Below are 56,634 nucleotides of genomic sequence, written 5' to 3'. Positions count from 1 at the left end.
GATCCAGTTGATCATCGTGTAGCTGGCGTTTTCCCAGGCCCCGACGCCGATCCGCGCCGCATTCGATTGCATGGGCATGAGCATGAGACTCGCCAAAAGGAGCTGCCTGATCATCGTCGTCGCCTCTCGCGTTTTCCGCAACCCTAGCGAGCAATTCGGCCGGTTTTGAGGCGAAATTGTGATGCTCCAGGCGCGCGCGCGAGATCCCGCCGACGTGAAATGGCTAAATGCGCGAAAATTGGACGATACGCAAACTATGGTGGGCGTGAGGCAGGGGGTGCACGAGGGAATGTGATCGACGGGCTCCTAAGGCGATAGCGATGCCTGTCACGATGCCCGTTTCAGTTGCAACGCGATGCGGTTGAAACCGCGAAGATCCGTGGAATGTGGCAAGGGGGCAATTTTCCCGCCGCAACGACATCGGACTCGCCGTGCTGAGCCAGTCACATGATCGGCCAGAACTTGAACAGGGGAAGTGGCGGAGAGACAGGGATTCGAACCCTGGGTGGGCTCACACCCACAACGGTTTTCGAGACCGCCCCGTTCGACCGCTCCGGCACCTCTCCGCATCGGTGGTCGTTTTTGGTAGAGCGGGATTTATCGCCCCGCGCGGTAGCTTGCAACCCGTTTTTCGGAAATTTTTTGCAAGCACGCGCGCGAAGCGTTTTCGCAGGAGTCAGCGCATCCGCAGTGCGCCGTCGAGGCGGATCACCTCGCCGTTGAGATAGCCCGAGCGGATGATGAATCCGGCGAGTTCCGCATATTCGGAGGGCTCGCCGAGGCGCTTGGGGAAGGTGACTTCGGCGGCGAGGCTGTCCTGCACCTCCTGCGGCAGTCCTTTCATCATCGGGGTGCCGAATATCCCCGGCGCGATGGCGCAGACGCGCACGCCTTGCGTCGCCAGATCGCGCGCGAGCGGCAGGGTCATCCCTGCGATACCGCCCTTGGAGGCTGCGTAGGCGGCCTGGCCCTTCTGCCCGTCGAATGCAGCGATGGAAGCGGTGTTGATGATCGCGCCGCGCTCGGGGCCCTCGTTTTTTGCCATCTCGGCGGCGGCAAGGCGCAGCACGTTGAATGAGCCGACGAGGTTGATGTCGATCGTGCGCCGGAAGCTCTCGAGCCGGTGCGGACCGTCACGCCCCACCACGCGTTCACCCGTGGCGATGCCCGCGCAATTGACCAGCGCGTCGATTCCGCCCATCGCCGCGACCGCCACGGCGATACCGGCCGCGACGCTCTCCTCGGAGGTCACGTCGACCTCGGCGAAGGTCGCGCCGATCTCGCCCGCCATCGTTTCGCCCTGAGCGCGGTCACGGTCGAAAATCGTGACCTTTGCCCCCGACTCGGCGAGATGGCGCGCCGTTGCCGCGCCGAGACCTGAGGCCCCGCCTGTCACCACCGCCCTGAGTGCCGTCAACTCCATGTGATCCTCCCGGAAATGAACATATGTTCAATAATCTCTCTCGCGCAGTCTTTTGTCCAGTCATTGCAGAGGCTTTCACATGCGCAGAAAAGCGCTGGAATGATCACGTTTCGGCAAGTCCCCGCCGAGCCTCGGAACCGGGTGCATTGACTGTGAATTTAGGAAGCATAGGTCCGTGCAACGGATCTGATCCAAACATCTCGAACGAGGGATGAACCCTCAGACAGGAGAGAGAAACATGAAACGGATTATCGTGACTTCGAGCATTCTGGCGCTGACCGGCACGGCGGCGCTGGCGGGCGGGTATACCGCTCCGCAGACCGAGGCGGTCGTGACCCCCGCACCGGTCGTTGTTGCTCCGGCCAACTACAACTGGAGCGGCTTCTATGGCGGTGCCCAGCTGGGCTACGGCAAGGCGCAGGACGCGATCGAGGCCGATGGTGTCGTGGGCGGTATCCACGGCGGCTACCTCAAGGATTTCGGCAATTTCGTCCTCGGTGGCGAGCTGGCCTATAACGCCGCGAACCTGAAAGAGACGATCAGCGGCGACGTCCCGACCACTGCCAAGGTCAAGAGCATGACCGACCTCAAGGCAATCGGCGGTCTTCCCTATCAGAACATGCTGTTCTACGGCACGCTCGGCGCGTCCTATGTCGATGCCGAAGTGGGTGGCAGCAGCTACTCGGACACCGTTCCGCTGGTCGGTCTGGGTATGAAATATGCCCTCAACGACAAGTGGTCGGTTGGTGGTGAACTCGATCATCGCATCGGGAACAATTTCGACGGCACCACGAATGATCTGAACACCACGACGCTCGCGCTGACGGCGTCCTACAAGTTCTGATCCACGTGATCTGACGACGTGATGAGCGGGCGGGGGCTGTTGTGGCCACCGCCCGTTTTCTTTGCGCCTACCAGCGCCCGCTGGCACCGCCTCCCGAGGAACGGCCGCCGCCGAAACTGCCGCCAGAGGAGCGGCCGCGCGCAGGCGTCGTGAAACTCTCGCGGCCGGTCCAGCCGCATTGCGGGCAGCGGCTGATCCAGACCCCCTGTCCGGTCGTGGTCCGTGTGGCTGGCGTCGTGACTTCGCGCGAGGTATCGAGGCCGCGATGGCCGCAATTCGGACAGCGCTTGAAACGTCCGCGCAGTCGCTGACCCAGCAAGATCAGCACGGCAGCCGCGCCGAAGAAAAGATACACGACATAGCGCAGGATCGTGTCGAAAAGCCCTTCGGAGCTTTTGGCCGTTGCCGTCGGCGGCAGTCCCTGGGCCCAGCGATCTGCGATCCGGGAAATGATCTCGTCGCTGCCCGCGGCAATGCCCCCCGGCAGATCGCCATCGCGAAAAGCGGGCAGGATTGCGGTGCGGATGATGTCTTGGGCCGGGATGTCATATTCGGGGCTGTAGCCGGAGCCGAGCTCGATGCGCACCTCGCGATCCTGAACCAGAACCATCAGCAGGATGCCGTCATTGCGCTCGGCATTGCCGATCCCCCAGCCGTTGAAGAGCCGCGTCGCGAAGCTTTCCAGCGTCGGCGAGGGATCGTAATCGGAGCGCGAGGGCAGGGTGAGCACGGTGAACTCGATCCCCGTCTTGTCGCGCAAGTCGCCAAGCTTGGCATCGAGCGATTTGACCTCGGCAGCCGTCAGCACCTTGGCGAAATCATTGACCCCGAGGCTCTGATAGGCGGGGTAGGGCTCGGCGCTCGCAAGCCCGGCCCAGAGCATCAGGATGATTGTCAGAACGAAGCGCATCTCGCCCCCCTTTGCCTCGACTGCGTCAGTCCGGCTTGATCAGCCCCAGCCCGCGCAGATAGACCCCGATCCCGCTTTCCAGTAGATCCTCGGGCGCGAAGGGCGAGCGGTTGCCCTCGCGCGCGTAAAGCTCGACCACGCCATGGCTCATCGCCCAGACATGGGCGGCGACCATCGCGGCGGGTGGGCGTTTTTCCGGCGGCACATGTTCCATCAATGCGCGGGTCGCCCGCTCCATCGCGGCGCTCGATTTCGCGGCGACAGCGGACAGTTCGGGCGAGCGATTGGGCGAGATGCCACTTTCGAACATCGCCATGTAGTGGCCGGGATATTTCTTCGCGAAAGCCAGATAGGCCCGCCCGACCGACGAAAAGGCCGCCAATGCCGAGGGCTTCCCTTCGTGCCAGGCATGTTCCAGCAAGTCGCCGAAGATCATGTAGCCCTGACGCGCGCATTCCGCGATCAGATCCTCGCGCCCTGCGAAATGGCGATAGACCGCTGCCGGAGTGACGCCCGCGCTTTTCGCGGCCTCGGAAAGGGTGAAGCCGGTCGGCCCCTTCTCTTCGATGAGCTTGAGCGCGGCGCTTACCAGCGCCTGGCGCAGATTGCCGTGGTGATACCCTTGCTTAGACATTCAGAACGTCGATGCCACCGCAGATCTTGTCGTCGATCTCGCCGATCGCGTCCTTGTCCTTGCGGGCGTAATCGACCGCGTTCAGCACCGTCTGGATCGCCGCGATCCGAGCGCGTTTCTTGTCATCCGAGCGGATCACCGTCCAGGGCGCCTGTTTGCTGTTCGATCGCTCCAGCGTCTCCTGGATCGCGTCGGAATAGGCGTCCCAACGCTTGAGCCCCTCGACATCGATCCAGCTCAGTTTCCATTGCTTGAGCGGATCGCTCTCTCGCGCCAGGAACCGGCGCAGTTGTTCGGCGCGGTCGACATTGAGCCAGAGCTTGACCAGCGTCACCCCGTCCTCGACCAGCATCTTTTCGAAGTCGGGGAGCTGGTGGAAGAAATGCTCGCGTTGCTGGGGCGTGCAGAAGCCGAAGACATGTTCGACAACGCCCCGGTTATACCAGGAGCGGTCGAACATCGCGATTTGGCCCGCCGCGGGCAACCAATCCACATAGCGCTGGAAATACCATTGCGTGGCTTCGGTCTCGGTGGGTTTGGGCAGCGCCACGACATAGGCCGAGCGCGGGTTGAGGTTCTGCCGCATCCGCCCGATCGTGCCGCCCTTGCCAGCCGCGTCACGGCCCTCGAAAATCACCGCGAGCCGCTTGCCTGTCTCCTTGATGTCCCAGAACATCTTGACCAGCTCGACCTGAAGCGCCTCCATGTGGCGGTCGTATTTCTTGCGCTTTAGCTCTTCGTTGTAAGGGTATGATTTCGAGAGAATATCATCCTTGTCCGCCTTTGTGATCGCATCGCGGATCTCCTGCGGCGCCTCGGCCTCGAGGAATTTCGTGATATCGCCGACGAAGGGGATCTCGAAAGGGGGGTCGTTCTTGTCCTTGGCCATCGCCGTCTCCTCGTTTGGCGCAGTATGGGACGGGGGTGCGACCGGTGCAAGATGTCGGCACGCCGCGCCTCTGGCCGGTGTCGGAAGCCTCCGGCGGAGATATTTAAATCAAGAAGAAGGGGATGGATGGCGCACTTGATTTCACCATGCGCCCGCGTGGTCAGTCGTTTTCTATGCGGGCGGCGACGCGGTCGACGGCGTCCACGGTTTCCTCCAGCGCGACCTGCGGCAGCATATGGCCCAGCCCCGGCAGCGAGACCAGCTCGGCCCCCGGCACCTGGCGGGTGAAGGGGATGGCATGGATCTGCTCGCCCACGATCGTGTCGGCGGAGCCATGCAGCGAGATCACCGGCAGATCAAGGGCGGGATAGTTCGGCATCAGCGCAGCGATCTCGGATTTGAGCGACGCGCGCTGGCGGGCGTTCACCCGCATCGTCTGGGCGCGCAGCGTCATAGCTGGGCCAAACCACTCCGCATAGCCCGCGGGCATCTCTTGCGGTTCGAAGACCGAGGCGACCTCGGAGCGCAAGAGATCGGGCGGCGTCCAGGCAGAAATCAGCGGCACCGCGATCGCCTGACCCAAAGCGGGTGACGTGATCTGGTAGAGCGTCGGCAGCGGGTCGTCCCAGGTCTGCGACGGGGCCGCGACCGGCACCAGCCCCGAGAGCGTGTCGGGCCGGGTCACCGCCCAGGCAATGGCGACCGCGCCGCCGTAGGAATGCCCGAGCACGATCGGGTCGCGTGCGCCTGCCTCGGCCACGGCACGTTGCAGAAGTTCGGCCTGCGCGGTGATCGTGTCGCCCTCCAACGGGTCGGACCAGCCGAAACCGGGCCGGTCGGGCACGAAGACCCGATAGCGCTTCGCCAGCTCCGGCGCGAGATCGAAGGTGAGCGCGCGTGCCGAGCCCGATGCGCCGTGGATCAGCACCAGATCCGGTCCCTGATCGCCCATGACGACCATATGCACGCGCTGGCCGTCGATCTCGACGAAGATCCCGTCAGGCGGGTAGGCGGCCTCGGCGCGGCTTGCGCGCCAGGAGGCGACGCTCCAGGTGGCCCCGCCAAGCGCGAGGGCGATGAGGGCGATACTAGCGGCCAATCTCTTCCAGATCATAAGGCGTTCCCTGGTAGATCTCGTTGATCCAATTGCCGTAGAGCAGGTGGGCATGGCTCTTCCACCGGTTCGTGGGCACCCGGCTCGGATCGTCCTCGGGGTAGTAATTCAGCGGCACGTTGATCGGTTTCCCCGCCGCCACGTCGCGATCGTATTCTTCCTTCAGGGTCCCGCTGTCATATTCGAAGTGGTTGAAGATATAGAGCGCGCGATGGGCGCGGTCCTCAACCAGGCACGGGCCGGTTTCGTCCGAATGCAACAAGGTCACCATGCCCGCCGCCTCCAGCTCGTCGCGCTTCATCTCGGTCCAGCGGCTGACTGGGATCAGCAGATCGTCGGAGAAGCCACGCAGATAGGGCGAGGCGGGCGCGCAATTGCGGTGGCGGAAGCAGCCGAACGCCTTGTGGTCGAGCATGTGCTTTTTGACGCCATGGAAGTGATAGGCCATCGCCATGCCCCCCCAGCAGACGCCGAAGGTCGAGAAGACATGCGACTGTGTCCATTCGAAGATCCGCGTGAGCTCCTCCCAGTAAGTCACTTCCTCGAATGGCAAATGTTCGATCGGGGCGCCGGTGATGACGAGCCCGTCGAACTTCTCGCCCGTCGCTTCGACCTCTTCGAAAGGACGGTAGAATTCTTCCATATGCTCGGCCGCGGTGTTGCGCGTCTGATGGTCGGTGATCCGGATCAGCTGGAAGTCGATCTGAATCGGGGTCGCGCCGATGAGCCGGGCGAACTGGTTCTCGGTCTGAATCTTTTTGGGCATCAGGTTCAGCAACCCGATGCGCAAAGGGCGGATTTCCTGACGCATGGCGCGTTCAGGCGTCATCACCATCACGCCTTCCCGCGACAGGATGTCGAAGGCGGGGAGGTTTTCAGGAAGCGTGATCGGCATTTTTTCAGTCTCTTGCGGCTCGAAGTTCAAGTAAATTGGGCGCGGCGTGCCTCAAGCGGGAAGCGCATCCGCGATCAGCGATGTAAAATCTTTTCCGTTGCGGACAAGGTAGAGATCTTCGGCACGGATCTTTACCCCCCAGTTTGCTGCCATCGCGGCGTAGCGCGGCTGACGATGGGCGAGCGCCTGCGCATAGGTCCAGCGCACGAAGTCATCGGGATCAACCTTGTCCTCGGCGACGCCTTTCAGGTCACGATATTCGGCCCATTTCGCGGCGAGGAACTGGGGTTGATAATACATCGGTTTCGGCGCCCGGTCGAAACGTTTCACCAACTCCTCGGTATGTGCGTCCGAGCCCTCGATCCAGACCATCAGCAGGTTTTGCGACAGCGCGGTGAGGATCGGGTCCTCGGGGTCTTCGGGATCGACCACCTCGCAGATCGAACCACCGGAATCGCACAGGAAATTGCCGATGCCGTAGATGTCCTCGGCCCGCTCGATGAAATGCTTCGTGTCGAGCAGCGCCGCCATCTCGGCCTCGCGATGCTGGGTCTGGCGGTGCAGATATTCGTCAAAGGGCAGGCCGCCCTTGGCCGGATCGCCGGGCTTGCCAAGATAGGTCGAGAGCGGCGCGAGGTTCTCGAAGGTAATGTTCGAGGCGATATAGACCGAGTCCGACAGCAGTAGTTCGGCAAGGAAAGGGTTCTTCATCGCCTCACGCTTGAAGTTGTCGGCGATGTATTCGCCCATGTAGCGCGTGCCGATGCGGTAATCGACCGAGTAGTGAAACCACCCCTCGTCGCGCAGCAGATTGGCCGCCCATGTCTTGCCCAGACCGGACATGCCGAAAAGCGCGATGCGTTTCTTATCGGCGCTCAGCCACTCTGCGCGATTGGAATAGATCATCCGGTTCCTCACTGGTCTTTGGCCCCGGTTTAGCCTGCGGGCGCGGGCGCGTCACGGGGTTTTGGCAGGGGTGATCCGATTGCGGGGACGGCGATTGAGGATCATCAACCCGATCGCGAGCAGCGCAAAGCCCGTGGCCTCGGACGATCCGAGGCGCTCGTCATAGACCGCCCAGCCCGCGAGGATCGCGATCGGCGGGATCAGGAGCGTCACCAGCGCCAGATTGGCCGCACCCGCAAGCGCAAGGATGCGATAATAAAGCAGGTAGGCCAGCGCCGAGCAGCCAAAGCCGAGCCAGAGCATCGCGAGCCAGACCGACGGCGCGTAGTCCAAGCTTGGAACGCCTTCGGTGATCAAAAGGATCGGCAAGGTCCAGACCGCACCGCCCGTGAGCATTCCGGCCGCTGCAACTTCGGGCCGTAACCCCTTGATTGCGAACCGCGCATAGGTTCCGGCAAACCCATAGCTCAGGGACGCGCCGAGGATCGCAAGCTGACCTGCCGATGTCAGGTCGAAGCCGCGCAGCGCATCTGGTCCGATCGCCACCACGACGCCCGCGAACCCGATCGCAATCCCGGAGATCTTGCGTGAGCTCAGCCGTTCGTCGGTGAAGACAACGGCTGCGACCAGCGCCCCGAAGATCGCGGTGGAGGCGTTGAGGATCGAGGCCAGTCCGCTGTCGATATGTTTTTGCCCCCAGACGATCAGGGAGAAGGGGATGGCGTTGTTGAGAAGCCCCATGACGAGAAACCGTCCGAGATAGCGCGGATCACGCGGCACCGGGAGCCTCCGCACGCTCACCCAAAGCCACAACAAGATCGCGCCGCCCAGCACGCGCAGGAAAACGACGGTGAAGACGCCTGCGCCCTCGAGCGCGGCGCGGTTGCTCAGAAAGGACGAGCCCCAGATCAGGGCGAGCCCGCCAAGAAGTGCCCAGGCGAGCGGAGAGATCGAAAGGGGGGCGGGCGTGTGTTTCATGGCCAAGCGATAAGCCCGGTCCACGTCTTTCGCCACCCGGATTTTGCTCTTTGGTCAAGAAAAAGCCCCGCGCGAGGGCGGGGCTTTTCATATCGTTGTGGCGCGGTTTTCGGTCAGAAGCTGATCCCGACCCGCACGCCTGCACCCCAGCCCGAGTTGCCGCTGAAGCTGCCATTGACCGGCGGGTTGGTCGTCGCATCGCCGATATCGACGTAGCGGATACCACCCGTGACCTTGATGTTGTCGGTTGCCTGATAGCTCGCAGCCAGCGAAACCGATTTGTAACCATCGGTAGGACCGAGGTTGCCGGTCGGTTTGCCAGTGTGCTTCTCGTAGCCGAACATGATCGCGCCGGACCACTGATCGCTGAAGCGGCGGCCGACACCGATGTTGTAGGTGATCGTGTTGTCGCTGTAGTCGACGAGTGCCTCACCATCGGGGTTTTCTTCTGTCCGCGTGCCCAGGTTGTAGAGATAGGGCGTGATGTCGAATTGCGTCCAGTGCACCCAGCGGACCGAGCCCATGAGCAGGGTGTCCTTCGCGATGCCGGTCTGGAATTCGAGGTTCACGGATTCCGGCACGGTCGTCGAGAAGGGCAGGCTCGGATTGTCCATCTCGGTGACGCGGAAGCTGTGCTTGATCTTCGAATTGTAGGTCAGGGCCACACGCGCTGCGATCTCGGGTTTCTCCCAAGCCGCACCGATCACATAACCGAAGGCCGTATCCGGCGCGGCGGTCATCGTGTAGCCGTTCGACAGTTCGACGTTGCCTTTCACGCTCTCGCTGCGGATACCGCCATAGACCGAGAAATTGTTCGGCAGTTTGTAACGCACAAGGCCGGTCACGGCGGTCGAGTAGATCGAAGCTTTCGAGCCGCCTGCCGGATAGCCAGCGGGCGGGGCATCTTGCGCCGGATAGTTCACTTTCGCGCCTACCGGCTGATCAACGATGATCGCAAGATCCCACTTGTCGCCAAGCGCCTGCTTGTAGCCAAAGCTGAAAGTGCCGTAGCCCGGAGCCATATCTCCCGAAGACGGGCTGCCATAGGGCCCGTAATTGACCGAGCCTGAAACTTTCGGATTGAACGCGCCGAAGTTCAGCTCGAGGTAATTGCCTTTTTCGAACAGAATGCCGACCGATTGGGTCGAGCGTTCGACCCCGCCTGCCTGAGCGATGCCGGCGCTGAGCGCGAGCACGGCCGCAGATGTCATAACACGTTTCATATTGTTCCTCTTCCCTAACGTGTTGTCCTGGTTCCCTAGCGCGACGCTATCATCCAAAGGGTGCAAAGCAATCACGCTTCTGTTTTGACGTAGCGTATCGGAATGTTGACGCTACGGAGCCTGTGTCCCTCGCGCCACGCTTTTTGACGCTAACGTCAACTTTCAAACCGAAGAGTTCAGAAAACTTCGGAATATAGGGCAATTGCAAGCAAGCTCAGCCACAATCCCGAGCCGATGAGAGCAAGCCCCGCAGGCACCCAGAGGGTCAGTCGCGGCGCGCGGATTTGCGGTGGCCGATCGCTTGATCGCTCTGCCCGGCTGGCGTTTCGGCCGATGAGTTTGAACTGCATTGATCGCCTTTTGATTGAATTCTGCGCCGCAGTTAAGCCTGTTTTAGTGAATCCTGCGTTAACGAACCCCATGGATCGTTTCTCGTGGCAGGAATTCGGGGAAAGCGCCCAAGAGTGGGAGGCAGCGCTGGCGGCTTTGACGCCCGCGCGCGCGGCTGCAGTCCAGCAATCTGCCGTCTATGGCGCGATCGCGCAGGCCGCCGGGAGGCGGGTCGCACGGCTGGAGCTGCGGTGCGACGGGCGGCGTATCGGTCTGGTGCAGATAATCGCGCGGGCGCGGCTGTGGCTGATCTCGCGCGGTCCGGTCTTTGCCCCCGGCCTCTCTCTCGCGCTGCAACGAAAGGCCCTGCGCGGGCTCGCACGGCGGGCGGGCTTGGTGCTGGCAACGCCCGACGCGCCGATTGCCGGTTTTGGGGTGATCCCGCTCGTGACGCCGCGCCATCAGGCGATCTGGGATCTTGCGCCGGATCCCGAGGTGCTGCGGGCGGGGCTTGCGGGGAAATGGCGCAACCGACTGCGGACAGCGGAGCGGGGCGGCCTGATACTGGATCGCGAGCCCGATCTCGAGGACGTTCTGGCGCATGACCGCACGCAGCAAGCCGCCCGCGGCTATCGCGCGCTTCCCGCGCAATTTACCCGGAACTGGGCGCGCATCGCGCCGGAGGATTTGCTCGCGTTGCGCGTCGAGACGGGTGATGGGCAGCGGATCGCGGCGGGGGTTTTCCTGATCCACGGGGCAGGGGCAAGCTATCACATCGGCTGGAGCGGTGCGGAAGGGCGCGCACATGGGGCGCATAACCTCATGCTCTGGCAGGCGGCTTTGGCGTTGCGTGCGCGCGGCGTGCGGCAGCTCGATCTGGGCGCTGTCGATGGCGAGGCGGGGGCAGGACGGATGCGGTTCAAGCTCGGCACAGGGGCGCGGGCCGAGCCGCTCGGGGCGACATGCTGGGTCTTGCCGGGTTAGGCGCCGTGCCGAAAAGAACGAAGGCGAGACCGGGGGGCTCGCCTTCGCGGGAAACTGTCATGTGGTCGCGAGGGCTTACTCTGCCTTGCGCTCCTCGGCCACCATCTGCGCCATCGCCGCTTCGGGCGCATAGCCACGCAGAAGCTGGCCGCCGATCACGAAGGCGGGCGTGCCCGAGATCGCCATGCGCTGCGCGAGTTGGTAATTCTGGCGCAGCACGTCGGTCACCGCATCCTCGTTCATTCGCTTCAGGATCGGGTCGGGGTCGAGCCCCTGATCCTTGGCGAGCTGCGTCAGGCTCGCGATGGTCAGGCTGCCGCGCATCGTCATCAGCGCATCATGCACTTTCTCATATGCGTCATTCCCGGCGATTTGCTGAACGGCCACGGCGAAGCGCGCGCCAAGCTCGGATTCCTGACCGAGGATCGGGAATTCCTTCACGACGAAGCGGATATTGCCGTCGTTTTTCAGAAGGTCGCTAACCTCTGCATAGGCTTTCTTGCAGTAGGTGCATTTGTAATCCATGAACTCGACGATGGTCACATCGCCCTCGGGATTGCCGCCGACCCAGCTGTAGCCGTCTTCGAAGATATCCTTCGCATTGGCCTTCACCAGCGCCTTGTCATTGTCGGCCTGCTGCGCCTGCTGCTTGGCTTCCAGCTCGTTGATCGCCTCGACCAGAACCTCGGGGTTCTTCATCAGGTAGTCGCGCACGGCCTCGCCGAAGGAGGATTTCTGCGCGTCACTCATCTTCGAGAAATCGAAATCCTGCGCAGGAGCGGCAGAGGCGAGGGCTGCGAAGGCGGTCGCGGCCAGAAGCGTGCGGAGCATGGGGCGTTTCCTTTGATCGGGGCAATTTCGCTTGCGTGCAAACTGGCCTCTCGGAGACCAAGGTTCAAGGGCTTGTGAGAGCGGCACCGCGTCGCGTCGCATTGACGGGGCGGGGCGGGTGGCCTAACCCCCGATGCGAAACGGTCACGAACTCGGGAGTTTGGTCATGCGGCAGTCGAAACGCGGACAGGTGGAACCCTTCATCGCAATGGATGTTCTGCGCATGGCGGCCGAGGCCGAGGCTGCGGGGCGCGACATCGTGCATATGGAGGTGGGCCAGCCCTCGACCTCGGCGCCCAAAGCCGCCAAGCGCCGTCTGGCCGAAGCGCTCGAGCATCAGCCGATGGGCTACACGGTGGCACTTGGTCTGCCGTATCTTCGCGAGGGCATCGCGCGGCTCTACAAGCGCTGGTACAATGTCGACCTCGATCCGGCGCGCGTGGTGATTACCTCGGGCTCGTCGGGCGCGTTCCAGCTCGCCTTCACGGCGCTGTTCGATGCCGGCGACAAGGTGGGGCTGGGTGAGCCGGGCTATCCGAGCTACCGTCAGATCCTCAAGGCACTCTCGATCGAGCCCGTGGGCATCCCGACCGAGGCGCAGAACCGCTACCAGCCGACGCCGGAAGAAATCCCCGATGATCTGCAAGGTCTGATCGTGGCCTCGCCCGGCAACCCCTCGGGGACGATGCTGGGCAAGCCTGAACTGGAAGCGCTGATCGAGCATTGCGCCGCGCGCGACATCGCCTTCATCTCGGACGAGATCTATCACGGGCTGCAATATGACGCCCGCGCGGTCTCGGCGCTGGAGATCAGTGACGATGTCTTCGTGATCAACTCCTTCTCCAAGTATTTCTCGATGACGGGCTGGCGCGTGGGCTGGATGGTCGTGCCCGAAAGCCACCTGCGCACGGTCGAACGCCTTGCCCAGCACATGTTCATCTGCGCCCCCCATGCGAGCCAGGTGGCGGCGCTCGGCGCGCTGGAGAGCATCGAGGAGATGGAAGGCCATGTCGCGCGCTATGCCGAAAGCCGGGCGCTCCTGCTCGAAGAGCTGCCGAAAATGGGCTTTACCCGGATTGCCCCGCCCGATGGCGCGTTTTACCTCTATGCGGATGTCTCCGAGCTGACCAAGGACAGTGCGGCATTCGCGGCCGAGATCCTTGAAAGCGTCGGCGTGGCCGTCACCCCGGGGATGGATTTCGATCCCCATCGCGGCCAGCAGACGATCCGTCTCTCCTATGCGCAATCGCCCGATCGCGTTGCCGAAGGCGTGCGCCGCCTGCGGGAGTTCATGGCGAACCGCAAAGCCTGAGGAATTAGGGCTGCGCCTTTCCTAATGGGAGGGCGCCGCCCAATCGCGTCGCCTCGCGCCAAATGTCGGGGTAAAAACCGGCCCCACCCGCCGCTTTCCAGCCCGGTTCCCCGCCGTTATAGTGCCTGCAAAAAAGAGGCACAGATGTTCGGGCGGCTCCTTCTCCTTCTTGCGACCTTCGTTTCGCTGGCGCTTCCGCTGCGCGCGCAGGATCTCTCTGCGCTTGCGCGCTACGAGCCAGATCGCAGCGCGATCACCCAGCAGGGCAGGCAGACCGAAATCACGCTGGGTCTCAGCCAGCCGGTGATCTACCGGGTCTTTCTGCTTGCCGCGCCTTACCGGCTCGTCGTGGATTTCCGCGAGGTGAATTTCGGCACCAACGCCCCGCGTGATCTGCTGGGGGGAACCGATGCGATCACCAATCTGCGCTGGGGCGCGTTCCGTCCCGGTTGGTCGCGCATGGTGGCCCAGCTCAATGGTCCGGTGCGGTTGGTGAGTTCCGAGGAACGTACGGACGACGCGACCGAGATCCGCATCAAGCTCGAGCCCGTGCCGGTGGAGAAATTCGCCCCGCGCAAGGGAGCCGCCGACAGCGCGCTGTGGGATCTGCCGCAGCCAGCGCAGGTGCCGAATGCGCATCGCCGGCAGGATGGATCGCGGCCGTTGGTCGTCGTGCTCGATCCCGGCCATGGCGGCATTGATCCGGGTGCCGAGGATGGCGGCGCGCATGAGGCCGATATCGTTCTGGGCTTTGCCCGCCAGCTGCGCGATCAGTTGCGCCGGGCGGGAATGACAGTGGTGATGACGCGCGATCAGGATGTGTTCGTGCCGCTGGAGACCCGCGTCACGGTGGCCCGTGCTGCGGGGGCGGATCTCTTCTTGTCGCTACATGCGGATTCCATCGCCGAGGGGCAGGCGAGCGGATCGACCATCTACCGCCTTGCCGATCACGCCGAGGATGAGGCGACCCGCAAGCTCGTCGCGCGCCATGATCGCGACGACATCCTCGCCGGTGTCGATCTGGACGGGCAGGGCGATCAGGTGGCCCATGTGCTCGTCGATCTCGCGCGGCGCGAGACGCAGCCGCGTTCGGTCCGGCTCTCGCAGGTGCTCGCGGGTGCGATCAAGGGCGCGGGGCTGCATATGCACAAGCATCCGGTGCAGGGGGCCGATTTCTCGGTGCTCAAATCCCCCGATATCCCCTCGGTGCTGATCGAGCTTGGCTTCCTGTCCTCGCCTGCCGATCGCAAGCGCCTTCAGGATCCCGACTGGCGCGCACGGATGGCCGAGGCGATTACCCGCGGCGTCGAAACCTGGGCACAATCGGATGCGGCTGAAGCGAAGCTCTTGCGCCAATAATCGCGTGCGAAATTCGCTCTGACGCGCGGTCATCCGCTCATCCGGCGGGAAAGTGATCACACGCACCCTTCTCGCAAGCGTGAGCGCACATTACTTTGACCGTCACGAATGCGCGATGTATAGGCAGGCGCGACGGGGCGGACCTGCGCGCCTCGAGACAAAAGGTGGCATCAGTGATCCGTTTCATTCTCGGTTCGATCGGCGGCATTTTTTCCTGGGTCGTGACGGGCCTGTTCTTTGCCGCGCTGACGATCGGGGCGATCTTCTGGATCTATTCGCGCGACCTGCCGAGCTACGATCAGCTCGCGCAGTACCGTCCCAAGACGATCTCGCGGATCTACAATGGCGATGGCCGTCTGATCGACGAGTTTGCCGACCAGCGCCGTCTCTTCGTGCCGATCCGCGACATGCCCGATCTGGTGAAAGGCGCCTTCATCTCGGCCGAGGACAAGAATTTCTATTATCACCCCGGCTTTGACCCGCGCGGCATCATCGCGGCCATGGTGACGGCGGTGAGATCGGGCGGGCGCGACGTGCGTGGCGCGTCGACCATCACCCAGCAGGTGACGAAGAACCTTCTGCTTTCCTCGGACCGGTCGGTCGAGCGCAAGATCAAGGAACTGATCCTGTCCTCGCGCATCGAGCACGTGCTGAGCAAGGACCGCATTCTCGAGCTCTATCTCAACGAGATCTATCTGGGGCAGAACTCCTATGGCGTGGCCGCGGCCGCGCAGACCTATTTCAACAAGACCCTGTCGGAGCTGAGCGTCGGCGAGGCGGCTTACCTTGCCGCGCTGCCCAAGAAGCCGGCCGACCTGCATCCGGTGCGCGACTACCAGACGGCGGTTCTGCGCCGCAACTACGTGCTGCGCCGGATGTTCGAGGATGGCCGCATCGACAAGGCGACGATGGAGGCCGAGCAGGCCAAACCGCTGAAGACCGTGCAGAACGGCGATTATGCGCCCTTCCGCGCGCAACTGCCGCCGCGCGACTACTTCACCGATGAGATCCGCCGCCAGCTGTCGAAAAGCTTCGGCGAAGAGGAGTTTTTCGGTGGTGGTCTGACGATCCGCGCGACCGTGAACCCCGACCTTCAGGCACAGGCCGCCAAGGCGCTTCAGAACGCGCTTGAGAAATATGATCGCGAGCTGGGAATTTGGCGCGGCACCGGGGTGAAGATCCCCGAGGACAAACTGGGCAAGGAAGCCGATTGGCGTGCCGCTCTGGCGGATGTGCCCACTGACAAGGCGCCGCGCGATGTCGTGGGCTGGCATCCTGCCGTGGTGCTCGGCTTCGATGGCGGCTCCGCCCGGATCGGCATCGAGGGCATCGAGGAAGACGCCGATGGTCACTGGATCCCGCCCGAGGATGTGACCTGGGCGCGCAAGCAGCTCAAGGATGGCAAGCTCGCCGGCCGTGCCAAGACCGCGCAGGATCTGCTCGAGATCGGCGATGTGGTGGAAGTGCGCGCGATGACGAAGGATGCCGATGGCTCCTTCATTCGCTGGTCCCTGCGCCAGGTGCCCAAGGTCGAGGGCGCCTTCATGGCGATGGACGTCAATACCGGGCGCGTGCTCGCGATGCAGGGCGGCTTCTCCTACCAGTCCTCGGTGTTCAACCGTGCAACCCAGGCGATGCGTCAGCCCGGCTCGAACTTCAAACCTTTCGTCTACGCCGCGGCACTGGATTCGGGCTTCTCGCCCGAGACCATCGTGATCGACGCGCCGATCGAGGTGGACACGCCGCAGGGCCTGTGGCGTCCGAAGAACGCGTCGAACAAGTATTACGGCCCGACGCCGATGCGCACGGGTCTGGAGCATTCGCGCAACCTGATGACGATCCGGATCGCGCAACAGATCGGCATGGATACCGTCGCGGCCTATGCCGAGAAATTCGGCGTCTATGACCACATGCGCAAGTTCCTCGCCAACGCGCTCGGCGCGCAGGAAACGACGATGTTCCGGCTGATCTCGGCCTATGCCATGTTCGCCAATGGTGGCGAACGGGTGGAGCCCACGCTGGTCGACCGCGTGCAGGACCGCTACGGCCGCACGATCTATCGCCACGATACGCGCACCTGCGACAACTGTTCGGACCCGAACCTGCCGGAGGGGCAGGGGCCGCAGATCACCTCGCATCGCGAGCAGATCATTGACCCGATCACCGCCTATCAGATGATCTCGCTGATGGAAGGCGTGGTGAAGCGCGGTTCGGGCTATGGCGTGAAACTCCCCGTGCCGGTCGCGGGCAAGACGGGCACCACGAATGACGCGAAAGACGTGTGGTTCACCGGCTTTACCTCGAACATCGTGGCCTCGTGCTACATGGGCTACGACAACCCGCGCTCGCTGGGCCGCCATGCCTATGGCGGCACGCTTTGCGTGCCGGTCTTCAACGAGTTCATGAAAGAGGCGATCAAGGATTTCGGCGGCTCGAAGTTCAAGGTGCCTCCGGGGGGCAACTGGGTGAAGTTCAACCGCTTCACCGGCGAGCGTCTTCCCGATTCCGCGACGGGTGATTTCGTGCAGGCCGAATATCTGCGCCCGGGTCAGGACATGACGGGCCTTGGTTCGCTGATCGTCGATGGTGGCTTCGCGATGGGGGCGAACCTGCCGCTCTTTGCCCAGGGCGAGACCGACGATCGCGGTTCGACCACGGTGACCACCTCGACGGGCCAGCAGAAGGTGATTCCGAAGAAGGCTGATTTCGGCACGCTATCGGCAGGTGGCCTTTATTGAGCCAGCCCCTCGCGGGTGTCAGGAAATGAGTGCGAAGGGGCGCCGGTCAGGTGCCCCTTTTTGCTGCCGCTTCCGCGCGTCAGCCCCGATACCGAAGCGCCTCGACGAGCCGCGTGAACGCGGGCGAGGACAGCCTGCGGTTCGGGTAATAGAGGTGATACCCCTGCACGCTCGGGCACCAGTGCTCCAGCACCGTGCGCAACCGCCCCGCCTCTAGATGCGGCCGCGCCAGATCCTCGGGCACATAGGCCAATCCCAGCCCGTCCACCGCGGCATTCAGCACCGGCCCGATACTGTCATAGGTCATCTGACCCGAGACCCGCACTTCCAGCTCGCGCCCGTCCTTCTCGAACTCCCAGGCATAGAGCCCGCCCGAGGACGAGAGCCGCAGGTTCACGCAAAGATGGTTGGTCAGCTCGCCCGGATGTTCGGGCGGCGCGCGCCGCGCGAGATAGTCGGGCGCGCCCACCACGACGAAGCGCCAGTCCGGCCCGATCCGCACCGCGATCATGTCCTTGCCGAGCGACTCCCCCAGCCGCACCCCCGCATCGAAATGCCCGCCGACGATATCGACGAAGCCGTTGTCGATCGACACCTCGACCTGAATATCTGGAAAGGCGGGCAGGAACCGCGCCAGCGCCGGGCGAAGGATCGTCTCGGCGGCGTGCTCGCCCGAATTGATCCGCAGCCGCCCCGATGGGGTGTCGCGCAGTTCGCTCAGCGCGTCGATCTCGGCCCGGATCTCGTCGAAATGCGGCGCGATCGAGCGGTAGAGCCGTTCGCCCGCCTCGGTGGTCGCGACGCTGCGCGTGGTGCGTGCCAGAAGCCGCAGCCCCAGCCGTTCCTCCAGCCCCCGGATCGTGTGGCTCAGCGCGGAGGCCGAGACCCCCAGCACGGCCGCTGCGCGGGTGAAACTGCTCTCCCGCGCGACCGTGATGAAGGCCCGCAATTCGCTCAGCTCGTCTCGCGCCATTGATGAGATCCATTCATGAGTGCATCAAAATTATAACGACTAATCGAATAGGCCATTTCCCCCTAGATTACCAGCAGACGCAGGCAGGACAAAGAAAGGACGCGCCATGGAAATCACCCGTGCAGAGGCCCGCGAGGCAATGGCCGGACCGAGCGACTGGTTCACCGGCTCGGTCGAGGTCGAAATGCTCTTCAACCCCTTCGACGCAGAGCGCGTGCAAGGCGCGAGCGTCACCTTCCAGCCCGGCGCCCGCACCGCCTGGCATACCCACCCGCTCGGCCAGACGCTGGTCGTCACCGCCGGAGAGGGCCGGGTCCAGCGCTGGGGTGGCCCGATCGAGGTGATCCGCTGCGGCGATGTCGTCTGGTTCCCCCCGGGCGAGAAACACTGGCACGGCGCCGCGCCCGACACCGCCATGACCCATACCGCGATCCAGGAAGTCCAGGACGGCAAGGCCGTCGACTGGATGGAAAAGGTCACGGACGCGCAATACGGCGCCTGAGCGCGCCAATCGAAAGGAAATTCCCATGATCAAGGATAAAGTCGTCATCATCACCGGGGCCTCGTCGGGCATTGGTGAAGCCACCGCGAAGCTGCTGGCGGAAAAGGGCGCGAAACTCGTGCTCGGCGCGCGGCGTACGGACAAGCTCGAACAGATCGTCGCGGAGATCGCGGCGAAGGGCGGCGAGGCGGTCAGCCAGACGCTCGACGTGACCGACCCGGCGCAGAACGCCGCCATCGTCGCACTCGCCAAGGAGCGGTTCGGCCGCGTCGACGCGATCTTTCTCAATGCGGGTCTGATGCCCAGCAGCCCCGTCTCGGCGCTGAAAACAGACGAGTGGAAGCAGATGGTCGATGTGAACATCTCGGGCGTTCTGAACGGCGTGGCCGCGGTGATGCCCGAATTTCTCGCACAGAAATCCGGCCATATCCTCGCGACCTCCTCGGTGGCGGGCCTCAAGGCCTATCCCAACGCGGCGGTCTATGGCGGCACCAAGTGGTTCGTGCGCGAATTCATGGAAGTGCTGCGGATGGAATCGGCGATGGAGCAGACCAATATCCGCACCGCCACGATCTACCCGGCCGCGATCAATACCGAGCTGCTGAACACGATCAGCGACAAGGCGGCGGCCGAGGCGATGCAGGGTCTCTACGCGACCTACGGCATCGCGCCCGAGCGGATCGCCGATGTCGTGGCCTATGCGCTCGATCTGCCCGCGGATACGACGGTGAGCGAATTTACCGTGGGGCCGGCAAACCAGCCTTGGTAAGGGGCTTTGCCCCTCTGGCCTTCGGCCATTCACCCCAAGATATTTCGATCAAGAAGAAGGGCCCGGGCGGCCCTTTTTCAATTGCGTCAAAGATCCCCGTGGGAGGCTCCGACACGCGCCAGAGGCTTAGCTGCCGGGTGTCTGCGCCTTCGGCACCAGATGCGTGATCCCGGTGGCCGCCGCGCGCGCGAGTGCTGGATCGAGCGACATCGGGATATATTCGCCCGAGCGCCAGAGTTCGGACAGATCGTCGTAATGACGGCTCAGCGGATGGCCCGATTGCCCGGTGGAGATGATGAAAACCGAGCTGTCGGGATCGGCGAAATCGAGCACCTCGCGATAGCCCGCCGCGTGGACGTTGGCGAAGCTGTCCGACCCCTCGCCGCCCTTGGTGCGCCCGCGCATCAGGGTGAAATCGCCGCCCGAGGTCGATTGGCGGATATTCACGAACCATTTGAGCCCCGGCACCTTTCCGAGAACCGGGTTGTCCTGCTCGGCCATATGCGCGTCGCCCCAACGCCAGCTCTCGAGATTGGGGCCGTATTTCTTCGACAGGTCGAGAAGGGCGGCATCGAGGGACTGGCGCGCGATATCGGTGCAGCTTTCCTTCGGGGCGGACTGGATCACGTCGCACCAATGGCTTGCGCCCTGCGTGTCGCGGAAGACCCGCTCGATGAAGACCGGTTCGAGATGGTCGAATTTCTTCGCCAGCGGTCCCAGTTCGTCGCGGATCAGCCGGTTTTGCAACTCGCGCATCCAGGCGGCATAGATCAGCGGTTCGGGCAGGTGTTCGCTCATCTCCCCGTCCCAGCTCGCGAGCATCTCGAGCGCGCGCTGGCGCATGCGTTCAGGCGTTCCGTCTGGCGCCGGATCGCCGGTGAACCACAGGTTCGCGCCGACCAGCGGCAACAGACCGCGCGCGGCGGGAGAAACCGTATCGAGCTGCGCCGAAATGAAGCTGTCGCGCGAATGCACCTCGCGCTCGCCCATCAGTTTGCTCAGGCGCTGGATGCGCTGCGTGTCGCCCCAGTTGAAGCTGACGTTATAGGGGAAGGGGCGGTCCACCGTCTTGTTGTTGGTGTTGACGACAATCCCGCCCTTGGGATCGATGAATTGCGGATTGTCCTTGAAGGGCAGGGTGCCCTTCCAGCGGTTCTCGGGTTTCCAGCCCGCATTGGGCATCCGTCCCTGCGTGTCATTGGCCGGGTCGCGCAGCGGGATTTTGCCCGCCGTGACCAGCGCCACACCGGTCTGATCGGCCAGCGTGATGTTTTGCGCGGGCGCGACGACCTGCTCGGCGGCCTTGAGAGCCTCGGGGATCGTCTGGGCACGCATCAGCTCCATCGCGCCGGTCAGCGTCGTGTCATGCGCCTCAAACGCCGTCCAGCTGAGCGAGACCACAGAATTGGGCGGGGTGATCGTGGCAAGGTCGAAATGGCTGCCCGGAAGAACGGGGCCATTATCGGTCCAGCGCAGTGTCAGCGTCACCGGCTTGGCATCCTTGACGTTGACGATCACGCGCTTGGTTCGGAACGGTTTCCAGCCATCGGGCGTGCGGTATTTCGTCGGATCGTCGGGGTCGAGCTCTTCGATATGCAGATCCTGGTCGTCCACGTAAGCGGTGGTCAGCCCCCAGCCGAGATCCTTGTTGCGCCCCGAGAGCACCAGCGGCATGCCTGGGATCGTGCCACCGATCACGCCGCCGGACTGGAGTTGCAGCCGCGCGAGATACCAGATCGAGGGCGCGGTCAGGCCCAGATGCGGGTCATTGGCCAGAAGCGAGCCACCCGCGGCCGATCGGTCGGGCGCGGCGGCCCAGGCATTCGAGGCGCCCGCCATGCCGCGCTCCGGGAAGGGAGAGAGCACGCCGGGCGTATCGTTGCTCGCCGTCTGGATCCCGCGCGGCATCTTGGGAAAGAGGCTCGCATAGGCGGGCAGCGCCGCCACCGCCTGTTGCGGATCGTCGGGCATCACGTCGCGCAGCAGATCGGGCCCGGCCAGCGAGACGCGCGCGCGCAGCACCTCGTCCTGAAGCTGGCTCGAAAGCTGCACGGCCATCAGCTTCATGATCGCAATGGAATCGGCGGGCGTCCAATAGGCGATCTTGTTGTCAAAGAGGAAGAACTCCGGTGCGCCACGTCCCATCGCGCCCTGATTGACGATCTCGATCCACTGGTTGACCCCGCGCGCGTAAGCTTCAAGCGCCTTGCGGGTGTAGTCATCCTGCGAGGAGACCGAGGAGAGCGCCGCGTCATAAAGCCCCAGCCGCCGCATCAGCTCGTCGGTCTTGAGCGTCTCGGCTCCAAACACTTCCGAAAGCCGCCCCTGCACCGTGCGCCGCAGCAGCGTCATCTGCCAGAGCCGGTCCTGTGCATGGGCGAGCCCCAGCGCGAAATAGACATCCGGATCGTCGCGCCCGAAGATATGCGGTACATCCTCGGTCGAGCGCACGATCTCGACCGGGGCGCTCAGCCCCGTCACCTTGTAGGTCGCGTTGTAATCGGGCAGCGAGCGTGAGGCGAAATAGTAGACAAGACCGCCCAGCACGGCGATGCCCACGATCGCGGCGATGAGGAGCCGCACACCCCAACGAAAGACCTTGTACATCCGCTTTCCCTGACCTCGCACATCCCGGCGTCTGGTTGACGCGCCCGGTTGGGGCGTTACTAGTTGAGCCCGACACCACAATCAACGCGCCTGCGCCATTGGACGCAGGGTTTCGCGATCACGCAAGGGAGAGGTCTATGGCGAAAGTTGCATTTCTGGGGCTCGGGGTCATGGGCTACCCGATGGCGGGACATCTCAAGGCCGCAGGGCATGAGGTCACGGTCTATAACCGGACTGCGGCAAAGGCAGAAAAGTGGGTGGCCGAACATGGCGGCGCAGCGGCCGCAACCCCGCGTGAGGCCGCGCAAGGCGCCGATTTCGTGATGTCGTGTGTGGGCAATGACGATGACCTGCGCGAGGTCTGCCTCGGCAAGGATGGCGCGTTCAAGGGGATGAAGACCGGCGCGGTCTTTGTCGATCACACGACGGTTTCCGCGGCTGTCACGCGCGAGCTCTCGGGCGAGGCGGCAGGTCACGGTGTGGCCTTCATCGACGCGCCGATCTCGGGCGGTCAGGCGGGGGCCGAGAATGGTCAGCTCTCGGTGATGTGCGGCGGCGACGCGGCCGCCTATGCCAAGGCCGAGCCGGTAGTCGCGGCCTATGCGAAGATCTGCCGTCGTCTGGGCGAAAGCGGCGCAGGTCAGGTAACCAAGATGTGCAACCAGATCGCAATCGCGGGTCTGGTCCAGGGGCTGGCCGAAAGCCTCAACTTTGCCGAGAAGGCCGGGCTGGATATCCCGGCCGTCGTCGAGGTGATCTCGCAGGGCGCAGCAGGCTCGTGGCAGATGGCGAACCGCTATGAGACCATGGCAAAGAACGAGTTCGAATTCGGCTTCGCGGTGGACTGGATGCGCAAGGATCTCGCGATCTGCCTGAAAACCGGTGACGAGATCGGCGCCTCACTGCCCGTCACCGCGCTGGTCGATCAGTTCTACAAGGATGTGCAGGCGATGGGCGGCCAGCGTTGGGATACCTCCTCGCTGATCGCGCGGCTGCGCAAACTGGGCTGAAACAAAGGGGCGCTGCCCCCTTTGCCGCGTCCTTGGATGTGGCGATGCTGATCACCGCTCACCCTGCGTGGTAAAAGGAAAGGGCCCCGTGTGGGGCCCTTTGCATTAGAACGGGATCTCGTCGTCGAAATCGGGACGGCCACCGCCGCCACCGCCCGAGCCGCCCGAGGACGGGCCGCCATAGCCGCCGCCCTGGTCGTAGCCACCGCCGCCCGAAGAGGGGCCGCCATAGCCACCACCACCGCCACCCGAGCCGCCGCCATCACGCCCGTCGAGCAGGGTTAGTTCGCCGCGATAGGGACGCAGCACGACCTCGGTCGAATAGCGGTCCTGACCGGATTGATCCTGCCATTTACGGGTCTCGAGCTGGCCCTCGATATAGACCTTGGAGCCTTTGCGCAGGTACTGCTCGGCGATCTTGGCCAGCGGCTCCGAGAAGATCGCGACCGAGTGCCATTCGGTGCGTTCCTTGCGCTCGCCGGTGTTGCGGTCGCGCCAGTTCTCGGAGGTGGCGATGCGCAGGTTGCACACCTTGCCGCCGTTCGAGAAGGTCCGCACTTCCGGGTCGCGCCCCAGATTACCGACCAGGATGACCTTGTTGACGCTGCCTGCCATGCGTTCCTCCGCCTGCGATTCTCAAATTCGTTCTCAAGGGTATAGAGCACGGGCCCGCGAGAGGGTAGGGGCTGCGCCTCGCTCAACCGTGACGGAAACCGGCGAAATCCCGCGTGCATCTTAGGTTTGAGAGGTCGATTTCCCGGCGCTCTGCAACCTCGCTCCGATGGCGGAGGCCGGGATTGCGGGGCAGATGCTTGCAGACCGGAGCGGGATGACCCCGGCCGGCCCATCACCCAAGACATGAGGATTGAGCCCATGAAAAAACTGACCCTGATTGCTGCCGCTGCCCTGATCGCCGGCACCTCCGCTCTGCCCGTTCTGGCCGAGCAGCCCGTTGCGCAGGACAAGGCCAACAAGCTCGGGGCCGAGCTGAAAGCGCAAGGTTACGACGTGCGCCGGATGGAGATGGAAGACGGCTATATCGAGGTTTACGCGCTCAAGGATGGTAAGCGCATGGAGCTGTATTTCGACTCCAACCTCAAGCAGGTGAACCGCAAGGGCGACAACGGCTGATCGCCATTGCCTGATGCGGGCCGGGGATCCCCGGCCCGCTCCCTCCCGCGCCAACCCCTGTCAGGAAGGAGCCGAGCCATGGCCATCAAGGACGCCAGTTTCACCGATTTCTCCGAATCCGAGGACCGACCCGCATCGCCGCGCGGAACCCATCACGTCTGGGATATATTCGTGCGGATCTTTCACTGGTCGATCGTGGGGCTTTTCACTGCCAATGCCTTCTTCACCTCGCCCAAGCATGATCTGCACCATTATATCGGCTACACCGTGGCCGGTCTCGTCACGCTGCGCATCATTTGGGGGCTCGTGGGCTCGCACCATGCGCGCTTCACCAGTTTTCCACCCTCGCCCTCGGGCGCGCTCACCCAGCTGCGCGACATGGCGACGGGGCGCCGGCATGCGCATCTTGGGCATTCGCCGCTCGGCGCGCTGATGATCTACAACCTGCTCGTGACGCTTCTGGTGATCGCGGGGTCGGGCTACCTGATGACGACCGACGCCTATTGGGGCGTGAAATGGGTCGAGGAGCTGCACGTCACGGCCGTGGACTGGGCTGAAATTTCGGTCGCGGCTCATATCGTTGCCGTGATCTATGAGAGCCGCAGGTTGCGCGTCAATCTCGCCCGCGCGATGATCACCGGAAAGAAAGTGTTCGGACGCAGCGGGAGATAACCTTAGATGCAACTCACGCGAGAGCGTGTCTCGGCCTGGACCAAGGAGGGCGCGCTCGTCGCGCTCATCCTGTTTCAGGCCGCCTGTACATCCCTTTTCGTCGCTGACGTGTTCGATGACATCAAGGAAGCCGGACACATCACGCTTCACCTCAATATCGAGCTTTTCGCGAATCTCGGCCTGATTGCGGGGATCGCGGTCGAGGGTGTCGTTCTTTGGAAGCTGCTGCGCCGTCAGGCGATGGCGGAGCGGGCACTTTCGGCGGCGCAGGGCGCAATGGCCGATCTGATGGCCGAACAGTTCCGCCATTGGGGGCTGACTGCGGCCGAGGCCGATGTTGCGAGCTTCACCATCAAGGGGTTCACCATCGCCGAGACCGCGGAGCTGCGGGGCTCTTCGGAGGCGACGGTGAAATCTCATCTCAACGCTGTCTATCGCAAGGCCGGGGTGAGCGGACGCGCGCAGCTCGTCTCGGTCTTCGTCGAGGAGCTGTTTCACGGCCCGATCCGCTCCGATGCAGCTCCGCAAACGGCCAGCGCAAAATGAGATCACATCCCGGTGTCGGCAGGCGATTGCCGGTGCCCGGGGCGTTTCCCTTTAACTTTCGGGGGAATCTGTGTAGGTTTCGCGCCAGAACGGGTGGATTGTGAACGGTAGGGTGCCGATGCGTAACTTTGTCGGGAGGCTCGGGCTGGGCGCGATGGTCGCTCTTGCGCCGATGATCGTGCAGGCCGAGGGGCTCAAGCTGAGCGGGGCGTCGTCGAAATCGCGCGCGATGCTGTTTCGCAACCAGACCAATATCCTCGATAACCGTGCAGCCCAGCAATATGAGCATTCCTCGCGTCTCAAACCGGGCGCGAAAACCTTGGCAGGGCTCGAACCCGAAGTGGTGCCGAGCTATAGCGGCAAATATCGTGGCCAGTATCTGAGCACCGCCAAGGCCGCCGCGGCACGTCACAACATCCCCGAAGATCTGTTCCTGCGTCTCGTGCAGCAGGAGAGCGGCTGGAACCCGCATGCGCGCTCGCACAAGGGCGCGATGGGGCTCGCGCAGCTGATGCCGGGGACGGCGGCCAAGCTTGGCGTGAACCCGCGCGATCCGGCGCAGAACCTTGAGGGCGGTGCGCGTTACCTGCGCATGATGTACGACCGCTTTGGCAGCTGGCGTCTGGCGCTTGCGGCTTACAATGCGGGCCCCGAGGCTGTCGCCAAGCATAACGGCGTGCCGCCTTATCGCGAGACGCGCAATTACGTGCGCATCATCTACGGCAGCTGATCGTCCGATGCGGTTTCGCAGGTAAGGGCAAAAGGAAAACCCCGCAGGGCCAGGCCGCTGCGGGGTTTCTTTTTCGCGTGAAGATAGTCGCGTAAGGCGTTGATCTTACGGAATGATCCGGGTGTATTTCGTGCCTGCAAGCGAGGCGCCCGCGATGAGGCCCGCCTGGCCGAAGACCAGCGCGATGACCGGTGCGGTCGACGTAATGGTCGAGGCCGCGATTGCGCCGCCGCGATCGGGCAGCGCGTAGCGCGCATCCGCGCCGAGCTGCCAGCCATCCGAGCGACGGAAATCCGCCAGTGCCTCGGGGGTCATGAAGAACAGCGCATGGGCATATTGCTGCGCGCCGATCTGGAGCCCGAAGCTCGCCGCCGCCGCCGCATAGTAATCGACCGTGACGTTGTTGATGCGCAGCGCGCCGCGCCCGAAGGAGCCCCCGAAGCCGAAGCCCGCTTCGGTCACCAAAGGCATCCAGAGCACGCCGACCGATTTCGCCTCGAGATCGTTCGTGCCGGGGAATTTCGTGAGAAGGTAGTTCCGGGTCGCGTCGACGCGCGCATCCAGCTTGGCTGCGCCCGCGCTGCCGATCCCGTTGCCGCAGGCTGCAAGCGTAAGGCCCGCGCCACCCATCGCCAGAAGGCTCCGTCTGGAAATCATCGTCATCTTGTATCTGCTCCGCTCGATTGCGCCCGAAACTCGCCGGGCCCTCAACGGTCTTATCCTGACCGATTGCCACAAGTTATAGCGGAGGGAACCCGCGCTGTCACTTATTCTTGAGGGAAGTCACAGCTTTGTGGCGAATCCCTGCTTACCCGCGCGCTCACCCTTCGGCGAGCAGTCGCGCCGCTTGCGGGGCGAAATAGGTCAATACCCCGTCACAGCCCGCGCGGCGGAAGCTCATCAGGCTCTCCAGCATCACCTTGTCATGGTCGAGCCAGCCGTTCTTCACCGCGGCCATGATCATCGCGTATTCGCCCGAGACCTGATAGGCATAGGTCGGCACGCCAAACTGCTCTTTCACGCGGCGGCAGATGTCGAGATAGGGCATGCCGGGTTTCACCATGACCATATCGGCACCCTCGGCCAGATCGCGCGCGACCAGCCGGATCGCCTCGTCGGAATTGCCCGGGTTCATCTGATAGGTCTTCTTGTCGCCCTTGAGCGCGCCCGTGGCACCCACCGCATCGCGGAACGGGCCATAGAATGCCGAGGCGTATTTCGCGGCATAGCTCAGGATCGTCACATCCGCATGGCCCGCACCTTCGAGCGCCGAGCGCAGCGCGCCGATCCGCCCGTCCATCATGTCGGACGGGCCGAGGATATCCGCCCCGGCTTCGGCCTGCGCGAGCCCCATGCGCACAAGGCATTCGACCGTCTCGTCGTTGAGGATCACCCCGTCGCGCACCAGCCCGTCATGGCCGTTGGCATTATAGGGATCGAGCGCGATATCGGTCATGATCGCGATCTCGGGTACTTCTTTCTTGATCGCGCGGATCACGCGGTTGGTGATGTTGTCGGGGTTCCAGGCCTCTTCGCAGGCCTCGGTCTTCACCGCCGGATCGGTATAGGGAAAGAGGCAGATCGCGGGGATGCCGAGCTTTGCGGCTTCCTCGGCGGCCTTCACCGCGCCGTCCAGAGTGCGTCGGAACACGCCCGGCATCGAGGGCACCTCGACATCGGCGCCTGCGACATCGGTGATGAAGATCGGCCAGATCATGTCCTTCACGCTCAGCCGGTGTTCCTGGGCGAGATCACGCAGCGCGGCAGAGCGGCGCATCCGGCGCAGGCGGGTATGGGGGAAGGGCGGAAGGATCGGGTTCATCGCTGGGGACTCCTCTGGCTTGGGCAAGGGGTGCCATGGATCGCGACCGCAGGCAAGCGCGGCAGGGCTGGATGTGGCTGCGGGCTTCCGCTTGGCTCCGCGCTGGTCTATGCAAAGGGAAAACCGATGCCAGTCGCAGGAGCCAACCGCGTGGAAATCTTCGATGTGATCACCCGTTTGATCGACCTGCGGAGCTTCTCCAACCTGTGGTACTGGATCGCGCTCGCCGCGATCTGGTCCTCGGCCTCGCATTGGGTGATGGGCGTTCCCTGGGACATGGTCGGTCGCGCACGGCGCAAGGGCGGCGATGCGGCCGCGGATCTGGTGCAGATCGCAGGCGTGAACGCACGCAGGCTCAACCGTATCCGCGGTGATGCGGGCGTGTCGATGGCGGTCTCGATCCCGTTCCTGCTGAGCTTTCTCATTATCACGGGTTTCGTCTATGGCTCCGAAACCGCGCAGGCCTTCGCATTGCTGCTTGTGCCGCTGATGCTCGTCTTCGGGCTCAGCCTGCGGCTTGCGATCCGGCTCGAGGATGCGTTGACCAGCGGAGCGGGAGCGGAGTTCGTGATCGCCGCGCTTTCGCGTCACCGGATCAGCATCCAGACCGTCGGCGTGATCTCGATCATCGTCACCTCGCTCTGGGGCATGTTCCAGAACCTGCGCATCTCTCTGATGGTCTGAGCGGGCTTGACACCGGGCGCTGGCTCGATACCTCGCAAGCATGGATCATTTTCTTCTCTCGGGCGCCCCGGAAGGGTTCGACGCGGCCCTGCTCGCCAAGGAACTCGCCAAAGGCAAGTCGGTCATCCATGTTGCGCGCGATGACCGCCGTCTCGCGGCGATGCGCGGGGCGTTGGCTTTCTTCGCGCCGGATGCGGTGGTGCTCGATTTCCCGGCCTGGGATTGTCTGCCCTATGATCGCGTTTCGCCCAATGCGGATGTGTCGGCCACACGGATGGCGACGCTCGCGGCACTGGCCGCCGGTATGCGCGGACCCTTCGTTCTTCTGACGACGCTGTCGGCCGCGATGCAGCGCGTGCCTGCGCGCGGGGTGTTGGCGGGTGCGAGCTTCTCGGCCCAGGTCGGCAAGCGGATCGACGAAGGCGCGCTGCGCGATTTCCTCGTGCGCATGGGGTTCTCGCAAGCCTCGACCGTCTCGGAGCCCGGCGATTACGCGATCCGGGGTGGCATCATCGACATCTTCCCGCCGGGCGAGGGCGGGCCGGTGCGGCTCGACCTGTTTGGCGACGTGCTCGACGATGCGCGCCGTTTTGATCCGGTCAGCCAACGCACGACCGAGAAGCTGAAGGGCGTGGACCTCGCGCCGGTTTCTGAGGTGATCCTCGACGAGGCCTCGATCACGCGGTTCCGGCAGAATTACCGCATCGAGTTCGGTTCGGGCGGCGCGGAAGATCCGCTTTACGAGGCGGTCTCGGCAGGGCGCAAACAGGCAGGGATGGAGCATTGGCTGGGCTTCTTCCATGAAAAGTTGGAGACCCTGTTCGACTATCTTCCCGAGGCGACCGTGATGCTCGACGACCAGATCGGGCCGCAGCAGGAAAGCCGCTGGGAGGGGATCGAGGACCAATACGATACCCGCCGCGAGGCGATGACCCGGCGCGACCGTCTGGATTCTGTCTACAAGCCCGCGCCGCCGCATCTTTTGTATTTGGATACAAAGGATTGGGAGTTCGTGTTGAAGTCGCTTCGTGTGCTGCGCCTTCAGGTCATTCCGGCGCCCCCCGGACCGGGAGTGTTGAATGCGGGCGGTAAGATCGGGCGCAATTTCGCGCCCGAGCGTAAGGTGGAAAATATAAGCCTTTTCAGCGCGCTAAAGGATCATGTTCAAGCGCGTCTCGCCGACGGACCGGTGGTGATCGCGTCGTGGTCGGAAGGCGCGCGCGAACGTCTCAAGGGGCTGATGGAGGATGAAGGCCTGATCGGCGCCAAGCTGATCTCGGATGCGCGCGAGATCGGGCCCGGCGTGAACCTGACGGTCTGGCCGCTCGACGAGGGCTTTGAGGCACCGCGCGACGGCAAGGATCTGACGGTCATCTCCGAACAGGATGTTCTGGGTGAACGCCTCGTCTCGCGCCCGAAGCGCAAGCGCAAAGCCGAGAACTTCCTGACCGAGCACACGACGCTGTCGCCCGGCGATCTGGTCGTCCATGTCGATCACGGCGTGGGTCGCTACAAGGGGCTGGAGACGGTCACTGCGCTTGGCGCGCCGCATGATTGTGTGCTTTTGGAATATGCGGGCGGGGACCGGCTTTACCTGCCGGTCGAGAATATCGAACTGCTCAGCCGCTATGGCCATGAAGAGGGGCTGCTCGACAAGTTGGGCGGCGGCGCCTGGCAGGCCAAGAAGGCCAAGCTGAAGGAACGCATCCGCCAGATCGCCGACAAGCTGATGCGCATCGCGGCCGAGCGGCACCTGCGTCAGGCCCCGATCCTCGAGGCACCGCATCACGAATGGGAGGCCTTTGCCGCGCGCTTCCCCTATACCGAGACCGACGACCAGATGACGGCCATCGAAGACGTGGTGGACGATTTGAAATCCGGCACGCCGATGGATCGTCTGGTGGTGGGCGATGTGGGCTTCGGCAAGACCGAGGTCGCGATGCGCGCCGCCTTCGTGGCCGCGCAATCGGGGATGCAGGTGGCAGTGATCGCACCGACGACGCTGCTCGCGCGCCAGCATTACAAGACTTTTGCCGATCGCTTCCGGGGGACGGCGCTGACGGTGAAGCCCCTGAGCCGGTTCGTCTCGGCGAAGGAGGCCACGAAAACCCGCGAAGGTCTGCGCGACGGCACGGTCGACATCGTGATCGGAACCCATGCGGTGCTGGCCAAGACGGTGAAATTTGCCAATCTCGGGCTGCTGATCATCGATGAGGAGCAGCATTTCGGCGTGCAGCACAAGGAGCGCCTGAAGGAGATGCGTTCCGAGATCCACGTGCTCACGCTCACCGCGACGCCGATCCCGCGCACCTTGCAGCTGTCGCTCACCGGCGTGCGGGATTTGTCGATCATCGGCACGCCGCCCGTCGACCGCCTCGCGATCCGCACCTATGTCAGCGAGTTCGACACGGTGACGATCCGCGAAGCGCTGTTGCGCGAGCATTATCGGGGCGGGCAGAGCTTCTACGTGGTGCCGCGTATTTCCGACCTGCCCGAGATCGAGGAGTTCCTGCAAAGCCATGTCCCGGAGGTGAAATATCTCGTGGCGCATGGGCAGATGGCGGCGGGCGAGCTCGATGAGCGGATGAACGCCTTCTATGATGGCAAATTCGATGTGCTTCTGGCGACGACGATCGTCGAGAGCGGCCTCGATATTCCCACGGCGAACACGATGGTCGTACATCGCGCGGATATGTTCGGGCTGAGCCAGCTTTACCAGATCCGGGGCCGGGTGGGGCGCGCCAAGACGCGGGCCTATTGCTACCTTACCACGAAGCCGCGCATGCCGCTGACGCCGCAGGCGCAGAAACGGTTGCGTCTTCTGGGCTCGCTCGACAGTCTTGGGGCGGGGTTCAACCTTGCCAGCCAGGATCTCGATCTGCGCGGGGCGGGGAACCTTCTGGGCGAGGAACAATCCGGCCATATCAAGGAGGTCGGCTACGAGCTTTACCAGGCGATGCTGGAAGAGACGATTTCGAAGCTGAAATCGGGTGAGCTGACCGAGACCGTGGATGGCGACTGGTCACCGCAGATCAATCTCGGCGTGCCGGTCATGATCCCCGAGAGCTACATCCCCGATCTTGATGTGCGGCTGGGGCTTTATCGCCGCCTGTCGAGCCTGACCACCAAAGTCGAGCTGGAAGGCTTTGCGGCCGAGCTGATTGACCGCTTCGGAGAGCTGCCGAAAGAGGTCAACACGCTGCTGCTGGTCGTGCGGATCAAGGCGATGTGCAAACGCGCGATGATCGCCAAGCTGGATGCCGGCCCGAAAGGTGCGACGATCCAGTTCCACAATGACAAATTCCCGAACCCGGCGGGGCTGGTGGAGTTCCTCACGGCGCAGCGCGATCTGGCCAAGGTGAAGGACAATCGGCTGATCGTCCGGCGCGACTGGAAAAACGACAAGGACAAGATCCGCGGCGCCTTCGCCATCGCCCGCGATCTGGCCGAGAAGGTCATCGCGGTCCAGAAGAAGAGCTGATCGCGCCAGCCGCGAAACGCGGATCGTCCCCCAAAGGGAAAATGAAAAAGGGCGGCCCGCGGGCCGCCCTGTTCGCTCTGGCTCTTGCCTGAGATTATTTCTTCTCTTGCGCCGGGGCGGGAGCGGGCTCTGCCATCGGCGGGGCGAGCTTGGGCGTGCCCTGGCCGTTTTGCAGCGGATCGTCCTGACGCTGAACCGAACCTTCGAAATGCGCACCGCTCTCGATGGCGATGGTCTTGTGGATGATGTCGCCTTCGACGCGGGCGGTCGAGGTCAGGCGGACCTTGAGACCACGCACGCGGCCCACGACGCGGCCATTGACCACGACGTCATCAGCGGTGATCTCGCCCTTGATCGTGGCGCTCTCGCCGACGGTCAGCAGGTGGGCGCGGATATCGCCCTCGACCACGCCTTCGATCTGGATGTCGCCGGTGGTCTTGATGTTGCCGGTGATCGTCAGATCCGACGACAGCACCGAGGGTGCGGGCTTCGCGCGCGGCGTGGCGCCGGGCGTGTAGTCGGTCGTGGGGCGCGCGGGCGCCGCCGTGGTTTCCGGGGTCTTGGGCTTGTCACCCTCGGCCTTGGGGCCGGGCTCATGGATTTTGCTCTTAGAAAACATTCTTACCAGCCTTGATGAAGGTCATCGGATTGATTGCCTTGCCACTGATCCGGATCTCGTAGTGGAGATGCGGTCCGGTGGAGTGTCCGGTATTGCCCATATCAGCAATCCAGTCCCCTTGCGACACCTTTTGCCCCACTTTCACGCGGATTTTGTTCAGGTGACCGTAACGGGTGGTGATCCCGAACTCGTGGCGGATCTTGATCAGGTTGCCGTAGCCGCGTTCCCATTCGGCCGCGATTACGACGCCATCGGCAGGGGCGTAGATCTTGGTGCCGACCGGGGCGGCCATATCCACGCCTTCATGCATCCGACCCCAGCGCCAGCCGAAAGGCGAGGAGAAGCGGAAAGCGGATTTCACCGGCATTGCGAAGGGCAGCTTGTCCACCGCGATGCGATACATGTTCATTTCGTCGAGCTTGCGCAGGATCGACTCGGCGCGTGCCGTGTCGCCATCGAGATCTGCGGAGCCCTTCGTCGAAAGCGAGACCGGGGTCAGCGGCCCGCCGGTTCCCGAATAGCCACGCTTGATCTGCGCAAGCACATTGTCAGGATCCATGCCGGCCTGCTTGAACACCTTGTCGAGCGGCTCCATCGAGATTTTCACCGCACCTTCCAGCGTCGTGAAGATCTCGTCGTTGCGCTGCTCCATCAGGCGTTTCTCAAGCGCGATCTTGTCCATCTGGACCTGAGCGCTCTGGGCATCCTGCGCGGCCGTGTCGCGTTCCTTGGCGGTTTCGCCGAGCGCCGCCGTCAACATGTCGACGGTCTTGGCCATGTCCTCGGCGCGCGCGACGGGGGTCGGGCCGGACTCGGCGCCTTTACCTTCGGCCTTGGCCAGTGCCAGGCGCGCGGTGTCGCGCTCATCCATGGTGCGGCGCAGCGTCGACTGGATCACGCCGATCCCGGTTTCCAGCTCGCGCTTGCGCTCTTCGGAGGCCAGCAGCGCGGATTGCATTTTCGAGACCTGCTGAAGCGCGGTCTGGAAACGGTCCTGTGCGGCCAGCGCCTCGGCCGCGCGGGCGTCGCGTTCCTTCGACAGCGCATCGAGGCGACGTTCGAACGCCACCTTGGCCACTTGTTCGTTCTGCGCGGCCCCACCCGTGGAAATTCCATCAATGAACAGCATTGCCGAGGCGACGGTCGACCACAGGAACAGCCCCGCGCCGACGGCCAGAACGCTTGCCTGGGTCAGCGGTCGCAACCGGATGAAGCGGGTCGCACTGTCCGATTTCATGAACAGTCGCTGTTCGGGAAGCCAACGCTCGAGGCGTGAGTTCAGGCGGTCGAGGATGCGTCTGGGCAAGCCGGTCGGTCCTGTGTTGTTTCAGATCGAAGAGGGCACGAGGCCGTCTGCAAACATGGGCAGGGAGGACCTGTCGTCACTGTGGATAACTTCCTCCGCCCGGTTGAAGAGGGATTAGCAAGGGGGGGCGGCCCGGGCAACCGGTTTCGCCCAGGCATCCGGTCGCAGTTCCCTCACGCCGCCGGGATGGGCGGTTTTCTGCCGATAAAAGCGCTTTAGATGGCGGATTTTACCGCGCGGATCGCGGGGCTTTCACCTTCGTGCGATCCGCGCTTGCATGCGGCTTGGAGCGGATCAGGACAAGCCTCGGGCTGCCTCCAGCACGTCCTCGGTATGCCCTTTCACCTTCACCTTGGGCCAGACCTGCGCGACAGTGCCATCCTTCCCGATCAGGACGGTTGAGCGAACTATCCCCCAGAAGGTCTTGCCGTACATCGATTTTTCGGCCCAAGCCCCATAGGCCTCGCAAGTCTCTCCACCGTCGTCGGAGGCGAGGTAGATCCCGAGGTCATGCTTGGCGCAGAAATTCTCGTGCTTCTTGAGGCTGTCCTTCGATATCCCGATCACGATCACGCCCGCCGTCGTAAACGCGTCCGCGAGACGGGTGAAATCGAGAGCCTCGGTGGTGCAGCCAGGCGTGTTGTCCTTGGGGTAGAAATAGAGCACGACCGGATGCGGCAGCGCGTCCGAGAGCCGCAGCATCCCGTCTTCCGTGATCAGTTTTCCCAATGCTCCGAACGCTTTGCCGCCGGTTGCGGGAAGGGTGAAGTCCGGCGCTTTTTCGCCTGTCTGGATCACTTTGAGGTCTCCTTCGCAGATCGGGGCTTACTTTCATGCCCGCATTGGGCAAGAATTAACCACGAGGCAGGAGACTGGGGCAAGGCCAACCCGCCCCCGCTGGATGGCCCGATCGGGCAACCACGGGAGGAACGGGAGCCACCCGAATGAAGGCGATGGAGCACGACCGCCCCTCTGACCCCGCGACGGGGTCGCCGCGCAAGGACGCGGATGCCGCGGCTGAGAAGATGCCGCCGAAGGAGGATGCGTATCTTCTGGAAAAGCCCATCTTGTCAGACGCTTCCGAGGAAAAGCTCGAGTCGACCGCGCGGCGTGGGCGGGCCGGTCTTCTGCTGCTTCTGACGCTTCCCTTTCTGGCGCTGGCCTCGATTTTCGCCTGGCTCGTGATCACCCATCAACCGGTCTCGGCGCCGGGCTGGATCGTCGCGCAATTGCAGGCGCGCGCCAATTCCGCGCTCGAAGGCCGGATGAAGGTGACGCTCGCGGGCGGGATCGATCTTTTCGTCGACGAGGGGCTGCGGCCTCGCGTGCGGTTCAAGATGGTACGGCTGGACCGGCCTTCGGGCCTGCCGATCGCGGTGCTTCCGGAATTGCGCGCGACGCTCTGGAGCGAGCCGCTTCTGCGCGGCAAGATCGAACCGCGTTCGTTCCGGATCCGCGGCGCCAGCCTCGCGCTGCATCGGTTGCCCGATGGGCGGCTCGACCTCGACCTTGGCGGCGGCGACATGTTCGGCAATCTCGATCTGAACAATGTCTCCGATGCAGTCGAGGCATTCGAGACCGTTTTCGAGGTTCCTGCGCTTTCAAAGCTGGAGACGGTGACCGCCGAGGATGTCGAACTGCGTCTGATGGACGAACGTCTTGACCGGCTGTGGAAAGTCTCGCAGGGGCGTTTCAAGCTGAGCCAGACGCCGGAGGAGATTTCCATCGCGCTCGGCTTTGACGTGGGCGGGGCGGGGACAAAACCTGCGCAGGTGGCGGTCTCGATGACCACCGAGAAGAACAGCCGAGAGGCGAGCTTCGGCGCCGCCGTGACCGCGTTGCCCGCACGGGATCTCGCGGTGCAATCGCCGGCGCTGGCCGCGCTCGGAGTTCTCAATGCGCCGATCTCCGGGGCGCTGCGATCTGGCCTCGACGACAAGGGGCAGCTGACGGGCATGAGTGCGATGCTCGAGATCGGAGCCGGTGCGATCCGGCCTAATGATGGCGTCCGTCCGATCGCCATCGAAAGCGGCAAGCTTTATCTCAACTACGATCCGGTGCGCCAGCGCGTCGAAGTGTCAAACCTAGAAGTGAAAAGTCGCGCGCTGCGGCTGCGCGCCGATGGGCAGGCCTATATGCGCGATCTGCGCAACGGCGTGCCGCGCCAGCTGTTGGGTCAGATCGCGATCTCCAATCTCGAGCTCGATCCGGCGGGCGTGTTCGACAAGCCCGCGCAGTTCGATCAGGGCGCGGTGGATTTCCGGTTGTCCTTCGATCCGTTCCGCGTCCGGATCGGTCAGCTCGAACTCAATGATGAGGGCGACACGACGATCAGCGCGAAGGGACAGCTTGCCGCGCAATCCGATGGCTGGAAGGTCTCGCTTGATGCCGGGATCGACCAGATCGACCAGACCAAGCTGCTCGCGCTCTGGCCGCCCGCGGTGGTTCCGAAAACCCGCGATTGGCTGGAGCAGAACGTGACCACGGGCCAGCTGCGCAACGTTCATGCCGGGTTGCGGCTCGTGCCGGGAGAGGAGCCCAAGCTCGGTCTTGGATACGAATTTCGTGGCGCGGATGTGCGCGTGCTCAAGACCCTGCCGCCGGTGCAGCAGGGGAAGGGGTTCGCGACGATCATCGACACCCGCCAGGCGCTCAAGGTCGAAGAAGGCCACGTCACCGCGCCCTCGGGCGGGCGGATCGAGGTGGCCGGGACCGAGCTGATCGTGCCCGATATCCGCATCAAGCCAGCGCCCGCCGTGGTAACCTTGGTTACCCGCTCGCCAATCCCCGCGGCGCTGTCGCTGCTCGACCAGCCGCCCTTCGAGTTCCTGAGCAAAGCGGGCATGAAGACCGATATCGCCAGCGGCTGGGCCGAGGCGCGTTCGGTCATCCGCTTGCCGCTCAAGCCGCGCGTGCCGGCCGAGGAAATCGGTTTCGATGTGACCGCGCGGATGACCGAGGTGAAGAGCGATGTGCTCGTGCCGGGTCGCGAGCTGCGCGCCGACGCGCTGACGCTCAAGGCCGACAATGCGGGGATGGTGATCTCGGGCAAGGGCATGTTGTCGGGCGTGGCCTTCGATGGCGCCTGGGATCAGCGTTTCGGCCCCGAGGCGAAGGGGCGCTCGGAGGTCAAGGCCGCGATCGAGGTAACGCCCGAGGCGCTCGATGCGTTCGGCGTCGGCCTGCCGCGTGGCATGGTGGCGGGCAAGGGCAACGGGCAGATCGATCTCGCGCTGCGCAAGGACGAGGCGACGCAATTCACCTTCGAGAGCGACCTTGCAGGGGTGCGCCTGTCGATCCCCGAGATCGGTTACGTGAAGGGGGCGGGCACGAACGGTTCGCTGAAGCTTTCGGGCACGCTCGGCCAGCCTCCGGCGATCGAGAGCCTCGCCTATACCGCGCCGGGCCTGCGTGCGACGGGCGATGTGAGCCTGGACAAGAATGGCGGGCTGAACCGGGCGCGGTTCACCGATCTGCGCATCGGCAACTGGTTCGCCGGCAGTGCCGATCTCGTCGGGCAGGGCAAGGGGCGTGCGGTGAATGTGCAGGTCAATTCCGGCCGGCTCGATCTCGCGAAATCCGATTTCGGCTCGGGCGGTGGCGCTGGCGGCGGCTCGGGTGGCGGAGGGGGAAGCGCGATCAGCGCATCGCTCGACCGGGTACAGATCACGGATGCAATCGCGCTTACCGGGTTCCGCGGCAATTTCTCGACCCGAGGTGGGTTCTCGGGCAAGTTCCAGGCGCAGGTGAATGGCAGCGCCCCGGTGGCGGGCACGCTGGTCCCGGCACCGGGCGGGCGGGTTTCGATCCGCGCGCAGGCCGCTGACGCCGGCGCGGTGCTCAAGGCGACGGGGATTTTCACCAAGGCGCGGGGCGGGCAGGGCACGCTCGTTCTGACCCCGCGCGATCGCAAGAGCTATGACGGCGAGGTCGCGATCGCCAATCTGCGGGTGAAGGACGCGCCGGTGCTCGCCTCACTGTTGTCCGCAGCCTCGGGCGTCGGGCTGTTGGAACAGCTCGACGGTGAGGGGATCGTGTTCTCCACGGTGGATGGCGCCTTCCGCTTGACGCCCAACGGGGTCAGCGTCACAAGGGGCGCCGCCGTGGGGGCCTCGATGGGTGTGACGATGACGGGCAACTATTACCCGGACAGCAAGAAGCTCAACATGAAGGGCGTGATTTCTCCGTTCTATCTGGTGAACGGGATCGGTCAGATCATCTCGAAGGCGGGCGAGGGGCTGTTTGGCTTCAATTACTCGCTGCGCGGCTCGTCGGATGCGCCCAAGGTCTCGATCAACCCGCTCTCGGTGCTCGCGCCGGGTGCGATGCGCGAGATGTTCCGGTCCGGCCCGCCGAAGGTGCTGAGCGAATAAGGTTTATCCGATGAAACTCGAGGATTTCGATTTCGACCTGCCCGAGGGTCTGATTGCCACGCGTCCTGCGCGCCCGCGCGACGCGGCGCGGCTGTTGCTTGCGCAAGGTGATACGATCACCGATCTGCATGTACGCGACCTGATCGACATCTTCCGTCCGGGCGATCGCCTGGTGCTCAACAATACCAAGGTGATCCCGGCGCGCCTGTCGGGCATGCGCACCCGGCAAAGCGCGCAGGGCGAGGTGACCGCGAAGGTCGAGGTGACGCTTCTGGAGCCTGCTCCGGGTGGCGAATGGACGGCGCTCGCCAAACCCCTGCGCAAGGTGAAGCAGGGCGAGGTGATCGTCTTCTCCGATGCGCTCTCGGCTCAGGTCGTGGCGATCGAGCAGGGGCAGCTGCGGGTGGCTTTCAACCTGACCGGCGAGGATTTCGACGCCGCGCTGGCCGAGGCCGGTGCGATGCCGTTGCCGCCCTATATCGCGGCTCTGCGCGCGCCGGACGAAGACGACAAGCGTGACTACCAGACCGTTTTCGCGCGCCATTCCGGCGCCGTGGCCGCTCCGACCGCGAGCCTGCATTTCACCCGCGAACTGCTGGAAGCACTCGCCGCGAAAGGGGTCGAGTTCACCGAAGTGACCCTCCATGTCGGTGCGGGCACCTTTCTTCCGGTCAAGGTCGAGGACGTGACGACCCACAAGATGCATGCCGAATGGGGCGAGGTGAGCGAGGCGGCTGCCGCCGAGATCAATGCGACGAAGGCGGCGGGCGGTCGGGTGATCCCGGTTGGCACGACCGCGCTGCGCCTCATCGAAAGCGCCGCACGCGCACCCGGCGGTGCCATGGGCCAAATCGTGCCGTTTCGCGATGCGACCGACATCTTCATCTATCCCGGCTTCGAGTTCCGTATCACCGACGCGCTGATGACGAATTTCCACCTGCCGAAATCAACGCTGTTGATGCTGGTCTCGGCCTTGATGGGGCATGAGCGAATACAAAAGATTTACGCGCATGCAGTTGAAAATCGGTATAGATTCTTTTCCTATGGCGATGCGTCGCTTCTGATCCCGTAAAGTCGCATACAGACCTGTTCTTCGCGACATGGCGCACTAGATGCCGGGGCTCGGCACGGCGCAGATCCACGCGCCTGACCGCAGGCCAAACCCGAGGGACGTTTTTGATGTTGTTAGTGCTGCGCCAGACCTGGCCACTTTTGCTGGGGATCATGCTCTTGATGGTGGGCAATGGGATGCAGGGCACGCTGCTCGGTATTCGTGGCAATATCGAGGGCATCGACACCTTCTATATGTCGCTCGTGATGTCGGCCTATTTCGCAGGCTTCCTGTTCGGGTCGCGCATGGTGCCCGAGATGATCGCGCGGGTTGGGCATGTGCGGGTCTTCGCGGCACTTGGCTCGCTGATTTCGGCGGTGCTGGTGCTGTATGCGGCCTTCCCGAACTGGCCCGCCTGGGTGGCGATGCGCGTGCTGATCGGGTTCTCCTTCTCGGGTGTCTATATCACCGCCGAAAGCTGGTTGAACGCGAGCGCCACGAACGAGACACGCGGGCAGGCGCTTTCGCTTTACATGATGATGCAGATGATCGGCATCGTCACCGCGCAGGCGCTGCTCAATGTGGGCGATCCGGCGGGCTATTTCCTTTTCGTGATCCCCTCGGTGCTGGTTTCGCTGTCCTTCACGCCGATTCTGCTTTCGGCCTCGCCCGCCCCGAGCTTCGAGACGATCCAGCGCATGACCTTCAAGCGCCTTTGGGATGCCTCGCCGCTCGGCATGGTCGGGATCTTCCTGCTGGGCGGGATCTTCTCGGCGATGTTCGGCATGGCCTCGGTCTGGGGCACGGCCGAGGGGCTGAACGTGAAACAGATCTCGGCCTTCGTGGCGGCGATCTATGTGGGGGGCATGATCCTTCAATATCCGATCGGCTATTTCTCGGACCGGATGGATCGGCGTGTGCTGATCGCGGGCACGGCGCTTGGCGGCGCGGTGGTGATGATCGCGGCTTTCATCTTCAACCCGCCTTTCTGGCTGTTGCTGGTTGCCGGCGCGCTGATCGGGGGCGTGGCGAACCCGCTCTATTCGCTACTGATCGCTTACACGAATGACTACCTGGACAATTCCGACATGGCCGCGGCCTCGGCGGGGCTGATGTTCATCAACGGTGTGGGCGCAGTCGCGGGGCCGATGGTCACGGGTTGGCTGATGGGCGTCGTGGGGCCGGGCGGGTTCTTCCTGTATATGGGGGTGCTCTGTGCCGCAATCGCGGGCTATGCCGCCTGGCGGATGACACGGCGGGCCGCCCCCTCGGCAGACGATACCGGCACCTATACGGTTCTCTCGCCCACGGCGACGGCGGTGGCGGTCGAGGCGGTGCTCGAGGTTGCTCAGGAAGAAGCCGCCGCGGCGGAGGAAGAGACGCGTTCCGACGCGGCCTGATCTCTTTCGGCTTTGCCCATCGCGCGCCATGCCCTACCATTGATCCGGGTTGCGGCAGGGGAGGGCCGTTTTCTATGGATCGCATTGACGAAATCCTGCGCTTCTGGCGCGTGGAGGTGGGCGAGAAGAACTGGTATCAATCGACCGAGGAGATTGACGCCGCGATCCGGCGTCGCTTCGCCCCGCTTTGGCAAATCGCGGCGCAGGGCGCGCTCAACGATTGGGAGCGCAGTCCGAAAGGGGCGCTGGCATTGATCCTGCTGCTCGACCAGTTCCCGCGCAATATGTTCCGCGACGACCCGCGCGCCTTCGAGACCGATCCGGCGGCGCGTCAGCATGCGGCCCGCGCGATCGCGGAAGGGCACGACATGCAGATCGGCCCACCCTTGCAACAGTTCTTCTACCTGCCCTTCATGCATTCCGAGGCGCTTGCCGATCAGGATCGTGCAGTGCAGCTGTTTTCCGAGCGATGGTATTCGCCGGACAATCTCAAACATGCGCGTGCACATCGTTTAGTGATCGAACAATTTGGGCGTTTCCCGTGGCGCAACTCCGCGCTTGGCCGCACGACAACGCCCGAGGAAGAAACATTTATGCGTGAAGGTGGCTATGGGAAGGCGCTGAATGCTTTGGATGAGTTGAATGCGTCGGTGAAATAGTTTAATGCCAAACCAGTTTCTGACCGGAGGGAAGACATGGCATCGAAAAGCTACGACATGATCGTGATCGGCGCAGGGCCGGGAGGCTATGTCTGCGCCATCCGAGGCGCACAGCTGGGCCTCAAGGTCGCGGTCGTGGAGCGCGAACATCTGGGCGGCATCTGTCTCAACTGGGGCTGCATCCCGACGAAAGCGCTGCTGCGCTCCGCCGAGGTCTTCCACCTGATGGAACGTGCGAAGGAATTCGGCCTGAGCGTCGAGAAGATCGGCTACGACCTCGATGCGGTGGTGAAACGCTCGCGCGGGGTGGCCAAGCAGCTGTCCTCCGGCGTCGCGCACCTGCTCAAGAAGAACAAGGTCGATGTGGTGATGGGGGCGGCGAAGCTCGCCGGCAAAGGCAAGGTTTCCGTCACGACCGACAAGGGTACCGAGGAGCTCACCGCGAAGAACATCGTGCTCGCCACCGGCGCACGGGCGCGCAATCTGCCGGGGCTGGAAGCGGACGGCAAGCGCGTCTGGTCCTACAAGCACGCGCTGCAACCGCCGCATCAGCCCAAGAAGCTGCTCGTGATCGGTTCGGGTGCAATCGGGATCGAATTCGCGTCTTTCTTCAATACGCTCGGGGCCGAGACCACCGTGGTCGAGGTGATGGACCGCGTGCTGCCCGTCGAGGATGAGGAAATCTCGAAATTCGCCAAAAAGCAGTTCGAGAAGCAGGGTATGAAGATCCGCGAGAAGACCACCGTCACCAAGCTCGACCGCAAGGCCGACAAGGTGATCGCAACGCTGGAGGCGGGCGGTAAGACCGAGACGCTCGAGGTCGATACGGTGATTTCCGCCGTGGGCATCGTCGGCAATGTTGAAGATCTGGGACTTGAAGAGGCCGGCGTGAAGGTCGACCGCACCCATGTCGTGACCGACGAGTTCTGCCGCACCGGGGTCGAGGGGCTCTATGCGATCGGCGACATCGCGGGCGCGCCCTGGCTTGCGCACAAGGCCAGCCATGAAGGCGTGATGGTGGCTGAGCTGGTCGCGGGCAAACATGCCCATCCGGTCAAGCCGGGCTCGATCGCGGGCTGCACCTATTGCTCGCCGCAGGTCGCTTCGGTCGGCATGACCGAAGCCAAGGCGAAAGAGGCGGGCTATGACGTGAAAGTCGGCCGCTTCCCCTTCATGGGCAACGGGAAGGCGATCGCTCTGGGCGAGCCCGAGGGCATGGTCAAGACCGTGTTTGACGCGAAGACCGGCGAATTGCTGGGCGCGCATATGGTGGGCGCCGAGGTGACCGAGCTGATCCAGGGCTATGTCGTGGGCCGTCAGCTCGAGACCACCGAGGAAGACCTGATGAATACCGTCTTCCCGCACCCGACCCTGTCGGAGATGATGCATGAAGCGGTGCTCGACGCATATGGACGTGCGATCCACTTCTGATCGCACCTGCACCAAGCGTGCGATCAAGATATGAAAAAGGGGCCCGCTGGGCCCCTTTTGTCTGCTCGATTGGTCTGACGGATCAGCGTTCGATCTCGCCGCCTGCGGCGTGCCAATCATAGAGGCCGCCGATGTTGTAGACATGTTCGTAGCCCATCTGCGCGAGCATCTGGGCGGCGCCGGCCGAACGCGCGCCCGAGGCGCAGTAGAGCGCCACCGGCTTCGCGGTGTCGAGCTTGGGGTTTTTCTCGGGGCTCGAGGGATCGGCCTTCATGCGGATCGTCGCGAGCGGGATATGCAGCGCCCCCTTGGCTTTGCCCGAGGCTTTGACTTCCATGCCTTCGCGCACGTCGATCACGGTCAGCTCGCCGGCTTTCGCCTTTGCGACGGCCTCTTTCGGGTCGATGCGTTCGACACGGCCGCCAGCACCGGAGGGACGAAGGAAGTTCAGCATGTTTCCACCTCTTGCAATCTCATAAGGCCGAAACGGCCTGCTTCCCGCCTCATGTGGCCAATCGGCAGGGGCTTTCAAGTCCCATAACCCGAAACGCGGCAAAAATACATTCAAGAAGTGGAATTTGAGACTGTTCTGCCACGAATTTGATCGCGCTGCGAGGGAAGCGGGCGGGGACGGGATGGGGTCGTCAACGTCCTGTCCGGGCCCGGATCAGCCGCGCAAGCGGCCCGGGCCGCGCCCGACCGCCCCCTCGGGCGGGCGCTTTGGCAACGCCAGCGCGCGGATCGAGGTTGTCAGGATCTGGCAGGGATAAAGTTAATACCTCGACGGTTGCAACGCCCACCCGGCGGTCTGGCGCGGCCCTGCGATCGCGCCGAAAGATTTGGCGGACCCCAACGAAACCTAAGAAGTTCACATTTCGTTCGCTCTTTTTCATTGGAGACTCACCGCGCATCGCCTATCTAGGGCGGGTATGTCAGGGGGCATGGATGGCTGAGCAGAAGTTCATCGAAGTGCGCGGCGCGCGCGAGCACAATCTCAAGGGCGTGGATCTCGATATTCCGCGCGATCAGTTCGTGGTGATCACGGGGCTGTCGGGCTCCGGCAAATCCTCGCTCGCTTTCGATACGATCTATGCCGAGGGCCAGCGCCGCTATGTCGAGAGCCTGAGCGCCTATGCGCGCCAGTTCCTCGACATGATGGGCAAGCCGGATGTGGATCACATCTCGGGCCTCTCGCCCGCAATCTCGATCGAGCAGAAGACGACCTCGAAGAACCCGCGCTCGACCGTCGGCACGGTGACCGAGATCTACGATTACATGCGTCTGCTTTTCGCTCGGGCGGGCACGCCCTACAGCCCCGCCACCGGCAAGCCGATCGAGGCGCAACAGGTGCAGGACATGGTCGATGCGGTGATGCGCATGGAAGAGGGCACGCGCGGCTATCTGCTCGCCCCGATCGTGCGCGACCGCAAGGGCGAATATCGCAAGGAATTCATCGAGCTGCGCAAGCAGGGCTTCCAGCGCGTGAAGGTCAATGGCGAGTTCTACGAGTTGGAAGAACCGCCCACGCTCGACAAGAAATTCCGGCACAATATCGACGTGGTGGTGGACCGTGTCGTGGTGCGCGAGGGGATGGAGACGCGGCTGGCGGACTCGTTCCGAACTGCGCTCGATCTGGCCGACGGGATCGCGATTTTCGAGTCTGCGCCGAAAGAGGGCGATCCCGAACGCACGACGTTTTCCGAGAACTTCGCCTGTCCCGTCAGTGGCTTCACCATCCCCGAAATCGAACCGCGCCTGTTCTCGTTCAACGCGCCCTTCGGGGCCTGCCCGGTCTGTGACGGTCTGGGCGTCGAGCTGTTCTTCGACGAGCGCCTTGTCGTTCCGGACGTGACGCTCTCGATCCGGGGTGGGGCGCTCGCGCCCTGGGCGCGTTCGAAATCGCCCTACTACACCCAGACGATCGAGGCGCTGGCGAAACATCACGGGTTCGATCCGAAGAAGCCGTGGAAGGACCTGCCGGAACAGGTGCAAAACCTGTTCCTGCGCGGCTCGGGCGATCAGGAAATCAAGTTCCGCTTCGACGAGGGCGGGCGCGTCTACGAGGTCAGCCGCACCTTCGAAGGCATCATCCCGAACATGGAGCGCCGCTACCGCGAGACCGATAGCGCCTGGTCGCGCGAGGAGATGGAGCGTTACCAGAACAACCGCCCCTGCCATGCTTGCGAGGGCTACCGCCTGCGCCCCGAGGCGCTCGCCGTGAAGATCGGCGGCAAACATATCGGCCAGATCGTCGAGATGTCGATCCGCGAAGCGCATGACTGGGTGGCGACCGTCCCGGACAGCCTGTCCCAGCAGAAGAACGAGATCGCCCATGCGATCCTCAAGGAAATCCGAGAACGTCTTGGATTCCTTGTGAATGTCGGGCTCGACTATCTCACGATGAGCCGCGCGGCGGGCACTCTGTCGGGCGGCGAGAGCCAGCGGATTCGTCTGGCGAGCCAGATCGGCTCGGGGCTGACCGGGGTGCTCTATGTGTTGGATGAACCCTCCATCGGTCTGCACCAGCGCGACAATGACCGGCTCCTGCAGACGCTGAAGAATCTGCGCGATCAGGGCAATACGGTGATCGTCGTCGAGCATGACGAGGATGCGATCCGCCATGCCGATTACGTCTTCGATATCGGGCCGGGCGCGGGGGTGCATGGCGGGCAGGTCGTCGCGCGTGGCACGCCCGAGGAGATCGCCGCCGACCCGGCCTCGATGACCGGGCAATATCTGTCGGGCACACGCGAAATCGCGGTGCCCACGGACCGGCGCAAGGGAAACAAGAAAAAGCTAACCGTTGTCGGGGCTTGTGGGAACAACCTCAAGGATGTGACGGTGGATTTTCCGCTGGGGAAATTCGTCTGCGTGACCGGCGTGTCGGGCGGCGGCAAGTCGACCCTGACCATCGAGACGCTGTTCAAGACCGCCTCGATGCGCCTCAACGGCGCGCGCCAGACGCCCGCGCCCTGCGACACGGTGAAGGGGCTCGAGCATCTCGACAAGGTCATCGACATCGACCAACGCCCGATCGGGCGGACTCCGCGTTCGAATCCAGCCACTTACACCGGGGCCTTCACCCCGATCCGCGACTGGTTCGCGGGCCTGCCCGAGGCCAAGGCGCGCGGCTACAAGCCGGGGCGGTTCAGCTTCAACGTGAAGGGCGGGCGCTGCGAGGCCTGTCAGGGCGATGGCGTCATCAAGATCGAGATGCATTTCCTCCCCGATGTCTATGTCGAATGCGAGACCTGCAAGGGCAAGCGCTACAACCGTGAGACCTTGGAAATCTTGTATAAAGGCAAGAGCATAGCGGACGTTCTTGATATGACCGTCGAGGACGCGCAGGAGTTCTTCAAGGCGGTGCCCGCGATCCGCGAGAAGATGGACGCGCTGATGGAGGTGGGCCTTGGCTATATCAAGGTCGGCCAGCAGGCGACGACGCTCTCGGGCGGCGAGGCGCAGCGGGTGAAGCTATCGAAGGAGCTGTCGAAACGCGCAACGGGCCGCACGCTCTATATTCTCGACGAGCCGACCACGGGTCTGCATTTCGAGGATGTGCGCAAGCTCCTGGAGGTGCTGCACAGCCTCGTCGAGCAGGGCAATACGGTCGTGGTGATCGAGCATAATCTCGATGTCATCAAGACCGCCGACCACATCATCGACATTGGCCCCGAGGGTGGCGATGGCGGTGGCGAGATCGTTGCCGAAGGTACACCCGAGCAGGTCGCGGTCAATCCGCGCTCGCATACGGGGCGCTACCTCGCGCCCATGCTGGGCCTCAAGGAGGCGGCCGAGTGAGAGAGGACATCGCCTGGCAGCGTCTCGAGGGGGCGGTGATCTTCATCGCGGGTCTCGCGCTGGCGGCGATGATGGGGCCGGGTTGGTCGTGGTGGGTCTGGATCGTGATTTTCTTCGCGCCGGACCTGTCGATGCTGGGCTATCTGGCGGGGCCGGTCAGCGGCGCAGTCGCCTATAATCTAGCGCATATCTACGGCTTCGGCCTGGCGATCGCTGCGCTTGGGGCTCTTCCCGTGGCGCAGACGCCGTGGCTGGTCGCTGCCGGTTTGCTTGTCTTGGCCCATGCCGGGTTTGATCGGATGCTGGGGTATGGGCTCAAGCGGCGCAGCGGCTTTCAGGACACCCATCTCGGCAGGATCGGAACGCGCAACTAGCGCCCGATCGCGCGCCCGACCACCTCGATCACCTTGTGACTGTCCGCGCCGACTTTGTAGATCACGCCGCGCACCACGTAATAGCGCCAGGCTCCCGTCACCGGCGGCAGGTCATAGCGGTTGAGATCCATGATCATCGAATGATCATAGACCGGGAAGACCTCACCGACTTTGAAATCGGGCTGCATCTGACCTTGCAGCACCCAACGCGAGACCCCGCTGCGTTCAACCTTGCAGAACGTGTCACCCGTCGAGAGTGTTTTGCATTCGGGCTCGGTTGTGGTTTTCGCGGCGTCCTGCCCCGTTGAGAGCTTGCCGCCGCGCATCACTTCGACCCCTTGTGCGGAAAGGGGCAGGGCGAGGGCGAGAAGGATCGGCGCTGTCAGGAAAGATGCTCTCATGCACTCAACCTAGCGATGGCGGAAGGATCGGGCAACGGCGCGGTCCGGCGCTGGATAGGTTGAGGCAGGCGGATCATCGGCTCTCCTTCGGTGTTCAGAAGAAAGCAAAACGGGCGGAGAAGGTTCCGCCCGTTTGCCAAAAAGAATACCGATTACCGTAAGCTGCGGCTCAGTGGCCGATGATCGTATCCGCCTTGCCGACCTGGGCGAGCACTTCGCCGGTCTTTGCGTCGACGCGGTAGATGTAGTCGTAGGAGCGCCAGTAGGTGGCAGTCGGGTTCAGACCGAAATTGCCGGGCTGACGGATGCGGACATAGTTACGGGTGATCCGCTGGCCCTGCTCCCAGAGTTTGTCATTGCGAACCGACGGCGTGGGCGCCGTGGACATGTCGCTGCTGGCAAGCGTGATCTGAGCCGTGTCGCCGGAGGTCAGCCATTTCGTGGGGCCTTCCGCCATAACGGCGATGGGCGACAGGGCCGCGCCGATCACTGCGATCAGCGCATAGCGGGGAAGATAGGTCATGCGCGTTTCCTTATTTAGCGTTTGGTAGGGAAATGCCGCATTGCGGCAAAAAGGTCCATTGCAGATTCCGCATTTCCGCTATGCACGCGTCTGTGTACATTCGTGCACCGTAGTTATTTGAAATTACTTAAGAAAAAAATGAAGCCACCTTTCATGATTCGTTAAAGGCCCGCGCATTTCTGCGCGGGCCTTGCCTTGCCGTCACGGCAATCTAGATCGTGTTTTTGCAGCTGCGAAATCAGTTCCCGAGGATTGATTGCGCGAGACCGATCAATGACAGCACTTCACCGGTCTTGCGGTCGACTCGGTAGACGTATCCGTCCGAGCGCCAATAGGTGTTGCGCGGGTCGAGGCCGTAGCGGTCCGGATTGCGCACCAGAATGTAATCGCCGGTGATCCGGTCGCCCTCGCGCCAGCGGTTGCGCTCGTGATGCTCCTGCGTGAGCCCCGGCGGGCGGCAGCCATTGTTCTTCTTGGCCAGTCCGGGCGGGCAGGCGCGATAGTCCTGCTGCGCGCCGCGTATCACCTGTTCGGAACGCGGCTTGTCCTTCTTCCATTTTGTCGCGCCATTGCCGGGATTGTCAGCCAGCGCGACACCGGGCAGCAGGCTCGCGCCAAGCGCGGCGGCCAGCGTGAAGCGGGTAAGATGTTTCATGCGAACTCTCCTTTCGTTCGTCTCGCTTGAGTAATGAACGGATCAGGCGTTTCGTTCCATCGCTGTCATTTTCATTCGGCGACGGTTGGCGCATCGGCAAGCAAAACCCCGCCGAAGCGCATCGGGCTCCGGCGGGGCGAAATGGCGTCAAAAGGCGGGTTCAGCGCCCGGATCACTTCTTGCAGGTATTGACCCCGAGGATCGTGTAGAGCGCACAGCTCCCCATCAGGCCGGTGGCGAGCGGGATGATCCCGATCCAGTAGAGCCAGCTATAGGGAGCGCCGGGATTAAAGAAATAGCCCAGCATCAGGCCAAGCCCGATGACGATGCGCAGGATGCGGTCAATGCCGCCGACATTGCGTTTAAACATGGAAAACCCCTTCGGTTATCGCGCTGTATTATCACCGTGATAGCGATACGTGGTTGTGTGCGGCAAGGATTAACTCACCTTGGCGCGAATTGAGGGGCTGTGACATGAGGGCGCGGGCAGGGCGGTCTCGACCCGCCCGCGCAAAGCGATCAGGACCGGCCGCGTTTCTCGAACCGCGGCAGCATGGCCGAGAAATCCTTTCCCTTGCCATCTTCGGCTTCGACGAAGGCGGCATAGAGCGCGGAGGCCAGCTTGCCCATCGGGGTATCGGCATCGGCGCTCTCGGCCGCCTGCTGGCTCAGCCGCAGATCCTTGAGCATCAGCTCCGCCGCGAAACCCGGCTTATAATCGTTGTCAGCCGGCGTTTGCGGCCCGACGCCTGGGGCGGGGCAATAGGTGTTCATCGACCAGCTCTGACCCGAGGAGGTCGAGACCACGTCGAACATCTTCTCGCGGTCGAGCCCGAGCTTGTCGGCCAGAGCGAAAGCCTCGCAGGTGGCGATCATCGTCACGCCAAGGATCATGTTGTTGCAGATCTTGGCCGACTGGCCTGCGCCCGCCTCGCCGCAATGCACGGCCTTCTGGCCCATGATGTCGAAGAGCGGCTTCACCGTCGCGAAGCTTTTCTCGTCACCGCCCACCATGAAGGTCAGCGTGCCGTTGGTCGCGCCGCCCACGCCGCCCGAGACGGGGGCGTCGAGCGCACCAAGCCCGCGCTCGGCTGCCATTTTCGCGACCGCTTTGGCGCTGTCCACGTCAACGGTCGAGCAATCGCAGAGCACCGCGCCGTCCTGCATCGCCGGGATCACTTCCTTGGCGACCTCGCGCAGAATGCCACCGTTGGGCAGCATGGTAATGACCACTTCAGCCTCTTGTGCGGCCGCCGCAGCGGTCGTCGCCTGACCGACGCCTTCAGGCGGCGGGGCGGCGAGGTCGAAGCCGATGACCTGATGGCCCGCGGCCACAAGGTTCGAGGCCATCGGCCCGCCCATGTTCCCAAGTCCGATAAATGCGATTTTCATTTGCTCTCCTCCCAGATGGCCCAATCCGGCCCCAGCGGCTCCAACATCCGTGCCACATCCTCCTCGGGCAGGCTGTCCAGAGCGTGTTTCCATTGCGGATTGCGGTCCTTGTCGATGATCTGGGCCCGCACCCCTTCGAGAAAATCACCTAGTTCCGCAGCGCGCCAGGTAAAGCGGAACTCGTGTTCGAGCGCGGCGCGAATGGTGTTTGCCGCGCGTGTCATGCGCACGAGACGGATCGTCGCCTCCATCGACAGCGGCGAGTTGCGCCGGATTGTCTTGAGGGTCTTTTCCGAGAATGTGCCGCCTGCGACCTCGAGCGCCTCGACGATCGCATGAATGTCCGGGGCGGCGAAGGCCGCGTCGATCTCGGCGCGTTGCGGCGCGAGGCTGCCCGGCTCAGGCGGGGTCTGGCTCGCGGGCAGGCTTGTGATGTCGCCGGTCTCGACCAGCGTCGCCTTGGCCGCTTCCCAGTCTGCCTCGGGCAAGAAACTGTCCGCAAAGCCGGTATAGAGCGCATCGGAGGCGTTCATGCGCGCGCCCGTCACGCCCAGATATTCTCCCACATGCCCCGGCGCGCGCGCCAGAAGCAGCGTGCCGCCCACATCCGGGATCAGCCCGATCCCGCTTTCGGGCATCGAGACCTGCGTGCTCTCGCCCACGATGCGATGGCTCGCATGACCGCCGACGCCGACGCCGCCGCCCATCACGAAGCCTTGCATGAAGGCGACGATCGGCTTGGGATATTCCGCGATCTTCGCGTTCATCCGGTATTCGTCGCGCCAGAAATCCTGACCGGGACGGGAATCGCCGGCGATGCCCGCACGGTAGACCGCGGCAATGTCGCCACCGGCGCAGAAGGCGCGATCGCCGATCGCGTCGATCACGACGAGATCGACCTCTGCATCGTCGCGCCATTGATCCAACGCCGCCTCGATCACCATCGCCATGTCGTGGTCGAGCGCGTTGAGCGCCTTCGGCCGGTTGAAGGTCAGCCGCCCGGCGCGGCCTTCCTTGCGGGCGAGCATCGTCTCGTCAGACATCAGCCGCGCTCCGCCAGCATGGTGCGGCTCACGATCAGCCGCATGATCTCGTTCGTGCCTTCGAGGATCTGGTGCACCCGCAGGTCGCGGACGATCTTCTCGATCCCGTAATCGGCAAGGTAACCGTAACCGCCATGCAGTTGCAGGCACTGGTTGGCCACATCGAACGCGGCATCGGTCACGTAGAGCTTGGCCATCGCGCAGAACTTCGTCGCGTCATGGGTTTTGTTGTCGAGCTTCCAGGCTGCCTGGCGCAGGAAGGTGCGCGCCGATTGCAGCTTCACCTCCATCTCGGCGAGACGGAATTGAAGTGCCTGGAACTGGTCGATCGTGCGCCCGAATGCCTTGCGCTCCCCCATATAGGTCAGGGTCTGGGTCAGCGCAGCCTGCGCGCCCCCCAGCGCCGAGGCCGCGATGTTCAGACGCCCGCCATCGAGTCCCGCCATTGCATAAGTGAAGCCCTTGCCCTCTTCGCCCAGCAGATTTTCCGCCGGAATGTCGCAATCGTCGAACTGCACCTGCGCGGTGGGCTGGGCCTTCCAGCCCATCTTGCGCTCGAGCGCGCCGAAGCTCAGCCCCTTCGTGCCGTCTTCGACGACCACCGTCGAGATGCCCTTCGGCCCGTCCTCACCGGTGCGCACCATCGTCACATAGACATCCGAATAGCCGCCGCCCGAGATGAAGGCCTTGGTGCCGTTGACGCGCCAGCCCTCGTTCGTGCGCTCGGCGCGGGTGCGCAGCGCCGCCGCATCCGAACCCGAGCCCGGCTCGGTCAGGCAATAGGAGAAGATCTTGTTCATGCTCACGAGGTCTGGCAGCCAGCGCGCCTTGTCCTCCTCGGTGCCGAACTTGTCGATCATGCCGCCGCACATGTTGTGGATCGACAGGAAGGAGCCGACGGCGGGGCAGGACATGGCCAGCGCCTCGAAGACCAGCGTCGCATCGAGGCGCGACAGCCCCGAGCCGCCTTGCTCTTCCGAGACATAGATCCCGCCCAGACCCAGCTCGGCCACCTTTGGCCAAAGCTCTTTCGGAATCGTGCCCGCCTCTTCCCAGGCGACCGCATTGGGCGCGATCTCGTCCTGCCCGAAGGCATAGGCCATGTCGAAAATGGCCTGCTGTTCCTCGCTGAGCGCGTAATCCATGAAACTCCTCCCCGAGTTCGGCATCTTCTTCGGCGCGGGCCGAATGAATTGAACACCCGTTTAATTTCGAATCCTTGCAAGAGTTTTGCAAGGGGGGCGATCAGCTCTTGCGCAGGGCGGGCAGTCCTATCCCGGTGGCGCCGAACCCGCCATCGGCCGCCAAGAGCTGACCGGTGATGTAGCTGGCCTTGTCCGAGGCAAGGAATGCGATGGCTTCGGCGATCTCGCGTTCGGAGCCATAGCGGTTGAGCGGGATCGCGTCGTGATAGGCGTCGATGATCGCCTGGCTATGCACGGCCATCGCGAGTTTCGTGCGCACCGGGCCGGGGGCCACGCAATTGGCGCGGATGCCCAGCTCGCCCAGTTCGACCGCCTGCTGCTCGGTCAGCGCGATCACTGCCGCCTTCGAGGTGCCATAGGCCACGCGCAGCGTCGAGGCGCGCAGGCCCGAGATCGAGGCGATGTTCACGATCGCGCCTTTCGCCTTTGCAAGTTGCGGCGTCAGGGTCTGGCTCATCAGGAAGACGCCGTCGAGATTGGTCTCCATCACGCGCCGCCACATAGCGAAATCGGTCTCGCCGATCGGGCCGAACTCGGCCACGCCCGCATTGTTCACGAGCGCCTTGAGCCCGTATTGCGCGATATGGCCGACCTCCTCAGCCAGGGTCGCGACCTGATCGGGCTGCGAGACATCGCAGAGGATCGGGTGGGTGCCGTGAAGATCGCGGCTCGCCTCTTCGAGCGCGGCCTCGTCGCGATCCACCATCACGACCTGCCAGCCCATTTCAAGAAACAGCTTCGTGGTTGCCAAGCCGATTCCACGGGCAGCGCCCGTCACCAATGCCATCTCGATCATGTTGTCCTCCCGTTTGGCGCGACGCTAGCGCGGGGGCGCGCGGGGGGAAAGTGGGAAAGGGCAGGCGAGGCGGTCGGGTCAGCGGCTCGGGCAGCGCGTGACCGCTCCCTCGGGCGGGCGCTTGGGGGACGTGTGCGCGCGGGATGAGGTCGTCCGGATGTGGCGGGGGTAAAGCGCGGACCGTACCGGGCAGGGGCGCACCCGGCGCTCGGGTGCCGCCCTCGGGCGTGTCCTTTGCTCCAATAGAAAAAGGGCGCCCCGAGAGGCGCCCTTTCCCGTATCCCTGAAGCGGGAGCGGCTGATTACATCATGCCGCCCATGCCGCCCATGCCGCCCATGTCGGGGGCACCCGCCGCGCCTTTCGGCTCCGGCTTCTCGGCGATCATCGCTTCGGTGGTGATCAGCAGGCCAGCGATCGACGCCGCATCTTCGAGCGCGGTGCGGGTCACCTTGGCCGGGTCGATCACGCCGAATTCGAACATGTTGCCATATTCTTCGGTCTGCGCGTTGAAGCCGAAGTTCAGGTCGTCGCTCTCGCGGACCTTGCCGGCCACGACAGCACCGTCAACACCGGCGTTCTCGGCGATCTGACGCAGCGGGGCTTCGAGCGCACGCTTGACGATCGCGATGCCGGCTTCCTGGTCGCTGTTGGCGCCGGTAAGCGCGGTGAGCGCCTTGGCACCCTGCACCAGAGCCACGCCACCGCCGACGACGATGCCTTCCTGCACGGCCGCACGGGTCGCGTTCAGAGCGTCGTCCACACGGTCCTTGCGCTCTTTCACTTCGACTTCGGTCATGCCGCCGACGCGGATGACGGCAACGCCACCGGCCAGCTTCGCGACACGCTCTTGCAGCTTCTCGCGGTCGTAGTCCGAGGTGGTTTCCTCGATCTGGGTGCGGATCTGACCCACGCGGGCTTCGATCTCGGCCTTGTCACCGGCGCCGTCCACGATGGTGGTGGTTTCCTTGGTGATGGTGACCTTCTTCGCGGTGCCGAGCATGTCCATGCCGACATTCTCGAGCTTCATGCCCAGATCTTCCGAGATCACCTGGCCGCCGGTCAGGATCGCGATGTCCTGGAGCATGGCCTTGCGGCGATCGCCGAAGCCCGGAGCTTTCACGGCCGCGATCTTCAGGCCGCCACGCAGCTTGTTGACCACGAGGGTCGCGAGCGCTTCGCCTTCCACGTCCTCAGCGATGATGAGGAGCGGCTTTTGCGACTGGATGACCTGCTCGAGCAGCGGGACCATCGGCTGGAGCGACGAGAGTTTCTTCTCGTGCAGCAGGATGAGGCAGTCGTCGAGTTCGGCGACCATCTTGTCGGGGTTGGTCACGAAGTAGGGCGACAGGTAGCCGCGGTCGAACTGCATGCCTTCGACGACCTCGACTTCGGTCTCCATGCCCTTGTTCTCTTCGACGGTGATGACACCCTCGTTGCCGACTTTCTGCATCGCGTCAGCGATGAAGCGGCCGATGGTCTCTTCGCCGTTGGCCGAGATGGTGCCGACCTGAGCGACTTCGTCGCTGTCCTTCACCGGACGCGCGGCGCCCTTGATGGCCTCGACGACGGTGTTGGTGGCGAGGTCGATGCCGCGCTTGAGGTCCATCGGGTTCATGCCCGCGGCAACGGCCTTCATGCCTTCCTTGACGATCGCCTGAGCGAGAACCGTCGCGGTGGTGGTGCCGTCGCCGGCCTCGTCATTGGTGCGCGAGGCGACTTCTTTCACCATCTGCGCGCCCATGTTCTCGAACTTGTCCGAAAGCTCGATCTCTTTGGCGACCGACACACCGTCCTTGGTGATGCGGGGCGCACCGAACGACTTTTCGATCACGACGTTGCGGCCTTTCGGGCCGAGCGTCACTTTCACCGCGTCAGCGAGAATGTTGACGCCCTTGAGCATCCGGTCGCGCGCGTCGGTGGAGAATTTAACGTCCTTGGCTGCCATGTCTGTTGGCTCCTTGACTTGGTATTCGTTGGGAAATCATGGGGTCTCGGTAAGGGCAGGGTGCGCCTTACGAGATGATGCCCATGATGTCGCTTTCCTTCATGATCAGCAGCTCTTCGCCGTCGACCGTGACTTCGGTGCCCGACCACTTGCCGAACAGAACGCGGTCGCCCGCCTTCACTGCCGGCGCGATCAGCTCGCCCGAATCCTTGCGTGCGCCGTCGCCGACTGCGACAACTTCGCCCTCGGCGGGCTTTTCTTTCGCGCTGTCGGGGATGATCAGGCCACCCTTGGTCTTTTCTTCGCTCTCCACGCGCTTGACCAGCACACGGTCATGAAGCGGTTTGAATGCCATCTGGCTCACTCCCTAAAGGTTCCAGGTTTCAAAAGTTTTAGCACTCGTCGTTGGTGAGTGCTAACGGCGCAGGAGTTAGTCACTGGGGCCGGGGACTGTCAATGGGCGGGATGGGAAAAATTTTCGCGAACGGGAGGAAATCGGATCGGGCTGCGCGGGACATTTTCCATCTAGGCGCGGGTTGGTCCGCATGGCACTCTCCGGCCCATGAAACGACGTATGTTTTTCCGCCCCCTTCTGGCGCCCGTTCTCGCCTTTGTCTTTTCTCTGCCTGCCGCTGCCGAATGCGTTGGCACCGATCTGTTCGATGCGATGCCCAAGGCCGAGCAGGTCCGCCTCGAATCCGCGGCCCATTCGGTGCCCTTTGCGCAAGGGCTGCTGTTTCGAGCCACAAAAGGCGATCAGGAGATCACGCTTGCGGGCACGTATCATTTGCCCGACGCACGCCATGATGCGCTGAGCGCGCAGGTGGGGGATGCTCTCTCGCGGGCCTCGGCACTTCTGGTCGAGGCCGGTCCCGAGGAAGAGGCGCGGCTGCAAAAGGCGATGACCACCGACCCGAGCCTGATGTTCTCGAGTGGCAAGACGTTGCCGGACCTGCTCTCGGAAGAGGATTGGCAGATGACCAAGGCGGCGCTTGCGCGCCATGGCATGCCCGCTTTCCTCGCTGCGAAAATGCGTCCGGCCTTTGTCGCGATGACTCTGTCGCTGCCGCCCTGCGCGGTGGAGGATATCGCGAAGGGCGGCAAGGGGCTCGACAAGCTGCTGATGGACGGGGCCGAGGCGCGCGACGTGCCGGTCGAGGCGCTCGAGCCCTGGGACACGGTCTTCACTCTGTTCAATGCGATTACCGAGCAGGAGGCGCTCGAGATGCTGCGTGCCGCGGTAATCGGCGCGCCCTTGGCCGACGATATGGGTGTGACGATGGGCGATCTCTACTTCCGTGGCGAGCCCCGGATCATCTGGGAATTGGCCCGCGAACAGGCGGTCGCGGGCGGGATGGACCC

52 protein-coding genes and 1 tRNA gene (2 of these 53 cut by a window edge) are annotated in these 56,634 nt (G+C 63.7%); 22 read left to right on the top strand and 31 right to left on the bottom strand.

What is annotated here, in order from left to right; all coding sequences use genetic code 11:
• The 3 genes from TP2_RS13970 to TP2_RS13960 form a co-directional block, all read right to left on the bottom strand.
• Window positions 1–84: the start of a glycosyl hydrolase gene (locus tag TP2_RS13970; protein WP_038078728.1), read on the bottom strand. The gene continues 717 nt to the left of window position 1, outside the view; the window shows 84 of its 801 coding nt (coding positions 1–84); the start codon lies at window positions 82–84; its stop codon lies beyond the left edge, outside the window.
• 392 nt (window positions 85–476) lie between these two features.
• A tRNA-Ser gene (locus tag TP2_RS13965) sits at window positions 477–566 on the bottom strand.
• A 110-nt stretch (window positions 567–676) separates the two neighbouring features.
• Entirely contained in the window at window positions 677–1,423 is a 747-nt protein-coding gene (locus TP2_RS13960) for an SDR family NAD(P)-dependent oxidoreductase (protein WP_038078574.1), read from the bottom strand.
• Window positions 1,424–1,661: 238 nt separating this feature from the next.
• On the opposite strand from TP2_RS13960, the gene TP2_RS13955 reads away from it, so the two are divergent.
• On the top strand, window positions 1,662–2,267 hold the full coding sequence (locus TP2_RS13955; RefSeq protein ID WP_038078571.1) for an outer membrane protein: 606 nt from the start codon (window positions 1,662–1,664) through the stop codon (window positions 2,265–2,267).
• A 67-nt stretch (window positions 2,268–2,334) separates the two neighbouring features.
• On the opposite strand, the gene TP2_RS18080 is transcribed toward TP2_RS13955, so the two are convergent.
• The 8 genes from TP2_RS18080 to TP2_RS13915 form a co-directional block, all read right to left on the bottom strand.
• Window positions 2,335–3,177, bottom strand: a complete 843-nt coding sequence (locus TP2_RS18080; RefSeq protein WP_051692629.1) for a TPM domain-containing protein — start codon at window positions 3,175–3,177, stop codon at window positions 2,335–2,337.
• A gap of 25 nt (window positions 3,178–3,202) precedes the next feature.
• Entirely contained in the window at window positions 3,203–3,811 is a 609-nt protein-coding gene (locus tag TP2_RS13945; protein WP_038078568.1) for a TetR/AcrR family transcriptional regulator, read from the bottom strand.
• Window positions 3,804–4,700 (bottom strand): polyphosphate kinase 2, encoded by an 897-nt coding sequence (gene ppk2 / locus TP2_RS13940; protein ID WP_038078563.1) that lies wholly within the window; start codon window positions 4,698–4,700, stop codon window positions 3,804–3,806. The genes TP2_RS13945 and ppk2 overlap by 8 nt, the downstream gene beginning before the upstream one ends.
• Before the next feature lie 160 nt (window positions 4,701–4,860).
• Window positions 4,861–5,814 (bottom strand): alpha/beta fold hydrolase, encoded by a 954-nt coding sequence (locus TP2_RS13935; RefSeq protein ID WP_038078560.1) that lies wholly within the window; start codon window positions 5,812–5,814, stop codon window positions 4,861–4,863.
• Entirely contained in the window at window positions 5,789–6,709 is a 921-nt protein-coding gene (locus TP2_RS13930; protein ID WP_038078557.1) for a homoserine O-succinyltransferase, read from the bottom strand. The genes TP2_RS13935 and TP2_RS13930 overlap by 26 nt, the downstream gene beginning before the upstream one ends.
• Before the next feature lie 51 nt (window positions 6,710–6,760).
• The gene (locus TP2_RS13925; protein ID WP_038078554.1) at window positions 6,761–7,615 is read right to left on the bottom strand and encodes a hypothetical protein; all 855 of its coding nucleotides are present in this window, start codon (window positions 7,613–7,615) and stop codon (window positions 6,761–6,763) included.
• A gap of 51 nt (window positions 7,616–7,666) precedes the next feature.
• Entirely contained in the window at window positions 7,667–8,629 is a 963-nt protein-coding gene (locus tag TP2_RS13920; protein WP_476718442.1) for a DMT family transporter, read from the bottom strand.
• A 77-nt stretch (window positions 8,630–8,706) separates the two neighbouring features.
• Window positions 8,707–9,816 carry an OmpP1/FadL family transporter gene (locus TP2_RS13915; protein WP_038078548.1) on the bottom strand — a complete coding sequence of 370 codons (1,110 nt, stop codon included), beginning with the start codon at window positions 9,814–9,816 and terminating at the stop codon, window positions 8,707–8,709.
• A gap of 420 nt (window positions 9,817–10,236) precedes the next feature.
• Between TP2_RS13915 and TP2_RS13910 the strand changes: the two genes are divergently transcribed.
• On the top strand, window positions 10,237–11,130 hold the full coding sequence (locus TP2_RS13910; RefSeq protein WP_051692627.1) for a GNAT family N-acetyltransferase: 894 nt from the start codon (window positions 10,237–10,239) through the stop codon (window positions 11,128–11,130).
• 75 nt (window positions 11,131–11,205) lie between these two features.
• Here TP2_RS13910 and TP2_RS13905 read toward each other — a convergent pair whose 3' ends face one another.
• Window positions 11,206–11,961, bottom strand: coding sequence for a DsbA family protein (locus tag TP2_RS13905; RefSeq protein WP_038078546.1), 756 nt, complete (start codon window positions 11,959–11,961; stop codon window positions 11,206–11,208).
• 166 nt (window positions 11,962–12,127) lie between these two features.
• On the opposite strand from TP2_RS13905, the gene TP2_RS13900 reads away from it, so the two are divergent.
• The 3 genes from TP2_RS13900 to TP2_RS13890 all read left to right on the top strand — a co-directional run bounded on the left by TP2_RS13900 (window position 12,128) and on the right by TP2_RS13890 (window position 17,370).
• Window positions 12,128–13,273, top strand: a complete 1,146-nt coding sequence (locus TP2_RS13900) for a pyridoxal phosphate-dependent aminotransferase (protein ID WP_038078543.1) — start codon at window positions 12,128–12,130, stop codon at window positions 13,271–13,273.
• 144 nt (window positions 13,274–13,417) lie between these two features.
• Window positions 13,418–14,632 (top strand): N-acetylmuramoyl-L-alanine amidase, encoded by a 1,215-nt coding sequence (locus tag TP2_RS13895; protein ID WP_038078541.1) that lies wholly within the window; start codon window positions 13,418–13,420, stop codon window positions 14,630–14,632.
• A 173-nt stretch (window positions 14,633–14,805) separates the two neighbouring features.
• Complete coding sequence (locus TP2_RS13890) at window positions 14,806–17,370, top strand: penicillin-binding protein 1A (RefSeq protein WP_038078538.1); 2,565 nt, start codon at window positions 14,806–14,808, stop codon at window positions 17,368–17,370.
• Between the two features lie 79 nt (window positions 17,371–17,449).
• Here TP2_RS13890 and TP2_RS13885 read toward each other — a convergent pair whose 3' ends face one another.
• Window positions 17,450–18,343, bottom strand: coding sequence for a LysR family transcriptional regulator (locus TP2_RS13885; RefSeq protein WP_038078535.1), 894 nt, complete (start codon window positions 18,341–18,343; stop codon window positions 17,450–17,452).
• A gap of 106 nt (window positions 18,344–18,449) precedes the next feature.
• Between TP2_RS13885 and TP2_RS13880 the strand changes: the two genes are divergently transcribed.
• Both TP2_RS13880 and TP2_RS13875 read left to right on the top strand, forming a co-directional pair.
• On the top strand, window positions 18,450–18,845 hold the full coding sequence (locus TP2_RS13880; RefSeq protein ID WP_038078532.1) for a (R)-mandelonitrile lyase: 396 nt from the start codon (window positions 18,450–18,452) through the stop codon (window positions 18,843–18,845).
• A gap of 25 nt (window positions 18,846–18,870) precedes the next feature.
• Window positions 18,871–19,614 carry an SDR family oxidoreductase gene (locus tag TP2_RS13875; RefSeq protein ID WP_038078530.1) on the top strand — a complete coding sequence of 248 codons (744 nt, stop codon included), beginning with the start codon at window positions 18,871–18,873 and terminating at the stop codon, window positions 19,612–19,614.
• A 126-nt stretch (window positions 19,615–19,740) separates the two neighbouring features.
• On the opposite strand, the gene TP2_RS13870 is transcribed toward TP2_RS13875, so the two are convergent.
• Window positions 19,741–22,221 carry a penicillin acylase family protein gene (locus TP2_RS13870; protein ID WP_038078528.1) on the bottom strand — a complete coding sequence of 827 codons (2,481 nt, stop codon included), beginning with the start codon at window positions 22,219–22,221 and terminating at the stop codon, window positions 19,741–19,743.
• A gap of 98 nt (window positions 22,222–22,319) precedes the next feature.
• Between TP2_RS13870 and TP2_RS13865 the strand changes: the two genes are divergently transcribed.
• Window positions 22,320–23,231: an NAD(P)-dependent oxidoreductase gene (locus TP2_RS13865; protein WP_276202134.1), complete on the top strand. Its 912-nt coding sequence runs from the start codon at window positions 22,320–22,322 to the stop codon at window positions 23,229–23,231.
• Window positions 23,232–23,336: 105 nt separating this feature from the next.
• On the opposite strand, the gene ssb is transcribed toward TP2_RS13865, so the two are convergent.
• Window positions 23,337–23,846 (bottom strand): single-stranded DNA-binding protein, encoded by a 510-nt coding sequence (gene ssb / locus TP2_RS13860; protein ID WP_038078524.1) that lies wholly within the window; start codon window positions 23,844–23,846, stop codon window positions 23,337–23,339.
• Window positions 23,847–24,104: 258 nt separating this feature from the next.
• Between ssb and TP2_RS13855 the strand changes: the two genes are divergently transcribed.
• The 4 genes from TP2_RS13855 to TP2_RS13840 all read left to right on the top strand — a co-directional run bounded on the left by TP2_RS13855 (window position 24,105) and on the right by TP2_RS13840 (window position 26,310).
• Window positions 24,105–24,362 carry a PepSY domain-containing protein gene (locus tag TP2_RS13855; RefSeq protein ID WP_038078522.1) on the top strand — a complete coding sequence of 86 codons (258 nt, stop codon included), beginning with the start codon at window positions 24,105–24,107 and terminating at the stop codon, window positions 24,360–24,362.
• A 78-nt stretch (window positions 24,363–24,440) separates the two neighbouring features.
• Entirely contained in the window at window positions 24,441–25,034 is a 594-nt protein-coding gene (locus TP2_RS13850) for a cytochrome b/b6 domain-containing protein (RefSeq protein WP_084714277.1), read from the top strand.
• 6 nt (window positions 25,035–25,040) lie between these two features.
• Complete coding sequence (locus tag TP2_RS13845; protein ID WP_051692625.1) at window positions 25,041–25,580, top strand: helix-turn-helix transcriptional regulator; 540 nt, start codon at window positions 25,041–25,043, stop codon at window positions 25,578–25,580.
• Window positions 25,581–25,698: 118 nt separating this feature from the next.
• Window positions 25,699–26,310 carry a lytic transglycosylase domain-containing protein gene (locus tag TP2_RS13840; protein ID WP_038078520.1) on the top strand — a complete coding sequence of 204 codons (612 nt, stop codon included), beginning with the start codon at window positions 25,699–25,701 and terminating at the stop codon, window positions 26,308–26,310.
• A 105-nt stretch (window positions 26,311–26,415) separates the two neighbouring features.
• On the opposite strand, the gene TP2_RS13835 is transcribed toward TP2_RS13840, so the two are convergent.
• Window positions 26,416–26,973 carry a lipid-binding SYLF domain-containing protein gene (locus TP2_RS13835; protein ID WP_038078518.1) on the bottom strand — a complete coding sequence of 186 codons (558 nt, stop codon included), beginning with the start codon at window positions 26,971–26,973 and terminating at the stop codon, window positions 26,416–26,418.
• A gap of 157 nt (window positions 26,974–27,130) precedes the next feature.
• Entirely contained in the window at window positions 27,131–28,132 is a 1,002-nt protein-coding gene (hemB, locus tag TP2_RS13830; protein ID WP_038078516.1) for a porphobilinogen synthase, read from the bottom strand.
• A gap of 126 nt (window positions 28,133–28,258) precedes the next feature.
• Between hemB and TP2_RS13825 the strand changes: the two genes are divergently transcribed.
• Together TP2_RS13825 and mfd are read left to right on the top strand one after the other, a co-directional pair.
• Window positions 28,259–28,816 (top strand): component of SufBCD complex, encoded by a 558-nt coding sequence (locus TP2_RS13825; RefSeq protein WP_240473767.1) that lies wholly within the window; start codon window positions 28,259–28,261, stop codon window positions 28,814–28,816.
• A 40-nt stretch (window positions 28,817–28,856) separates the two neighbouring features.
• Window positions 28,857–32,297: a transcription-repair coupling factor gene (gene mfd / locus TP2_RS13820; protein ID WP_038078515.1), complete on the top strand. Its 3,441-nt coding sequence runs from the start codon at window positions 28,857–28,859 to the stop codon at window positions 32,295–32,297.
• Between the two features lie 94 nt (window positions 32,298–32,391).
• Here the strand turns inward: mfd and TP2_RS13815 are convergent, their stop codons facing one another.
• From TP2_RS13815 to TP2_RS13805, 3 genes are all read right to left on the bottom strand, one after another.
• On the bottom strand, window positions 32,392–32,916 hold the full coding sequence (locus TP2_RS13815) for a bactofilin family protein (protein WP_038078511.1): 525 nt from the start codon (window positions 32,914–32,916) through the stop codon (window positions 32,392–32,394).
• On the bottom strand, window positions 32,906–34,222 hold the full coding sequence (locus TP2_RS13810) for a M23 family metallopeptidase (RefSeq protein WP_038078508.1): 1,317 nt from the start codon (window positions 34,220–34,222) through the stop codon (window positions 32,906–32,908). The genes TP2_RS13815 and TP2_RS13810 overlap by 11 nt, the downstream gene beginning before the upstream one ends.
• A gap of 294 nt (window positions 34,223–34,516) precedes the next feature.
• A complete protein-coding gene (locus TP2_RS13805; protein WP_038078505.1) occupies window positions 34,517–35,020 on the bottom strand; it encodes a peroxiredoxin in 504 nt (167 codons plus the stop codon).
• Window positions 35,021–35,166: 146 nt separating this feature from the next.
• Between TP2_RS13805 and TP2_RS13800 the strand changes: the two genes are divergently transcribed.
• From TP2_RS13800 to lpdA, 5 genes are all read left to right on the top strand, one after another.
• Complete coding sequence (locus TP2_RS13800) at window positions 35,167–38,595, top strand: YhdP family protein (protein WP_051692623.1); 3,429 nt, start codon at window positions 35,167–35,169, stop codon at window positions 38,593–38,595.
• A 10-nt stretch (window positions 38,596–38,605) separates the two neighbouring features.
• Window positions 38,606–39,667 (top strand): tRNA preQ1(34) S-adenosylmethionine ribosyltransferase-isomerase QueA, encoded by a 1,062-nt coding sequence (gene queA, locus TP2_RS13795; protein ID WP_038078503.1) that lies wholly within the window; start codon window positions 38,606–38,608, stop codon window positions 39,665–39,667.
• Between the two features lie 107 nt (window positions 39,668–39,774).
• Complete coding sequence (locus TP2_RS13790; protein WP_038078501.1) at window positions 39,775–41,046, top strand: MFS transporter; 1,272 nt, start codon at window positions 39,775–39,777, stop codon at window positions 41,044–41,046.
• Between the two features lie 74 nt (window positions 41,047–41,120).
• Window positions 41,121–41,705, top strand: a complete 585-nt coding sequence (locus tag TP2_RS13785; protein ID WP_038078498.1) for a DUF924 family protein — start codon at window positions 41,121–41,123, stop codon at window positions 41,703–41,705.
• A gap of 36 nt (window positions 41,706–41,741) precedes the next feature.
• Window positions 41,742–43,136: a dihydrolipoyl dehydrogenase gene (gene lpdA, locus TP2_RS13780; RefSeq protein ID WP_038078496.1), complete on the top strand. Its 1,395-nt coding sequence runs from the start codon at window positions 41,742–41,744 to the stop codon at window positions 43,134–43,136.
• A gap of 82 nt (window positions 43,137–43,218) precedes the next feature.
• Here the strand turns inward: lpdA and TP2_RS13775 are convergent, their stop codons facing one another.
• Window positions 43,219–43,590 (bottom strand): rhodanese-like domain-containing protein, encoded by a 372-nt coding sequence (locus tag TP2_RS13775; RefSeq protein WP_038078494.1) that lies wholly within the window; start codon window positions 43,588–43,590, stop codon window positions 43,219–43,221.
• Window positions 43,591–44,081: 491 nt separating this feature from the next.
• Between TP2_RS13775 and uvrA the strand changes: the two genes are divergently transcribed.
• A complete protein-coding gene (gene uvrA, locus TP2_RS13770; RefSeq protein ID WP_038078492.1) occupies window positions 44,082–46,937 on the top strand; it encodes an excinuclease ABC subunit UvrA in 2,856 nt (951 codons plus the stop codon).
• Complete coding sequence (locus TP2_RS13765; protein WP_038078490.1) at window positions 46,934–47,311, top strand: DUF4260 domain-containing protein; 378 nt, start codon at window positions 46,934–46,936, stop codon at window positions 47,309–47,311. Before uvrA ends, TP2_RS13765 begins: the two co-directional genes overlap by 4 nt.
• Here TP2_RS13765 and TP2_RS13760 read toward each other — a convergent pair.
• From TP2_RS13760 to groES, 10 genes are all read right to left on the bottom strand, one after another.
• On the bottom strand, window positions 47,308–47,712 hold the full coding sequence (locus TP2_RS13760; RefSeq protein WP_157617133.1) for a hypothetical protein: 405 nt from the start codon (window positions 47,710–47,712) through the stop codon (window positions 47,308–47,310). The two genes, TP2_RS13765 and TP2_RS13760, sit on opposite strands and share 4 nt — an antisense overlap.
• A gap of 169 nt (window positions 47,713–47,881) precedes the next feature.
• Complete coding sequence (locus TP2_RS13755; protein ID WP_038078486.1) at window positions 47,882–48,235, bottom strand: hypothetical protein; 354 nt, start codon at window positions 48,233–48,235, stop codon at window positions 47,882–47,884.
• A gap of 238 nt (window positions 48,236–48,473) precedes the next feature.
• Window positions 48,474–48,890 (bottom strand): hypothetical protein, encoded by a 417-nt coding sequence (locus tag TP2_RS13750; protein ID WP_038078484.1) that lies wholly within the window; start codon window positions 48,888–48,890, stop codon window positions 48,474–48,476.
• Between the two features lie 172 nt (window positions 48,891–49,062).
• Window positions 49,063–49,260, bottom strand: coding sequence for a YgaP family membrane protein (locus tag TP2_RS13745; RefSeq protein WP_038078481.1), 198 nt, complete (start codon window positions 49,258–49,260; stop codon window positions 49,063–49,065).
• 149 nt (window positions 49,261–49,409) lie between these two features.
• Entirely contained in the window at window positions 49,410–50,282 is an 873-nt protein-coding gene (gene mmsB / locus TP2_RS13740) for a 3-hydroxyisobutyrate dehydrogenase (protein ID WP_038078477.1), read from the bottom strand.
• Window positions 50,279–51,325: an enoyl-CoA hydratase/isomerase family protein gene (locus TP2_RS13735; protein ID WP_038078473.1), complete on the bottom strand. Its 1,047-nt coding sequence runs from the start codon at window positions 51,323–51,325 to the stop codon at window positions 50,279–50,281. Before TP2_RS13735 ends, mmsB begins: the two co-directional genes overlap by 4 nt.
• Window positions 51,325–52,470, bottom strand: coding sequence for an acyl-CoA dehydrogenase family protein (locus TP2_RS13730; protein WP_038078470.1), 1,146 nt, complete (start codon window positions 52,468–52,470; stop codon window positions 51,325–51,327). Before TP2_RS13730 ends, TP2_RS13735 begins: the two co-directional genes overlap by 1 nt.
• 100 nt (window positions 52,471–52,570) lie before the next feature.
• Complete coding sequence (locus tag TP2_RS13725) at window positions 52,571–53,326, bottom strand: SDR family NAD(P)-dependent oxidoreductase (protein ID WP_038078468.1); 756 nt, start codon at window positions 53,324–53,326, stop codon at window positions 52,571–52,573.
• A 302-nt stretch (window positions 53,327–53,628) separates the two neighbouring features.
• The gene (gene groL / locus TP2_RS13720) at window positions 53,629–55,272 is read right to left on the bottom strand and encodes a chaperonin GroEL (RefSeq protein ID WP_038078465.1); all 1,644 of its coding nucleotides are present in this window, start codon (window positions 55,270–55,272) and stop codon (window positions 53,629–53,631) included.
• Window positions 55,273–55,339: 67 nt separating this feature from the next.
• Complete coding sequence (gene groES / locus TP2_RS13715; protein ID WP_038078462.1) at window positions 55,340–55,627, bottom strand: co-chaperone GroES; 288 nt, start codon at window positions 55,625–55,627, stop codon at window positions 55,340–55,342.
• A gap of 219 nt (window positions 55,628–55,846) precedes the next feature.
• Between groES and TP2_RS13710 the strand changes: the two genes are divergently transcribed.
• Window positions 55,847–56,634: the 5' portion of a TraB/GumN family protein gene (locus TP2_RS13710; RefSeq protein ID WP_038078460.1), read on the top strand. The gene runs 202 nt beyond the window's last position; only the first 788 of its 990 coding nucleotides appear in the window; its start codon is at window positions 55,847–55,849; its stop codon lies off the right edge, out of view.

The sequence above is a fragment of the Thioclava pacifica DSM 10166 genome, assembly GCF_000714535.1.
Taxonomy (GTDB): Bacteria; Pseudomonadota; Alphaproteobacteria; order Rhodobacterales; family Rhodobacteraceae; genus Thioclava; species Thioclava pacifica.
The sequence above is the reverse complement of the archived record's forward strand: the minus strand, read 5'-3'. Positions and strand labels throughout refer to the sequence as shown.

Excerpts from the sequence above, each read along its gene's own strand:
- TP2_RS13960 (WP_038078574.1), bottom strand. The coding sequence starts at position 1,423 with ATGGAGTTGACGGCACTCAGGGCGGTGGTGACAGGCGGGGCCTCAGGT.
- TP2_RS13955 (WP_038078571.1), top strand. The coding sequence starts at position 1,662 with ATGAAACGGATTATCGTGACTTCGAGCATTCTGGCGCTGACCGGCACG.
- TP2_RS18080 (WP_051692629.1), bottom strand. The coding sequence starts at position 3,177 with ATGCGCTTCGTTCTGACAATCATCCTGATGCTCTGGGCCGGGCTTGCG.
- TP2_RS13945 (WP_038078568.1), bottom strand. The coding sequence starts at position 3,811 with ATGTCTAAGCAAGGGTATCACCACGGCAATCTGCGCCAGGCGCTGGTA.
- ppk2 (WP_038078563.1), bottom strand. The coding sequence starts at position 4,700 with ATGGCCAAGGACAAGAACGACCCCCCTTTCGAGATCCCCTTCGTCGGC.
- TP2_RS13935 (WP_038078560.1), bottom strand. The coding sequence starts at position 5,814 with ATGATCTGGAAGAGATTGGCCGCTAGTATCGCCCTCATCGCCCTCGCG.
- TP2_RS13930 (WP_038078557.1), bottom strand. The coding sequence starts at position 6,709 with ATGCCGATCACGCTTCCTGAAAACCTCCCCGCCTTCGACATCCTGTCG.
- TP2_RS13925 (WP_038078554.1), bottom strand. The coding sequence starts at position 7,615 with ATGATCTATTCCAATCGCGCAGAGTGGCTGAGCGCCGATAAGAAACGC.
- TP2_RS13915 (WP_038078548.1), bottom strand. The coding sequence starts at position 9,816 with ATGAAACGTGTTATGACATCTGCGGCCGTGCTCGCGCTCAGCGCCGGC.
- TP2_RS13910 (WP_051692627.1), top strand. The coding sequence starts at position 10,237 with ATGGATCGTTTCTCGTGGCAGGAATTCGGGGAAAGCGCCCAAGAGTGG.
- TP2_RS13905 (WP_038078546.1), bottom strand. The coding sequence starts at position 11,961 with ATGCTCCGCACGCTTCTGGCCGCGACCGCCTTCGCAGCCCTCGCCTCT.
- TP2_RS13900 (WP_038078543.1), top strand. The coding sequence starts at position 12,128 with ATGCGGCAGTCGAAACGCGGACAGGTGGAACCCTTCATCGCAATGGAT.
- TP2_RS13895 (WP_038078541.1), top strand. The coding sequence starts at position 13,418 with ATGTTCGGGCGGCTCCTTCTCCTTCTTGCGACCTTCGTTTCGCTGGCG.
- TP2_RS13885 (WP_038078535.1), bottom strand. The coding sequence starts at position 18,343 with ATGGCGCGAGACGAGCTGAGCGAATTGCGGGCCTTCATCACGGTCGCG.
- TP2_RS13880 (WP_038078532.1), top strand. The coding sequence starts at position 18,450 with ATGGAAATCACCCGTGCAGAGGCCCGCGAGGCAATGGCCGGACCGAGC.
- TP2_RS13875 (WP_038078530.1), top strand. The coding sequence starts at position 18,871 with ATGATCAAGGATAAAGTCGTCATCATCACCGGGGCCTCGTCGGGCATT.
- TP2_RS13870 (WP_038078528.1), bottom strand. The coding sequence starts at position 22,221 with ATGTACAAGGTCTTTCGTTGGGGTGTGCGGCTCCTCATCGCCGCGATC.
- ssb (WP_038078524.1), bottom strand. The coding sequence starts at position 23,846 with ATGGCAGGCAGCGTCAACAAGGTCATCCTGGTCGGTAATCTGGGGCGC.
- TP2_RS13855 (WP_038078522.1), top strand. The coding sequence starts at position 24,105 with ATGAAAAAACTGACCCTGATTGCTGCCGCTGCCCTGATCGCCGGCACC.
- TP2_RS13850 (WP_084714277.1), top strand. The coding sequence starts at position 24,441 with ATGGCCATCAAGGACGCCAGTTTCACCGATTTCTCCGAATCCGAGGAC.
- TP2_RS13845 (WP_051692625.1), top strand. The coding sequence starts at position 25,041 with ATGCAACTCACGCGAGAGCGTGTCTCGGCCTGGACCAAGGAGGGCGCG.
- TP2_RS13840 (WP_038078520.1), top strand. The coding sequence starts at position 25,699 with ATGCGTAACTTTGTCGGGAGGCTCGGGCTGGGCGCGATGGTCGCTCTT.
- TP2_RS13835 (WP_038078518.1), bottom strand. The coding sequence starts at position 26,973 with ATGACGATGATTTCCAGACGGAGCCTTCTGGCGATGGGTGGCGCGGGC.
- hemB (WP_038078516.1), bottom strand. The coding sequence starts at position 28,132 with ATGAACCCGATCCTTCCGCCCTTCCCCCATACCCGCCTGCGCCGGATG.
- TP2_RS13825 (WP_240473767.1), top strand. The coding sequence starts at position 28,259 with ATGCCAGTCGCAGGAGCCAACCGCGTGGAAATCTTCGATGTGATCACC.
- mfd (WP_038078515.1), top strand. The coding sequence starts at position 28,857 with ATGGATCATTTTCTTCTCTCGGGCGCCCCGGAAGGGTTCGACGCGGCC.
- TP2_RS13815 (WP_038078511.1), bottom strand. The coding sequence starts at position 32,916 with ATGTTTTCTAAGAGCAAAATCCATGAGCCCGGCCCCAAGGCCGAGGGT.
- TP2_RS13800 (WP_051692623.1), top strand. The coding sequence starts at position 35,167 with ATGAAGGCGATGGAGCACGACCGCCCCTCTGACCCCGCGACGGGGTCG.
- queA (WP_038078503.1), top strand. The coding sequence starts at position 38,606 with ATGAAACTCGAGGATTTCGATTTCGACCTGCCCGAGGGTCTGATTGCC.
- TP2_RS13790 (WP_038078501.1), top strand. The coding sequence starts at position 39,775 with ATGTTGTTAGTGCTGCGCCAGACCTGGCCACTTTTGCTGGGGATCATG.
- TP2_RS13785 (WP_038078498.1), top strand. The coding sequence starts at position 41,121 with ATGGATCGCATTGACGAAATCCTGCGCTTCTGGCGCGTGGAGGTGGGC.
- lpdA (WP_038078496.1), top strand. The coding sequence starts at position 41,742 with ATGGCATCGAAAAGCTACGACATGATCGTGATCGGCGCAGGGCCGGGA.
- TP2_RS13775 (WP_038078494.1), bottom strand. The coding sequence starts at position 43,590 with ATGCTGAACTTCCTTCGTCCCTCCGGTGCTGGCGGCCGTGTCGAACGC.
- uvrA (WP_038078492.1), top strand. The coding sequence starts at position 44,082 with ATGGCTGAGCAGAAGTTCATCGAAGTGCGCGGCGCGCGCGAGCACAAT.
- TP2_RS13760 (WP_157617133.1), bottom strand. The coding sequence starts at position 47,712 with ATGAGAGCATCTTTCCTGACAGCGCCGATCCTTCTCGCCCTCGCCCTG.
- TP2_RS13755 (WP_038078486.1), bottom strand. The coding sequence starts at position 48,235 with ATGACCTATCTTCCCCGCTATGCGCTGATCGCAGTGATCGGCGCGGCC.
- TP2_RS13750 (WP_038078484.1), bottom strand. The coding sequence starts at position 48,890 with ATGAAACATCTTACCCGCTTCACGCTGGCCGCCGCGCTTGGCGCGAGC.
- TP2_RS13745 (WP_038078481.1), bottom strand. The coding sequence starts at position 49,260 with ATGTTTAAACGCAATGTCGGCGGCATTGACCGCATCCTGCGCATCGTC.
- mmsB (WP_038078477.1), bottom strand. The coding sequence starts at position 50,282 with ATGAAAATCGCATTTATCGGACTTGGGAACATGGGCGGGCCGATGGCC.
- TP2_RS13735 (WP_038078473.1), bottom strand. The coding sequence starts at position 51,325 with ATGTCTGACGAGACGATGCTCGCCCGCAAGGAAGGCCGCGCCGGGCGG.
- TP2_RS13730 (WP_038078470.1), bottom strand. The coding sequence starts at position 52,470 with ATGGATTACGCGCTCAGCGAGGAACAGCAGGCCATTTTCGACATGGCC.
- TP2_RS13725 (WP_038078468.1), bottom strand. The coding sequence starts at position 53,326 with ATGATCGAGATGGCATTGGTGACGGGCGCTGCCCGTGGAATCGGCTTG.
- groL (WP_038078465.1), bottom strand. The coding sequence starts at position 55,272 with ATGGCAGCCAAGGACGTTAAATTCTCCACCGACGCGCGCGACCGGATG.
- groES (WP_038078462.1), bottom strand. The coding sequence starts at position 55,627 with ATGGCATTCAAACCGCTTCATGACCGTGTGCTGGTCAAGCGCGTGGAG.